At 61.5% G+C, this 57671-nt stretch carries 48 protein-coding genes (2 of these 48 cut by a window edge); 27 read left to right on the top strand and 21 right to left on the bottom strand.

Annotated elements, in window-relative coordinates:
- The 4 genes in view from dapE to dapC are tightly spaced (at most 32 nt apart) and all read right to left on the bottom strand, a layout consistent with a single transcriptional unit that may run on beyond the window.
- Positions 1 to 835, bottom strand: partial view of a succinyl-diaminopimelate desuccinylase gene (gene dapE / locus BO74_RS02415; RefSeq protein WP_496439734.1) — the 5' portion only. It extends 299 nt beyond the left edge of the window; 835 of the gene's 1134 nt are visible here — the first part of the coding sequence; its start codon is at positions 833 to 835; its stop codon lies off the left edge, out of view.
- On the bottom strand, positions 825 to 2024 hold the full coding sequence (locus BO74_RS02410; RefSeq protein WP_496439733.1) for a PilT/PilU family type 4a pilus ATPase: 1200 nt from the start codon (positions 2022 to 2024) through the stop codon (positions 825 to 827). The genes dapE and BO74_RS02410 overlap by 11 nt, the downstream gene beginning before the upstream one ends.
- 32 nt (positions 2025 to 2056) lie before the next feature.
- Positions 2057 to 2878 (bottom strand): 2,3,4,5-tetrahydropyridine-2,6-dicarboxylate N-succinyltransferase, encoded by an 822-nt coding sequence (dapD, locus tag BO74_RS02405; protein ID WP_496439731.1) that lies wholly within the window; start codon positions 2876 to 2878, stop codon positions 2057 to 2059.
- A gap of 10 nt (positions 2879 to 2888) precedes the next feature.
- Positions 2889 to 4097, bottom strand: a complete 1209-nt coding sequence (gene dapC, locus BO74_RS02400; protein ID WP_496439729.1) for a succinyldiaminopimelate transaminase — start codon at positions 4095 to 4097, stop codon at positions 2889 to 2891.
- A 77-nt stretch (positions 4098 to 4174) separates the two neighbouring features.
- On the opposite strand from dapC, the gene BO74_RS02395 reads away from it, so the two are divergent.
- The 14 genes from BO74_RS02395 to BO74_RS02330 all read left to right on the top strand — a co-directional run bounded on the left by BO74_RS02395 (position 4175) and on the right by BO74_RS02330 (position 22429).
- Positions 4175 to 5107: a DMT family transporter gene (locus BO74_RS02395; protein WP_496439728.1), complete on the top strand. Its 933-nt coding sequence runs from the start codon at positions 4175 to 4177 to the stop codon at positions 5105 to 5107.
- Between the two features lie 32 nt (positions 5108 to 5139).
- Positions 5140 to 5898, top strand: a complete 759-nt coding sequence (locus BO74_RS02390; RefSeq protein ID WP_496439727.1) for an SDR family oxidoreductase — start codon at positions 5140 to 5142, stop codon at positions 5896 to 5898.
- 21 nt (positions 5899 to 5919) lie between these two features.
- Positions 5920 to 6909 carry a gluconeogenesis factor YvcK family protein gene (locus BO74_RS02385; RefSeq protein WP_496439726.1) on the top strand — a complete coding sequence of 330 codons (990 nt, stop codon included), beginning with the start codon at positions 5920 to 5922 and terminating at the stop codon, positions 6907 to 6909.
- Positions 6910 to 6955: 46 nt separating this feature from the next.
- Entirely contained in the window at positions 6956 to 7357 is a 402-nt protein-coding gene (locus BO74_RS02380; protein ID WP_496439724.1) for a DUF423 domain-containing protein, read from the top strand.
- A gap of 39 nt (positions 7358 to 7396) precedes the next feature.
- Positions 7397 to 10780, top strand: a complete 3384-nt coding sequence (locus BO74_RS02375; protein WP_496439723.1) for a DUF748 domain-containing protein — start codon at positions 7397 to 7399, stop codon at positions 10778 to 10780.
- Between the two features lie 9 nt (positions 10781 to 10789).
- A complete protein-coding gene (locus BO74_RS02370) occupies positions 10790 to 12136 on the top strand; it encodes a DNA recombination protein RmuC (protein ID WP_496439721.1) in 1347 nt (448 codons plus the stop codon).
- Positions 12137 to 12220: 84 nt separating this feature from the next.
- Positions 12221 to 12820 (top strand): response regulator transcription factor, encoded by a 600-nt coding sequence (locus BO74_RS02365; RefSeq protein WP_496439720.1) that lies wholly within the window; start codon positions 12221 to 12223, stop codon positions 12818 to 12820.
- Between the two features lie 18 nt (positions 12821 to 12838).
- Positions 12839 to 15991: a PAS domain-containing hybrid sensor histidine kinase/response regulator gene (locus BO74_RS02360; RefSeq protein WP_496439719.1), complete on the top strand. Its 3153-nt coding sequence runs from the start codon at positions 12839 to 12841 to the stop codon at positions 15989 to 15991.
- A gap of 112 nt (positions 15992 to 16103) precedes the next feature.
- Positions 16104 to 17117, top strand: a complete 1014-nt coding sequence (locus tag BO74_RS02355; protein WP_496439717.1) for a TRAP transporter substrate-binding protein — start codon at positions 16104 to 16106, stop codon at positions 17115 to 17117.
- A gap of 82 nt (positions 17118 to 17199) precedes the next feature.
- Positions 17200 to 17763 (top strand): TRAP transporter small permease, encoded by a 564-nt coding sequence (locus BO74_RS02350; RefSeq protein ID WP_496439715.1) that lies wholly within the window; start codon positions 17200 to 17202, stop codon positions 17761 to 17763.
- Positions 17760 to 19040, top strand: a complete 1281-nt coding sequence (locus BO74_RS02345; RefSeq protein ID WP_496439713.1) for a TRAP transporter large permease — start codon at positions 17760 to 17762, stop codon at positions 19038 to 19040. The genes BO74_RS02350 and BO74_RS02345 overlap by 4 nt, the downstream gene beginning before the upstream one ends.
- A 16-nt stretch (positions 19041 to 19056) precedes the next feature.
- On the top strand, positions 19057 to 19491 hold the full coding sequence (locus BO74_RS02340) for a DUF3293 domain-containing protein (protein ID WP_496439711.1): 435 nt from the start codon (positions 19057 to 19059) through the stop codon (positions 19489 to 19491).
- Between the two features lie 153 nt (positions 19492 to 19644).
- On the top strand, positions 19645 to 19941 hold the full coding sequence (gene cowN, locus BO74_RS02335; protein ID WP_496439710.1) for a N(2)-fixation sustaining protein CowN: 297 nt from the start codon (positions 19645 to 19647) through the stop codon (positions 19939 to 19941).
- 73 nt (positions 19942 to 20014) lie between these two features.
- Positions 20015 to 22429 carry a protein kinase domain-containing protein gene (locus tag BO74_RS02330; RefSeq protein WP_496439709.1) on the top strand — a complete coding sequence of 805 codons (2415 nt, stop codon included), beginning with the start codon at positions 20015 to 20017 and terminating at the stop codon, positions 22427 to 22429.
- An 18-nt stretch (positions 22430 to 22447) separates the two neighbouring features.
- Here the strand turns inward: BO74_RS02330 and nhaR are convergent, their stop codons facing one another.
- On the bottom strand, positions 22448 to 23383 hold the full coding sequence (gene nhaR / locus BO74_RS02325) for a transcriptional activator NhaR (protein ID WP_496439708.1): 936 nt from the start codon (positions 23381 to 23383) through the stop codon (positions 22448 to 22450).
- Between the two features lie 132 nt (positions 23384 to 23515).
- Here nhaR and BO74_RS02320 point away from each other — a divergent pair, with 132 nt between their 5' ends.
- The 3 genes from BO74_RS02320 (at position 23516) to BO74_RS02310 (ending at position 25798) form a co-directional block, all read left to right on the top strand.
- Positions 23516 to 24835 carry an SLC13 family permease gene (locus BO74_RS02320; protein ID WP_496439706.1) on the top strand — a complete coding sequence of 440 codons (1320 nt, stop codon included), beginning with the start codon at positions 23516 to 23518 and terminating at the stop codon, positions 24833 to 24835.
- A 33-nt stretch (positions 24836 to 24868) separates the two neighbouring features.
- A complete protein-coding gene (locus BO74_RS02315; RefSeq protein WP_496439705.1) occupies positions 24869 to 25312 on the top strand; it encodes a universal stress protein in 444 nt (147 codons plus the stop codon).
- A gap of 132 nt (positions 25313 to 25444) precedes the next feature.
- Entirely contained in the window at positions 25445 to 25798 is a 354-nt protein-coding gene (locus BO74_RS02310; RefSeq protein WP_496439704.1) for a hypothetical protein, read from the top strand.
- A gap of 49 nt (positions 25799 to 25847) precedes the next feature.
- On the opposite strand, the gene BO74_RS02305 is transcribed toward BO74_RS02310, so the two are convergent.
- Entirely contained in the window at positions 25848 to 26648 is an 801-nt protein-coding gene (locus BO74_RS02305; RefSeq protein WP_496439702.1) for an outer membrane protein assembly factor BamD, read from the bottom strand.
- Here BO74_RS02305 and rluD point away from each other — a divergent pair.
- Positions 26647 to 27777: a 23S rRNA pseudouridine(1911/1915/1917) synthase RluD gene (gene rluD, locus BO74_RS02300; protein ID WP_496439701.1), complete on the top strand. Its 1131-nt coding sequence runs from the start codon at positions 26647 to 26649 to the stop codon at positions 27775 to 27777. The genes BO74_RS02305 and rluD overlap by 2 nt on opposite strands.
- Entirely contained in the window at positions 27761 to 28525 is a 765-nt protein-coding gene (gene pgeF / locus BO74_RS02295) for a peptidoglycan editing factor PgeF (RefSeq protein ID WP_496439700.1), read from the top strand. The genes rluD and pgeF overlap by 17 nt, the downstream gene beginning before the upstream one ends.
- Here pgeF and BO74_RS02290 read toward each other — a convergent pair.
- A complete protein-coding gene (locus BO74_RS02290) occupies positions 28512 to 29312 on the bottom strand; it encodes a helix-turn-helix transcriptional regulator (RefSeq protein ID WP_496439698.1) in 801 nt (266 codons plus the stop codon). The two genes, pgeF and BO74_RS02290, sit on opposite strands and share 14 nt — an antisense overlap.
- A gap of 154 nt (positions 29313 to 29466) precedes the next feature.
- Here BO74_RS02290 and leuC point away from each other — a divergent pair, with 154 nt between their 5' ends.
- Positions 29467 to 30873, top strand: a complete 1407-nt coding sequence (gene leuC, locus BO74_RS02285) for a 3-isopropylmalate dehydratase large subunit (protein ID WP_496439697.1) — start codon at positions 29467 to 29469, stop codon at positions 30871 to 30873.
- A gap of 14 nt (positions 30874 to 30887) precedes the next feature.
- Positions 30888 to 31529 carry a 3-isopropylmalate dehydratase small subunit gene (gene leuD / locus BO74_RS02280; RefSeq protein ID WP_496439695.1) on the top strand — a complete coding sequence of 214 codons (642 nt, stop codon included), beginning with the start codon at positions 30888 to 30890 and terminating at the stop codon, positions 31527 to 31529.
- A 58-nt stretch (positions 31530 to 31587) separates the two neighbouring features.
- Here the strand turns inward: leuD and BO74_RS02275 are convergent, their stop codons facing one another.
- The 6 genes from BO74_RS02275 to BO74_RS02250 form a co-directional block, all read right to left on the bottom strand.
- Positions 31588 to 32634 (bottom strand): VWA domain-containing protein, encoded by a 1047-nt coding sequence (locus tag BO74_RS02275; protein ID WP_496439694.1) that lies wholly within the window; start codon positions 32632 to 32634, stop codon positions 31588 to 31590.
- Entirely contained in the window at positions 32631 to 33590 is a 960-nt protein-coding gene (locus BO74_RS02270; protein WP_496439693.1) for a DUF58 domain-containing protein, read from the bottom strand. The genes BO74_RS02275 and BO74_RS02270 overlap by 4 nt, the downstream gene beginning before the upstream one ends.
- A complete protein-coding gene (locus tag BO74_RS02265; RefSeq protein WP_496439692.1) occupies positions 33574 to 34584 on the bottom strand; it encodes an AAA family ATPase in 1011 nt (336 codons plus the stop codon). The genes BO74_RS02270 and BO74_RS02265 overlap by 17 nt, the downstream gene beginning before the upstream one ends.
- Positions 34585 to 34606: 22 nt before the next feature.
- Entirely contained in the window at positions 34607 to 35458 is an 852-nt protein-coding gene (locus tag BO74_RS02260; protein WP_496439690.1) for a S1C family serine protease, read from the bottom strand.
- A gap of 249 nt (positions 35459 to 35707) precedes the next feature.
- On the bottom strand, positions 35708 to 36499 hold the full coding sequence (locus BO74_RS02255; protein WP_496439689.1) for a M90 family metallopeptidase: 792 nt from the start codon (positions 36497 to 36499) through the stop codon (positions 35708 to 35710).
- Between the two features lie 5 nt (positions 36500 to 36504).
- A complete protein-coding gene (locus tag BO74_RS02250; RefSeq protein ID WP_496439688.1) occupies positions 36505 to 37398 on the bottom strand; it encodes a DMT family transporter in 894 nt (297 codons plus the stop codon).
- A 112-nt stretch (positions 37399 to 37510) separates the two neighbouring features.
- Between BO74_RS02250 and BO74_RS02245 the strand changes: the two genes are divergently transcribed.
- Positions 37511 to 39739, top strand: a complete 2229-nt coding sequence (locus BO74_RS02245) for a RelA/SpoT family protein (RefSeq protein WP_496439687.1) — start codon at positions 37511 to 37513, stop codon at positions 39737 to 39739.
- 108 nt (positions 39740 to 39847) lie between these two features.
- Here the strand turns inward: BO74_RS02245 and ppgK are convergent, their stop codons facing one another.
- Positions 39848 to 40600, bottom strand: coding sequence for a polyphosphate--glucose phosphotransferase (gene ppgK / locus BO74_RS02240; RefSeq protein WP_496439686.1), 753 nt, complete (start codon positions 40598 to 40600; stop codon positions 39848 to 39850).
- Between the two features lie 85 nt (positions 40601 to 40685).
- Here ppgK and BO74_RS02235 point away from each other — a divergent pair, with 85 nt between their 5' ends.
- Positions 40686 to 41255 (top strand): flavin reductase family protein, encoded by a 570-nt coding sequence (locus BO74_RS02235; protein ID WP_496439685.1) that lies wholly within the window; start codon positions 40686 to 40688, stop codon positions 41253 to 41255.
- A 10-nt stretch (positions 41256 to 41265) separates the two neighbouring features.
- On the opposite strand, the gene BO74_RS02230 is transcribed toward BO74_RS02235, so the two are convergent.
- Positions 41266 to 42156, bottom strand: coding sequence for a fructosamine kinase family protein (locus BO74_RS02230; protein WP_496439684.1), 891 nt, complete (start codon positions 42154 to 42156; stop codon positions 41266 to 41268).
- A gap of 91 nt (positions 42157 to 42247) precedes the next feature.
- Between BO74_RS02230 and BO74_RS02225 the strand changes: the two genes are divergently transcribed.
- Positions 42248 to 44872 carry an ABC transporter substrate-binding protein gene (locus tag BO74_RS02225; protein ID WP_496439683.1) on the top strand — a complete coding sequence of 875 codons (2625 nt, stop codon included), beginning with the start codon at positions 42248 to 42250 and terminating at the stop codon, positions 44870 to 44872.
- Here the strand turns inward: BO74_RS02225 and ppk1 are convergent.
- Positions 44862 to 46979, bottom strand: a complete 2118-nt coding sequence (gene ppk1 / locus BO74_RS02220; protein WP_496439682.1) for a polyphosphate kinase 1 — start codon at positions 46977 to 46979, stop codon at positions 44862 to 44864. The two genes, BO74_RS02225 and ppk1, sit on opposite strands and share 11 nt — an antisense overlap.
- Positions 46980 to 47004: 25 nt before the next feature.
- Here ppk1 and BO74_RS02215 point away from each other — a divergent pair, with 25 nt between their 5' ends.
- The 3 genes from BO74_RS02215 (at position 47005) to BO74_RS02205 (ending at position 50722) form a co-directional block, all read left to right on the top strand.
- On the top strand, positions 47005 to 47835 hold the full coding sequence (locus BO74_RS02215) for an HAD family hydrolase (RefSeq protein WP_496439681.1): 831 nt from the start codon (positions 47005 to 47007) through the stop codon (positions 47833 to 47835).
- Positions 47836 to 48087: 252 nt separating this feature from the next.
- The gene (locus tag BO74_RS02210; RefSeq protein ID WP_496439680.1) at positions 48088 to 48276 is read left to right on the top strand and encodes a hypothetical protein; all 189 of its coding nucleotides are present in this window, start codon (positions 48088 to 48090) and stop codon (positions 48274 to 48276) included.
- A gap of 118 nt (positions 48277 to 48394) precedes the next feature.
- Complete coding sequence (locus BO74_RS02205; RefSeq protein ID WP_496439679.1) at positions 48395 to 50722, top strand: putative bifunctional diguanylate cyclase/phosphodiesterase; 2328 nt, start codon at positions 48395 to 48397, stop codon at positions 50720 to 50722.
- 133 nt (positions 50723 to 50855) lie between these two features.
- Here BO74_RS02205 and BO74_RS02200 read toward each other — a convergent pair whose 3' ends face one another.
- The 5 genes from BO74_RS02200 to BO74_RS02180 form a co-directional block, all read right to left on the bottom strand.
- Positions 50856 to 51362 (bottom strand): hypothetical protein, encoded by a 507-nt coding sequence (locus BO74_RS02200; RefSeq protein ID WP_496439678.1) that lies wholly within the window; start codon positions 51360 to 51362, stop codon positions 50856 to 50858.
- Positions 51363 to 51590: 228 nt separating this feature from the next.
- Complete coding sequence (gene tnpA / locus BO74_RS02195) at positions 51591 to 52022, bottom strand: IS200/IS605 family transposase (protein WP_496439677.1); 432 nt, start codon at positions 52020 to 52022, stop codon at positions 51591 to 51593.
- 605 nt (positions 52023 to 52627) lie between these two features.
- Positions 52628 to 55774, bottom strand: coding sequence for an efflux RND transporter permease subunit (locus BO74_RS02190; protein ID WP_496439676.1), 3147 nt, complete (start codon positions 55772 to 55774; stop codon positions 52628 to 52630).
- Between the two features lie 113 nt (positions 55775 to 55887).
- Positions 55888 to 57444, bottom strand: coding sequence for an efflux RND transporter periplasmic adaptor subunit (locus BO74_RS02185; RefSeq protein ID WP_496439675.1), 1557 nt, complete (start codon positions 57442 to 57444; stop codon positions 55888 to 55890).
- A 20-nt stretch (positions 57445 to 57464) separates the two neighbouring features.
- Positions 57465 to 57671, bottom strand: partial view of a TolC family protein gene (locus tag BO74_RS02180; protein ID WP_496439674.1) — the final stretch only. Its footprint extends 1065 nt past the window's final position; 207 of the gene's 1272 nt are visible here — the last part of the coding sequence; its start codon lies beyond the right edge, outside the window — the gene reads right to left on this strand; its stop codon occupies positions 57465 to 57467.

Here is a 57671-nt window from a genome sequence, read left to right as displayed (position 1 = left end):
GATTTAGGATGTCGCACAGGCGCTTCTGCAGGCTTTCCGGCGAGCTGGCGGTGGAGAAGCGGAAATTGAAGAGTATGTCGATGTGTCCGGGAATGACATTGGTGGCGCCGGTTCCACCATGGATGTTCGAAATCTGCCAGGTCGTCGGCGGGAAAAAGTCGTTGCCTTCGTCCCAGACCGTTGTTGCGAGTTCGGCGATGGCCGGCGCGGACAGATGGACCGGATTCTTCGCCAGGTGCGGATAGGCGATATGTCCCTGAATGCCCTTGACGGTGAGCGCGCCGGAGAGCGAGCCGCGGCGCCCATTCTTTACCGTGTCGCCCACGCGGGAGACCGAGGTGGGTTCGCCGACCAGACAGTAATCGATCGTCTCGCCACGGGCCCGCAGCGCTTCGACGACGGCTGTCGTGCCGTCGATGGCGTCGCCTTCCTCGTCGGAGGTAAGAAGCAGGGCGATCGATCCGCGATGCGTGGGATGTGCGGCGACGAAGGCTTCGAGCGCGGTGACGAAGGCGGCGATCGAGCCTTTCATGTCGGCTGCGCCACGTCCGTAGAGGAAGCCGTCGCGTTGCGTCGGCGTAAACGGCGGACTCTGCCAGCGGTCGGTTGGCCCGGGCGGAACAACGTCGGTATGACCGGCGAAACAGAATACGGGGCCGGAGTCGCCGCGGCGCGCCCAGAGATTGGTCACGCCGCCACGATTGATGTACTCGCAGCGAAATCCGAGGACTTGCAGGCGTGTCTCGACGATGGGCATGCAACCCGCGTCATCGGAGGTGATCGACGGGCGGGCAATCAGTTGTTCGGCGAGGGCGAGAACGGGGTCAGTGGGCATCTGTCGTTTCGGTTTCGGGCGTTTCGTCCAGGCTCAGGGAAAACTCCTTGAACGAGGTGCCATTGCCGTTGATGTCGGAAAAATCGAGCGGCAATTCCGAAGCTTGCTCCGTTTTATCTCCGGGAGCGCCGATTTGCGAATTATTGATCAGCCAGGAGAGATTCGTCGGCGAATCGGCGTTGGCCAGGGCTTCATCCAGCGTGATGGTGCCGTCGCGATACAAGCGGTAGAGGTCTTGCTCGAAGGTCTGCGAGCCGGGCGCCAGGCTTTGCTCCATGGCGTCCTTGATTGCCTGCACCTCGCCGCGTTCGATCAGCTCCTGAATGTGGCGGGTGTTCAGCAGTACTTCGGCCGTCGGCAGTCGCCGACCGTCGGGGCGCTTGACGAGGCGTTGAGAGACGATCGCCTTGAGGCTCGCCGAGAGGTCGAGATAGAGCGCCGTGCGGCTCTCCAGGGGGAAAAAGTTGATGATGCGGTTGAGTGCGTGGTAGCTGTTGTTGGCGTGAAGTGTCGCCATGCACAGGTGGCCGGTTTGCGCGTAGGCGATGGCTGCCTGCATCGTTTCCTTGTCGCGGATTTCGCCGATCAGAATGCAGTCCGGCGCCTGACGCATGGCGTTCTTCAGTGCATGTTCCCAACCGAGGGTGTCCATGCCCAGTTCGCGCTGGTTGACGATCGATTTCTTGTGCTTGAAGAGGAACTCGATCGGATCCTCGATGGTGAGAATGTGCCCGGTCCGGTTGGCGTTCCGATGGTCGAGCATCGAGGCGATGGTCGTCGACTTGCCCGACCCGGTGGCGCCAACGATCAGGATCAGCCCGCGCTTTTCCATCACCAGCTCGGCGAGGATTTCCGGCAGCTCCAGCGTGTTAAGCGGCGGGATGTTGCCGAGAATGAATCGGATGACAATGGAGATCGAGCCGCGCTGGCGGAACAGGTTGATCCGGAAATTGCCGACATTCGGGACGCCGAAGGAGAGGTTCATCTCCATCGTCGCCTCGAACGTTCGTTGCTGGTCCGGCGTCATCAGTTCGTGCGCGATCTTTTCGATCATCGCCGGGTCCATTACCTGCTGATTGACCGGGATGGTGTTGCCCTGGATCTTGATATGAATTGGAATTCCGGCGGCGATGAACAGATCGGATGCCTGTTTCTCAGACATCAGTTGAAATAGTTTGTCCAGGATCATGCTGTCTCCACCGGAAAAAAGCAGCTTTTCGATCAGTCGCCGCGCAGCAGGTCGTTGATGCTGGTCTTGGCGCGGGTCTTGGCGTCGACCTTCTTGACGATCACTGCACAGTAGAGGCTGTAGCTGCCGTCTTTCGAGGGTAGGTTGCCGGAAACGACAACCGATCCGGGCGGGATGCGGCCGTAGGTGACTTCGCCCGTTTCGCGGTCGAAGATCTTGGTCGATTGGCCGATATAGACGCCCATCGAAATCACCGAGCCTTCGCCGACGATGACGCCTTCGACGACCTCGGAGCGCGCGCCGATGAAGCAGTTGTCCTCGATGATCGTCGGGTTGGCCTGCAGCGGTTCCAGCACGCCACCGATGCCGACGCCGCCCGAGAGGTGAACGTTCTTGCCGATCTGCGCGCAGGAGCCGACCGTCGCCCAGGTGTCGACCATCGTGCCTTCATCGACGTAGGCGCCGATGTTGACGTAGGAGGGCATCAGGACCACGTTCTTGCCGATGAAGCTGCCGCGCCGGGCGGTTGCCGGCGGAACGACGCGGAAGCCGCCGCGGCGGAACTGTTCCGTGTCGTACTGGGCGAACTTGGTCGGCACCTTGTCGAAATAGCGCATCGGGCCATTGTCCAGCAGCACGTTGTCTTCCAGGCGGAAGGAAAGCAGGACGGCCTTCTTGATCCACTGGTGGGTGACCCATTCACCGTCGATCTTCTCGGCGACGCGCAGCGTTCCTGTATCGAGTTCCGCCAGCACCCTGGCGACGGCTTCGCCGACATTGGCCGGGGCGCTTCCCGGCTGCAAGCTGGTACGGTTTTCCCAGGCGTCTTCGATGATCTGTTGGAATTGCTGCATTTTTCTGTTCCTAAAGGGTTGAAACGAACTGTTGAATCCGGCCGGCCGCCTCGACGCATTTTTCAAGCGGGGCGACCAGAGCGATGCGGACGAAGTTGGCGCCAGGATTGACCCCATGGGCTTCGCGCGCCAGGAAACTGCCCGGCAGGACGAAGACATTATAGTCAGCCGCCAGGCGCCGGGCGAAATCGGTCTCCGGGATCCGTGTCCTGGCCCACAGGTAGAAACTGGCGTCGGGCATGGCGGTTTGCAGCACGCCGGACAGCATGGGGGTCACAGTTTCGAATTTCTGCCGATATTGCTCGCGGTTGGCAACGACGTGCGCTTCGTCCTTCCACGCGGCGATACTGGCGGCCTGGATCGCCGGATTCATCGCCCCGCCGTGATACGTCCGGTAGAGCAGGTAGGATTTGAGCACGGCGGCGTCGCCGGCGACGAATCCCGAGCGCATGCCCGGAACGTTGGAGCGTTTGGACAGGCTGGAGAACATCACCATGCGCTCGAAGCCGCGGCCGAGCAGTTTGGCGGCCTGGAGTCCTCCTAGCGGCGGATTGGCCTCGTCGAAATAGATCTCCGAGTAACACTCGTCCGAAGCGATGATGAAGCCGTACTTGTCCGAGAGGGCGAATATTTTTTTCCAGTCGTCGAGGTTAAGTACCTTGCCTGTCGGGTTTGCTGGTGAGCAGACGTTCAGCAGCTGGACCCGGCGCCATTCTTCGTCGCTCAAGCTGTCGTAATCGAAGGCGAAGCCGCTCTCAGGGAGCGTGTTCAGAAAACGCGTGTCGGCCCCGGCCAGGTACGCAGCGCCTTCGTAGATCTGGTAGAACGGGTTGGGATTGACGACCAGCGGCACGTAGCCCCGCGATGGATCGATGACCGTCTGGGCGAAGGAAAACAGCGCCTCGCGCGAACCGTTGACCGGAATGATCTCGGTGTCCGGATTGACGCCCTCCAGCCCGTAACGGGTAGCCATCCAGTCGGCAATGGCTCGCCGCAAGGCCGGTTGGCCGAGCGTTGTAGGATAATTCGCCAGTCCGCCGAGCGCCGCGGTCAGCGCATCCTTGATGAATTGCGGCGTTTTATGCTGCGGCTCGCCGATCGACAGCTTGATTTCCGGCAAGCCCGGATTCGGCGTAACGCCGGCGAGCAGCCGGCTGAATTTTTCGAACGGATAGGTCTGCAGCTTGCTGAGGTGGGGATTTACGGGCGTCGGATTCACGGGCGCGTTTCGATCGTCGATGGTAAAGCGGCGATTATAGAGGACTTCCCGAGCGCTGTTACGGAGGAAAAAAGGGCGTGCAAGAAAGCGAAGGGACCATCCATAGGGGCGACTGCAGTGGTGGCGACGCTTCCGTTTCCCAGGCGACTGCCGTCGTTTCGCTGTTGGCGGGCGCGCTGGTCTGGGGAGTCATCTGGTATCCGTACCGCTTTTTGCGCGACAACGGCGTCGACGGGGTAATGGCGTCGACGCTGACCTACGCCGTGGCGTTCCTGCTCGGCGCTTTCCTGTTTCGCCGCGCATTGCGCTCATGGACCTGCGTCCGCAGCAGCGCCTTGCGGCTCCTGATTCTGGCGGTTTCTGCGGGAGGTGCCAATCTCGGCTACTTGCTGGCGACGCTGCATGGCGAAGTGGTGCGGGTGCTGCTGCTCTTCTATCTTGCGCCGCTGTGGACCGTCTTGCTCTCGCGAGTGATTCTCGGCGAACGGCTGACTCGCATCGGTGCGCTCGTCATCGGCCTGACGCTCACCGGGGCCGCGACCATCCTCTGGCATCCGGCCGTCGGTTGGCCGTTGCCGCGCGATATTGCCGACTGGCTGGGGCTTGGCGCCGGGTTTTCGTTCGCTCTGTTCAATGTGTACTCACGGCGCGCGCGCGACGTTCCGGTCGAGGTCAAGTCGATGGTGGCCTTTTCCGGCGTCGTTCTGGTCGGCGCGGGTATCCTGATGGTTTCTCGGTCACCGGCGCCAGTGGCTTCGGTTCCGGTTTGGGGACTGTTGATGCTGCTGGGACTGGTTCTTGTGATCATCAACGTGGTCGCGCAATACGGATTGTCAAATCTGCCGGCCAATCGTGCCATCGTCATCATGCTTATGGAAGTCGCGATTGCCGCATTGGCAGCCTGGTTGCTGGCCGGCGAATCCTTCGGCTGGCGGGAGGCGTTTGGCGGGATGATGATCATAGCCGCCAGCGTGTTTTCTGCGAAAATGGCATCCGACGAATGTGAATAAACCGTCTTTCGACGGATTGAGAGAATCAGTTCATGCAAGCAAACGAGAAAGTTGTCCTGATAACCGGCGCGTCGCGCGGAATCGGCAAGGCTGTTGCCGAGGGATTCATCGATGCGGGATACCGGGTCGTGCTGGTCGCACGTAGTGTCGAGGCGTTGCAACCGGTGGTTGAGCGTGCCGAAGCGAAGGGTGGCAAGGCTCTCGCCGTTCGTTGCGATGTAACCCAACCGGAATGCGTCGATGCCCTTTTCGGGCGCATTCGTGATGAATTCGGTCGGCTTGACGTCCTGTTCAACAATGCTGGTGTCGCGTTGCCGGCCATATCGGTCGATGAACTGACGTTCGAACAATGGAAGAATGTCCTTGATACGAACATGACCGGCGTATTCCTCTGCATGCGCGGTGCTGTCGCGTTGATGAAGCAGCAGGAACCGCGCGGCGGGCGCATCATCAACAACGGTTCGATTTCTGCCTATGCGCCGCGGCCGTTCAGTGTTCCCTATACTTCCACCAAGCATGGCGTGCTCGGGATGAGCCGCTCGCTGGCGCTGGAAGGCAGGAATTTCGACATCGCCTGCAGCCAGATCGATATCGGCAATGCGGCGACCGAGATGGCCATTCCGATGGCCAACGGGTGCCTGCAGGCGAACGGCTCGGTAGCGCCCGAGCCGTTGCTTGACCTGCGTCATGTGGTCGACGCGGTGCTGTTCATGGCCAGTCTGCCCTTGCAGGCCAATATTCCGAACCTGACCATCATGCCGACCGCCATGCCCTTCGTCGGCCGGGGTTGAGCGGCATCGCTACATCAAATCATGCGCAAACAACTTTCCGAAGCGAAGTGCAACATCACCACGATCGGTGGTGGCACGGGAACCTTCAACGTGTTGTCCGGCCTGGGGCGGAACCGGCAGTTGAATCTGGCGGCCATCGTCTCGGTGGCGGATTCCGGCGGTTCTACCGGCGAGTTGCGGGACGAGTTCGGCATCCTGCCGCCAGGTGACGTGCGCCGGGCGATCGTGGCGCTGGCGGACGATACCGAAGTAGTGCGTCGGCTGTTCGAATACCGCTTCAAGGAGGGAAAGCGCATTGCCGGGCACACGGTGGGCAATCTCTTGTTAACGGCACTGACGGACATCGTGGGCGATTTCGAGCGGGGCATCGAGGAGCTCGCGGACATGTTCGACGTGCACGGCAAGGTCATTCCCGTCACGCTCGATAATGTCAGCCTGGGTGTGACGCTGGAAAACGGCGAGCAGATCGTCGGCGAAACGCATATCGACGTGCCGCGGCACGACACGACCATCCCGATCCGCGATGCCTTCCTGCTCGGTGGCGGGTGCCTCAACCCGCGCGCGCGCGAGGCGATCGAGAATTCCGACTACGTGATCATCGGGCCGGGTGATCTGTACACCAGTATCATTCCCAACCTGCTGTGCCAGGGCATGGTCGAGGCGTTGCGCAATACCAGCGCCAGGATCATCTACGTCTGCAACATCATGACCAAGCATGGCGAAACCGATGGGTTCGGCGTCGAGGATTTTGTGCGGGTGCTTGAGCACTATCTGGGTGAGGGGGCGATCGATTATCTGCTGGTGAACAACGGCGAACTGCGCAGCAGTCTGGTGCGGAAGTACGAGGAAGAGGGCAAGATCCCGGTGCGCCTGCACGACAGGCAATCGCTGGTACAGAAAGGCATCAAGATCATCGAGCGCGATTTCACCAGCGAGACCGATTACATTCGCCACGATCCGCACAAGCTATCGCGCACCATCGAGGATTTCGCCAGCGGCTGGATTCGTTAGCCAGCTTTTCCGGCAAGCAGAAAACAGAAAAGGGGAGAGAGCGGCGATGTCGGTGACAGAAATGGCGGATTCGGGCAGGGCGATGCGGGTGATCGCTGCGCTGTTCGGTTTCGCGGCCGTTGCGTTGGGCGCGTTCGGCGCGCATGCCTTGCGCGGGACATTGTCCTCGCTGGGAACCCTTGAAGCCTGGATGACGGGGTCGGTTTACCACCTGGTGCACGCCGCGGTTCTGACGTGTATTGCCTTGGCGTATCCAAGAGCGCGGATCAGCTTCTGGCTGTTCGTGGCCGGCATCGGGTTGTTCTGCGGATCGTTGTACGTCTACGCTGTAACTGGATTGAAGCCGCTAGCGATGCTTGCCCCAATGGGAGGCGCCTGTCTGCTGGCGGGTTGGATGGCGTTGGCTTTGGGATCCGTCGGGCGCGGGAGCACATCTTCCCCGCCGTGACGAATTCATCGGGTTCCCTCTTGATTACTGAGGAATGACATGATCGAAAAAAACAAACTTCAGTCGGCCCTGAAATCACCAAAAACGAAGCGATACGGCTTGCGCCTGTTCATGGCGGTCGCCCTGTTCAGCGTGGTCGGGTTCTTCGTGCTCCCGCCGATCGTCAAGCACGTTGCGGTGAGCAAAATGAGCGAGATGCTGCACCGGCCGGTCGCGATAAAAAGCATCAGCATCAATCCCTATGCCTTGTCGCTGAACGTGGAAGGGCTGGAAGTCAAGGAACGGGAAGGAAGCGAGACCTTCGCCGGGTTCGATAGCCTCTACGTCAATCTGCAGGCTGCGTCGCTGTTCCGCTGGGGACCGGTGGTCAACGAAATAAAGCTCGTCAATCCGACATTCCGGGTGGTACGGGCTGAAGCGGATCGCTTCAACTTTTCCGACCTGGTCGACGAGTTTGCCTCGAAGCGGAACGACGAGCCGAAGGCTGAAGTATCCGGCCCGATGCCGGCGTTTTCCCTCAACAATATCCAGATTTCGGGTGGCAAGTTCGAGTTCGACGACCGTGTCGTCAATGAGAAGCACGTGGTCAACGAAATCACCCTGATGCTGCCGTTTGTATCCAGCATGGCCTATGCAACGGATATCTTCGTTGAGCCGCATTTCTCGGCGACGATCAACGGGGCGCCGCTGGCGCTGACCGGGAAGAGCAAGCCGTTCGCCGACACGCGCGAGAGCGAATTCGTGCTGGCACTGGATAACCTGCAGTTGCCGAAATACTTCGATTATTCGCCGGTCCGATTGCCGGTGAAGATGGAATCCGGAACGCTGGATACCGATTTGACACTGGCGTTCCAAGAGGAACCGGGGAACGTTCCGAAGCTGTTGCTGTCGGGCGCGGCTACCGTCAAGAACCTGCGGGTCGTGGAATCGTCTGGAACGCCGTTGGTCGCCTTCGGCCAACTCGACGTGGCGGTGGGGGCGGCGGACCTTTTCGGCGGCAAGTTCGCCATCGAGAAGATTGCGGTGGATGCACCGGAGATCGTCGCCCGAGTCAGTCGCGAAGGCGGAATCAACTGGCTCGATCTGTTGCCGAAATCGTCCCCGGCCGGCGGAAAGGAAAAGAACAAGGCGTCACCGGCGCCAACTGAAGTCGCATGGTCGGTTGGCGAGGTGAAAATCGGCAGTGGCGTACTGCACTGGGTCGATGACTCCAATCCACGCAATTTCCGCGCCGACGTCAAGGCAATCAACGCCGTGCTCAGGAAACTCGACAGCCAAGGGAGCGAAGCCGATTTCGAGGCGGCATGGTCTGTTGAAGGCGGTGACTCGCTGAAAGTCGAGGCTTTCTCGCTCAAGGACGGCACGCTGGCTCTCGGCAAGCGCCAGGTGCGCATCGGCGAAGCGCGAATCAAGGGCGGACGCGGCCTGATCAAGCGTCTGGCCGGCGGGCGGATCGAATGGATCGAGCCGCCGGCGTTGCGCGTAAAAAAAGCAGCGGCGAAGGACCCTGCCGCCCCCTGGCGGGTGGATGTCGCCAAGTATGTCGGCGAAGACATCAACGTGCGTTTCGAGGATGCCGCCGTATCCCCGAAGACCGTTCACGTCGTCGAGGGACTGGAGTTCGAGTTGGCGAATCTTTCCACCGAACCGGCGCAGGCAGCGCAGGTCAAGGCGGGCTTCCAACTCAACCGCAAAGGCAAGGTGGCGGTGGACGGCGCCGTGGTGCCCATGCCGCTCGATGCCAAGCTGAATCTCGACCTCAAGTCCGTCGAGTTGTTGCCGCTGCAGCCGTACTTTTCCGAGAAATTGAACATCGATATCACGCGGGGGCTGGTGACTGCCAAAGGCAACGTCCAACTGCGCCTTGCCGAAACCGGTAAGGCAAAGGGCGATGCCGGGATGAAGGGCGGATTTGCCGGGCAAGTCACCATCGGTGATTTCCAGGCGGTCGACAAGCTGAACTCGGCCGATTTTCTGCGCTGGAAGTCGCTGCACCTCGGCAAGATCGATGTGCGCCTCGGTCCGGAATCGGTATCGGTGGGGGATATCGCGCTGGCCGATTTCTTCGCCCGGGTGATCGTCAGTCCCGAGGGCAAGCTCAATCTGCTGCAGATCGTGCGCCAGGAGGAAAAAAAGGCTGAAGGGGGGGCTCCGGAGCCAGTCGTCGAGTCGTCGGAGGGAAAAGCAACGGCGCCTGTCGCGGCCGAAAGCGGACCGGTGTTGCCGGTGAAGATCGGAAAAATTACCCTGCAAGGCGGCAACGTCCGCTTTACCGATAACTTCATCAAGCCCAATTATTCGGCCAATTTGCGCGAGATCGGCGGCAGCGTCACCGGACTTTCATCGGAGGTCGGCAGCCAGGCCAAGCTGGAATTGCGTGGCAATTACGACAATGTCGCGCCGCTCTCCATCGCCGCACAGATCAACCCGCTGTCGGAAAAACCGTATCTCGACCTGCAGGCGGACGTGAAGGGCATCGAACTGACCGCGCTATCGGCCTATTCCGGCAAGTACGCCGGTTACGCGATCGACAAGGGCAAGCTGTCACTGTTCGTGAAATACAAGATCGAAAACGACCAGCTCGAAGCCGAGAACCGGGTTTTCCTTGATCAGCTGACCTTCGGCGACGCTGTGGAAAGTGCCGAGGCTACCTCGCTGCCGGTCAAGCTGGCGGTGTCGCTGCTGAAAAACCGGGCCGGGGAGATCGACATCAACCTGCCGATTTCCGGCTCGCTCAACGATCCGGAATTCAGCGTCGGCGGATTGATCGTCAAAGTCATCGTCAATCTGCTCGGCAAGGCGCTGACCTCGCCGTTTGCTCTGATCGGCTCGATGTTCGGTGGTGGCGAGGAGCTGTCGACGGTGGAATTCGATACGGGCCGTGCGACGCTGTCGCCTGAGGGCGTCAAGCGGCTTGAGATTCTGGCGAAGGCGCTGGTCGACCGCCCTGAACTGAAGCTCGAAATCGAAGGGAAATACGATCCTGAACAGGATCCCGAAGGACTCAAGCAGGCGCGCATCGATCGCAAGGTTCGGGCGGCGAAGCGCGAGGAGCTGACACGGAAGAACGTCGAGAGCGGGGCAGCCGAGACGGTCGAAGTGTCGTCGCAGGAATATCCGGCGCTGCTCGAACGCGTCTATCGCGAGGAAAAATTCCCGAAACCGCGCAACGCCATCGGGATGCTCAAGAGCCTGCCGGTGGAGGAGATGGAAAAGCTGATGCTGGCCAATTCGACGGTCAATGACGACGACCTGCGTGCGTTGGCGGATCGCCGCTCGAAGGCCGTGCGCGACTGGCTGGTGGGGCACGAGGTGCCGGTGGAGCGAGTCTTCCTGCTGCCGAGCAAGGCGGCGACCAAGGAAGAAACAACCAACGGCGAGAAAAAGATTGCCGCCAGCCGTGTCGACTTTTCGCTGAAATAGAAAGGAAATATGGAGAACCTCGGGGTGTATGTGTCGCTGGGCGTTGGTCTGGTCATTCTGGCAGTACAGCTTTTCGTTTTGCAGCGTCTCGGGCGATGGGGCGTTTCGCTCGAACCGCAGTTCCGATCACTGGAAAGCGCCCTGGAACGCACGGAACGCGAGTTGCGCGACGAGATGGCGCGCGGGCGCCAGGAAGCCGCCAGCAGCGCACGAGGAGATCGCGAGGAACAGGCGCAGTCGATCGATCGACTGGCGAAGACGCTGGCCGCGCAGGTCGGGCATCTGTCGTCGCTACAAGCGCAGCAACTGGAAGCCTTCGCCCAACAGTTGGGCCGCCTGACCCAGAGTAACGAGCAGCGTTTCGAGCAGTTGCGGCAGGCCGTAGAGGCGCGGCTGGGAGCGATTCAGAACGACAACGCCAGCAAGCTGGAGGAAATGCGCAAGACGGTGGACGAGAAGCTGCACGCCACCCTCGAACAGCGCCTCGGCGATTCCTTCCGGCTGGTGAGCGAACGGCTGGAACTGGTGCACAAGGGGCTGGGCGAAATGCAGACGCTTGCGGCTGGAGTAGGGGACCTGAAGAAGGTGCTGACCAACGTCAAGACACGCGGCACTTGGGGCGAAGTGCAGCTCGAAGCGCTGCTCGACCAGGTGCTGACGGCCGATCAGTACGACAAGAACGTGGCGACCCGGCCCGGCAGCAGCGAACGCGTCGAGTTCGCCATCCGCCTGCCCGGGCAGAACGATGCCGGCGCGGACAGGCGCCCGGTGTGGCTGCCGATCGATGCGAAGTTCCCGGTCGAGGACTACCAGCGCCTGATCGAGGCACAAGAGCGCGCTGACCCGGCTGCTGTGGAGACTGCAGCCAAGGCGCTGGAAACCCGGCTGCGCGACGAAGCGAAGAAGATCCGCGACAAGTACGTCGAGCCGCCCCACACCACCGACTTCGCCATCCTTTATCTGCCGACCGAGGGGCTGTACGCGGAGGCGCTGCGACGCCCCGGCCTGGCCGAGACCCTGCAGCGCGAATGCCGCGTCAGCCTGGCGGGTCCGACGACGCTGGCGGCGCTGCTCAACAGCCTGCAGATGGGCTTCCGCACGCTGGCCATCGAGAAACGCTCCTCGGAAGTCTGGGCAGTCCTCGGGGCGGTGAAGACCGAGTTCGGCAAGTTTGGCGAAGCGCTCGAATCGACGCGCAAGAAGCTCGAGCAGGCGACCAAGAGCATCGAATCAGCCGGCGTGCGTACGCGGCAGATCGAACGCAAACTCAAGGGGGTCGAAGCCCTGCCGGTCGTTGAAGCGCAAGCCCGGCTTGGCGCGCTGGAAGAACTCGATACTGCAGATTCGGAGGCCTGATTGCGCGCATCACGCCGTTCTCTGGAGGGGCGAGATGAAGCGTGCTAGTGTCGACGCCCCTTGGTAAGCATGGAACGCGAGTCGATGTCGTCAATCCGCCCCGTCATCCACGTCGTCGACGATGACGACATCGTTCTCTGGATGTTCCGCGAACTGCTCAGGGACGTCGATGCGGAGATACGAACGTTCACCTCTGCGCAGGCCTTTCTGGACAGCTATCACCCCGTACCGTGCGAATGCCTGCTCTGCGATCTCCGGATGCCGGAGATGGACGGGCTGGCCGTCCAGAAACGCTTGCTCGAGAAGGGCAGTTTTTTGCCTGTCATCCTCGTTTCCGCTTACGCGGACGTTCCTTGCGCCGTCGAGGCGATCAAGAAAGGGGCATTCGATTTTCTCGAAAAGCCGGTCGATGGCGCGCTCCTCGTTGCCAAAGTTAGCAGTGCGCTGGCGCGTTGCCGCCAACTGCACACGGAACATCTGGAGCGGGTGACGCGCGAAGCGCGGCTGGCGCTGCTCACGCCGAAGGAGCGCGAAATCGCCGAACGTGTCGTCGCCGGAAAATCGAGCCCGCGGATCGCGCAGGAACTCGATATCAGCGTGCGCACCGTGGAGAATCACCGGGCGCGGCTGATGGAAAAGCTGCACGTCGAGTCGGTTGCCGAACTGGTCCGGATGTTCGTCTGACAGTCCGGGGTCTGCGCGATGAAGCTTTCCTACAAGGATTTTCGCCCGCGCATCCTGCTGGCGGTGCTGGCCATCGGCGTGTTGATCGCCGCCGGGAGCGCGGTGCTCGATGTGATCTGGAATACCTATCACCAGACGCTCGCCAGCCACGTGATCAGCAATCTGGAGACGATGTCGCGCGGGGCGGTGCTGTTGCAGCAGGACTCCGTCGCGCGCGTGCGCAAGATCGCCGACGAGGCGACGCACAAGGCGCTGGTCGCGCGCCTGATCGGCGACCCCGACGATCCGTCGATCCACAATGCCTTCGAGGCCTGGATCACGCCGCTGTACCAGAGCCGCGGCTTCGACGACTATTCGCTCATCTCGCCGGATGGCAAGCGCGTGATGACGGCGGGGACGCGGCCTTACATCGGCCAGCTTCCGTTGCCGTCGACGCGCGAGACGCTGCGGCGGGCCGAACTGCTGCTTGCCGGCGCGGTGACGCCGCCGATTTCGGCGAATCGCCCGTTTTCAACGCTGCTGGTCGAGAATCCGTCGGCCTACGCCTACCAGCTTTCCTGCGCGCCGGTCGACCAGAACGGCCTGCGCATGGCTTTTCTCTGCCTGCACGAGAACCCGTCGGTGCGTCTCTACCGCCTGCTGCGCGACGGCCGCCCCGGGGTGACCGGCGAAGCCTACGTGGTCGATCAGGAAGGCAACATCCTCTCGCCGATCCGTTTCGAGAAGAGCCTGGCCAGGCCGGAAGGCGCGGAACCGGGCTGGAGCCTCTTCCAGTTGCGCGCACGCGTGATCCCCAAACGCGAGGACGGGCTTCCCGATCCGGCTCTGATCAGTACGGAACCGCTGACACGCGTTGTCGAACGCCTTCTGCAATTCGACTCGTTCGATACCGGCCTGCTTTCCGACTATGAGGATTATCGCGGGCGGCGGGTCGTCGGCGCCGCACGCTGGCTTCCGGATGCCGCGCTGGGACTGGTAGTCGAGGAAGACATGGACGAGGCCTTCCGTTCCTACCATTTCGCCCGCCGCGCGCTGGTGGCGTTGATTGCGCTCGGGAGCATCCTGATTCTGGCGTTGACCGTGATCGACTGGCGTTCGCGGCGCTCGCTGGCGCGCAGCGAGCAGCGTCTGGCGGCCTTCCGGGACCACATCCCGGCGGGAATGAACATGAAGAGCGTCGACGGGCGTTATCTGATGGCCAACCCGGTCTTTGAAGCCAGTTGTCACTTTCCGCCGGGGTATGTGCTCGGCAAGACGGACGCGGAACTCTTTCCGGAGCCGGAAGCGGCCAAACTGCAGGCCGAGCACGCGGAGGTCCTGCACAACGGCCGGCCGCTGGCGCGTAACTATGCCCTGCACGAAGCGGACGGCAGCGAGAAGACCTATAGCGCCGTGCGTTTCCCGGTACTGGACGAAAAGGACGGTTCCGTGGTCGCTGTCGGTACCGTCGCCTTGGACATTTCCGAACTGATCCGGACCCAGCGCGATCTCGAAGAGTTGACGCAGACGCTGGAGAACAAGGTCGCCAAGCGTACCGAGGAACTCGCAGCCGCGCGCGATCTGGCCGAATCGGCCAGCCGGGCGAAGGCCGAGTTTCTGGCCAACATGAGCCACGAGATTCGCACGCCGCTGAACGCGATCATCGGCATGGGCTATCTGGCGGCACATGTCAACGCCGATCCGCGCGTCGGCCACTACATCAGCCGCATCCAGTCGTCGAGCCGGCACTTGCTCGGGATCGTCAACGATATTCTCGACCTCTCGAAATTTGAAGCCGGCAAGCTGCAACTCCGTCCCGCCGAGTTCTCGTTGCGCGAGACCATGGACGAAGTCGCCGACCTGGTGTCCGGGCAGGCGCAGGCCAAGGGCCTGGCATTGACGGTTGAGGTGGCGCCGGAGGTGCCGGACATCCTGATCGGCGACGTCAAGCGGATCAGCCAGATCCTGATCAACTTTGCCAACAATGCCGTGAAATTTACCGAACGCGGGCGGGTTGTTCTGCGGGTTGGCGAATGTGCGCGCGATGCGGCACAGATACGGTTGCGCTTCGACGTTGAAGACAGCGGGATCGGCATCGCCGATGAAAATATCCCCCGGTTGTTCAGCCCCTTCCAGCAGCTGGACGGTTCCATCTCGCGGCCGTTCGAGGGCTCTGGCCTGGGCCTGGCGATCAGCCGGATGCTGGCCGAACTGATGGGTGGTCGCGTGGGCGTGCATTCCCGACTCGGCACGGGGAGCGTGTTCTCGCTCGAAGTGCCCTTGCGTATCGGTGTTTCCGCCAGCTTGTCGATGCAGCCAGCGCGGCCAGTCGACGCGGCCGGCGAGGCAAAGGCGCCGGAAGCGATGGGCTGGTTGGCCGGTCGTTCGATTCTTCTGGTCGAGGACAATGCGATCAATCAGGAGGTCATGCACGATCTCCTGGAAATGTTCGGCGCCCGGGTGAGCGTTGCCGGCGATGGCCGACAGGGCATTCGTTGTCTGCAGACCGGATCGTTCGACCTGGTGCTGATGGATATCCACATGCCGGCCTTGGATGGCTTTGCGGCAACGGCGGAAATCAGGCAGGAGCCGCGTTTCGACAAACTACCGATCGTTGCCTTGACCGCCAACGCACTTGAAGGTGATCCGGAGCGTTGCCTGGCGGCGGGGATGAACGACTACCTCGCCAAGCCGATCCAGCCCGATCTGCTGTTCGCCTGTCTTAAGCGTCACCTCGATGTCCCGGAGGCGCGTAAGGAGGCGGATATCCTTCTTCCGGAAGTGGCAAGCGGTGACAGCCTGGCTCCCGGCGACGAACAGGCGTTTTCCGCCCTCTCCGCAATCCCGGGTATTGACGTCGCGCAAGCCGTTTCACGGATGATGGGCCGGCGCGATCTCTATGTTCGTCTCGCGCGTCGCCTGGTCGATGAGCGGAGCGATCTGGTTGGCCGACTGGATGCGGCGCGTCAGGATGGCGATCACGCTAGCGTGAGGGAACTCGTTCATGGCGCCAAGTCGCTGCTCGGCATGTTGGGCGCGGACGACCTGCAGCGGCGCTGCGTCGATCTGCAACGGCAATTTGCGGGAGGTGGCGTCGAGGAAGGCGAGATCGACAGCTTTGCCGTCGACCTCGCGGCGCTGCTGGCCCGGCTTGCCGAGGCCTTGCGGCCAGAGCGAGGCTCAACCGGATAATCAGCCCGCGCTGAGTAGTTTTACTCCCCTTTGGCTTTGCTCACTGAAAAGCGTTGTGCAATTCTTCGCGCCGCTTTGTCAGTTGTGACCCATCAATCCAAGAGGAGGAGTAATGAAAAAAGTCCTGACCACGATCGCCCTGTCCACCGCCATGCTTTTCGTCGCCGGCAGCGCTTCAGCGGCTGACATCAAGGAGCGTTCGGCCAAATTCCCGATCGTCAACGCGATCGACCATCCGCAAGGCCTTGGCGCGCAGAAGTTCGTCGACGTCGTCGACAAGAAGAGCGGCGGCAAGATCAAGATCAAGGTCTTCCCGAACGGTACGCTCGGCGGCGAGCAGCAGGTCGCCGCGGCGATGCAGGGCGGTACCATCGAGATCTCGATGATGTCGCCGGCCCAACTGGTCGGCACGATCAAGGAATTCGTCGTACTCGACTTTCCGTTCTCGTTCGCCAACACCGCCCAGGCCGACGCCGTGCTCGACGGCCCGTTCGGCAAGAAGCTGATGGGCTACATGCCGGCCAAGGGCTGGGTCGGCCTCGGCTTCATGGAGCAGGGCTACCGCAGCATCAGCAACAGCAAGCGGCCGGTCACCAAGCTGGAAGACATCAAGGGCCTGAAGATCCGTACGATTCTCAACCCGCTGTACGTCGACATGTTCAACACGCTCGGCGCCAACGCCGTGCCGATGCCGTTCCCTGAACTTTACACAGCGATGGAAATGAAGACGGTCGACGGGCAGGAAAACCCGGAAACGACGGTCGATGCCAGCAAGTTCTATGAAGTCCAGAAGTACTTCAGCGGCACGCGCCACATCTACAACCCGCAGATGATGATGGTCAGCAAGACCTTCTGGGATTCGCTGTCGGCCGACGAGAAGAAGATTTTCGAAGAGGCGGCTGTTGAAGCCCGCGACGTGCAGCGCAAGGCCGCCCGCGCGATGACCGAGAAGTCGCGCAAGGTGATGACCGACCACGGCATGCAGCTCAACGAAATCGCCCCGGCTGAACTCGCCCGGATGAAGGAAGCCGTCAAACCGGTGGTCGACAAGTACGCCGCGCAACTGGATCCGGAACTGATCAAGGCCTTCAACGCCGAGCTCGAGCGGGTCAAGAACCTGAAGTAACTCCGAGATCACCGCAAGCGGGCCGGCCATCTGGCCGGCCCGCTTCTCAGCTTGCAACGCGGCTGACAACGTGAGGGGAACAATGAAAACGCTCGAAAAATACGTGCTGAACCTGTTCAACGGCTTGATCGTGCTGTTCCTGGCGATCATGCTGGTGCTGGTGTTCGGCAACGTCGTGCTGCGCTACGGCTTCAATTCCGGGATCACCATTTCCGAGGAAGTGTCGCGCATCCTGTTCGTCTGGCTGACCTTCCTGGGCGCTGTGGTCGCCATGAAGGAACACGCCCACCTGGGGATCGATTCGTTCATCAAGCGCCTGCCGCCGGCGGGCAAGAAAATCTGCGTCGTCGTCACCAGCCTGCTCTTGCTCGGCGTCTGCTGGCTGATCTTCAAGGGCAGCCTGAAGCAGACGATCATCGGCCTGCAGACCGAATTCCCGGCCACCGGCTTGCCGGTCGCGATCCAGTATGCCGTGGGCCTGGTCGCCAGCGTCGGTATCGCCATTTATCTGGTCCGCAACATTTACGTCGTCCTCACCGGCCAAGCCACAGAAGAGGACCTGGTAACGGTACACGGGTCGCTCGATGAGGTTGAGGCAGAGGGCGGGGGTGAAAACAATAATGGCGGCAAGGGAGTAGCCAAATGACCGTAGCAATTTTTCTCGGCTGCCTGCTGGGCTTTCTGATCCTTGGTGTGCCGATCGCGTTCGCTCTGTTGCTGGCCGGTACGGCCATGATGTGGCAAATGGGCATGTTCGATGCGCAATTGATTGCGCAGAACCTGATCAACGGCGCGGACAATTTCGTTCTGCTTGCGGCGCCATTCTTCATGCTCGCCGGTGAGTTCATGAATGCCGGCGGACTCTCCCGCCGCATCGTCAATATGGCGCTGTGCCTGGTCGGCCATATCCAGGGCGGTCTCGGCTACGTGGCGGTGATCGCCGCCATCATCATGGCCAGCCTGTCCGGTTCGGCGCTTGCCGATACGACAGCACTCGCTGCGTTGCTGCTGCCGATGATGCGCGATGCGAAGTACGACGTGCCGCGCTGTGCCGGCCTGATTGCCTGCGGCGGCATCATCGCGCCGGTGATTCCGCCGAGCATTCCGTTCGTCATCTTCGGCGTCGCCGCGCAGGTGTCGATCACCAAGCTGTTCCTGGCCGGTATCGTTCCCGGCGTGTTGATGGGGGCTTCGATCCTGATCGCCTGGCGGCTCGTTTCACGGCACGACAAGCTGGAAACACGCCCCAAGCCGTCCGCGGCCGAAATGCGCAAGACGTTCGTCGATGGCGTCTGGGCGCTGGTTCTTCCGGGCATCATTATCGTTGGCCTGAAAATGGGGGTGTTCACGCCGACCGAGGCCGCGGTCGTGGCCGCCGCCTACGCCTTGTTCGTCGGGATGTTCATTTACCGTGAACTGAAGTTCAAGGATCTCTACCGCCTGTTCCTCAGCGCCGGAAAAATGACTGCCGTGGTGATGTTCCTCGTCGGCGGGGCGATGGTCAGTGCGTGGCTGATCACGGTTGCCGATCTGCCCGGGCAACTCGTCGGGATGCTCGGCGGCCTGCTCGAATCGCCCAAGCTCTTCATGCTTGCCGTTGTGCTGATTACGCTGGTGATCGGAACGTCGATGGACATGACACCGAACATCCTGATCCTGGCGCCGGTGTTGATGCCGGTGGTCAAGCAGGCCGGGATCAACCCGGTGTATTTCGGGGTGGTCTTCGTGATGGCCAACGCGATCGGGTTGATCACGCCGCCGGTCGGGACGTCGCTGACGGCCGTGTGCGGTGTCGGCAAGCTGCCGGTCGGTCGCGTCGTTGCGGGCATGTGGCCGTTCCTGCTCGCGGAGGTGCTCGTTCTTATCGCGCTGGTTGCATTTCCTCAACTGGTTACGGTACCGTTGGCTTTCCTGTCACGCTAACGAATGGTTGGGGGTGATGAACACTCCGGAGCTCGAGGCGTCTTTCCTGGCAACAACTTATTGCATTGATGTGCGCGGTGAGTGCTTCGATCTGCGGATCGGAGTGCCTCACCCCGACTTTGCGGCCTGGCTTGATGACGAGGATGCCAGCAGCTGGGCTGTCATCACCGCCTGCAACCCCGGCGGAAAACCGACCCCCTTGCAGAATGGGGCGCGCAACGAGGCGCTGCGGAAAAGTATCGAGACGCTCGGGTGGCGCTACGTGCCCGCCCGGAATCGGGCTGACGGCGGGCGCTGGCCGGACGAACCCGGTTTTTGCGTCTTCGATGCGCCGGAAGGTCAGGTTTGTGCACTGGCCGCCGGTTTTGGGCAGGCCGCCATCGTCGTTGGGTCGAGGGGCGACGCTAGCGGAGCGTTGCTCTGGATCGACATCGGCAAATTGCGCGATTGACGACACGCCCGATTTCCTTGTTCGTCGCATTTGCCTCAATGACGGTGGCGGGGTAAGTACTGGGCCCAAATAATCAGTCGCTTACGTTGTGCTGGTGGCAGGTATCGGTTTTGCTTGCGTGATAGGTTGTCACCGTTTCAGCGAGATCGCATCATGCCCCACGATTGCAACTGCACGAAGCCCGACCGCTACGTGAGCTTCAAGGATATCGATTGCGACGGCAACGCCCGTCGCGTGATGGCGTTCATCGACAGCCACCTGGCAGTGCCGGAGCGTGTCACGACCTTCTGGGATTATTTCCGTAAAAAGCGTGCCGGAGGGTCGGGGCCGCGTCCTGACGACCTCTTCCTGATTCATTGCCACATCAACCAAGTGCGCGAACTTTTCGAAACCTGGAACGATCATGAGGCGCTGCAACTGCTCGAACTGCTTGAAGACGAGTGCTGTTGACGAGTCACGGACTTGGACGTCTGCCTGATAGAATGCCGCGAAATCAGTACCGGATGACACCGGCGGGGGCGGGATGGGCAGGAAAATTGGACGTTTCGATGTGTTGCGTGAACTGGGACGAGGCTCTCAGAGTGTGGTTTATCTTGCCCGCGATCCGCATCTGCAGCGCGAGGTGGCAATCAAGACGTTGCACTTTTCGAAATCCGACCCGCAGAAGAATCAGCAGCTGTTGTCGGAGGCCCGGCTGGTCAGCCAGTTGCGCCATCCGAACATCGTCCCGATTTTCGAAGCCGGCGAGGAGGGCGGCGATCTCTACCTGGTGTTCGAATACGTGCCCGGGACGAATCTCGCGGAGCTGATTCGCAAGAGCGGGCGACAAACGCCGGCCCGGGCGATCGGGCAGATCGTTCCGGTGCTTGATGCGCTGACGCATGCGCACGCAGCGGGAATCATCCATCGCGACATCAAGCCGAGCAACATCCTCGTCGACGAGAACGGCACCCCGCGGGTGATGGATTTCGGCATTGCGGCGCGGGTGGAAACGCTTGCGAAGGATGGCGATTCGTTCATGGGGACCCCGGCTTACATGGCGCCCGAGTACATCCGCGAGCGCGAAAGCAGCGAGCGGTCGGATGTTTTTTCGCTGGGCCTGGTTCTGTTTGAATTGCTTACCGGGAAGAAAGGCGCGCAGGGCAAGGGCGCTGCGGAGATGATCCAATACCTCGCCGACAACGATGTCCGCGTGCCCGAAGGGGCTGGCTTCGAACTCGACGAGCGGCTGCTGAGTGTTCTTTACAAATCCATCGCACGCGATCCGCAGCAACGTATCGCGACGGCGGCGCAACTGCGCGAGGCCCTGGATGCCTACCTGACGCCGGAAGAGCCGTTAGTGGAGGCTGATGCGCGGCAGAGCACGGTGGAGTTTCTTCTCCGGCGGATGCGCCACCGGAGCGATTTTCCGGCTTTGTCCGACTCGGTGAGCATGATCAACAAGATCACCACCTCCGACCGGGAGAGCATCGCCACACTGTCGAATTCGATCCTCAAGGACTTTTCGCTGACCAACAAGATCCTCCGGCTGGTCAACTCGGCGTTCTACCGGCAGGCCGGCGGCGGCAACATCAGTACCATCTCGCGTGCGGTGCTGGTCCTCGGCTTCGACGCCGTCCGCAACATCGCAGTGACTGTCCTGCTCTTCGAACACCTGAAGAACAAGGGCAATACCACGCAACTCAAGGAAGAGTTCCTGCGTGCCAACCTGGCCGGGATTCTGGGCAAGGATATTGGCGAGAAAGCAGCGCCGCGCGAAGTCGAGCAGCTATTCATCTGCTCGATGTTCTACAACCTCGGCCGCCTGTTGAGCCAGTACTATTTCCCCGACGAGGCCGACGAGATCCGGCGAGTGACCGAGCAGAAGTCCTGCAGCGAGGAGGCGGCAGCGATCCAGGTACTCGGCATTACTTTCGAGGATCTGGGAATCGGGATCGCGCAAAGCTGGGGATTCCCGAGCCTCATCGTGAACAGCATGCGCAAGCTGCCCGCCGGGAGCGTCCGCAAGGCCCATACCTCCGAAGACCGGATGCGCATCCTCTCGGCGTTCTCCAACGAGTTGTGCACGTTGGTCGCCGAAGTCGAACCGGCCAATCGCGAAAAGGAACTGCGGAAAGTCACCGCCCGTTTTGGCGAGAACGTCGGTCTGAGCGAGAAAGCATTGCGCGAAACGATGGAAAAATCGTTCCAGGATGTCGCGCATTTCGCGGGAATTATCGGGATCAGCCTGAAACAGTCTGCCTTCGGTCGCCAGATCCAGTCCTGGAGCGCCCAGCCTGGCACGCTGAACGAGAAAGAGCGCCCCGTCAGTGCTGATTCGGACGATGGTGCCGGTTCCGATACCGTCCTCGCCGACGCCGTGCCGCATGGGGCGCCAGGCAGTTCGCCGGGGGATGGCCCTGAGGACACGATCTCCCGCGTTGGCAGCCCCGAGGCGATCCTGATGGCTGGGATCCAGGACATCAGCAACACGCTGGTCGAGGACTTCAAGCTCAACGACATCTTGCGCATCATCCTGGAGACGATGTACCGGGCCAAGGGCTTCAAGCGGGTCATCCTGTGCGTGCGCGACGCGCGCAGCAACACCATGCTCGGCCGCTTCGGCTTCGGGCCGGATGCGCAGGAGATGGCCAAACGCTTCAATTTCTCGCTGGCCTACCAGCCGGATATTTTCCATGCCGCTCTGTCGAAAGGTGTGGATATCCTGATCACCGACACCAACGACCCGAAAATCTCTGGACGAATCCCCGACTGGTACCGCACGGGCATCAATGCGGGAACATTCGTCATCTTCCCGCTGTGCATCAAGAACAACCCGGTGGCGATGATCTACGCCGACGGCGACAGCGCTGGCGAGATCGTGATTCCCGAGAAAGAACTAGCCCTGCTGCGCACCTTGCGCAACCAGGCTGTGCTGGCGATCAAGCAGTCGGCCTGATTCCTCGGTTCGCCGGCGCTATTTCCGGTTGGTAAAGACGACCTCGCGCGCCGACTTGCTGATTTCGACGACGGCGGGGTGGGTCAGATGGCGCTCGGTGGTGATCGCAAAGTGCTGTTCGATCACCGAGTCGATGCGGCCGATCTGCACCACCTTGTATTGTCCGCAAATGTGGTCGGCAATCGCGGTGGGAGCAAAGAACAGTCCGGCGCCCGCTTGCCCGAACGCCTTGATCAGGGCGCTGTCGTCGAACTCGCCGACGACCCGCGGGCGGAGATTGAATCCGCCTAGCCACTGAATCAGCTTCGGCCGAATGGCGACATCCTCGCCGGGCATCAGCAGACGGGCACCGTGAAGGTTTCCGGGGAACGTCCCGGAGAGTTCCCGGGCGTATTTCTCCGCGGCGAAGACGGTGATGCTGCTTTCTCCGAGCAGATGGCTGAATCCGCGTACGTTCAGATTGGCCGGCATCGGCCGGTCGGCGATGATCATGTCGAGCCGATGGATGGCCAGGTCGGCGAGCAAGGACGCCAGATGACCGTCGTGGCAGACGAGACGGACGGTATCACCCAAGCAAAGCGCCGGTTCTACCAGGCGGTAGACCATCGACTTCGAGACCGAGTCGGCGATCCCCAGGCGGAAAGGCATGGGACTGCGGGTGGCGTCGTCGTGCAGGACTTCCAGCAACTGGTCGCCGATGGAGAAGATCTCCTCGGCCATGCCGAGAATCCGGCGGCCGGCGTCGGTGAGTTCGAGGGCGCGCCCCGAGCGCCGGAAAAGGTCGACGCCGAGTTTGCTCTCGAATTCACTGAGTTGCCCGCTGATCGATTGCGGCGTCAGATGGAGTTGCTCCGAGGCGCGGGCGATGCTTCCGGTCTTTGCGACCATCCAGAAATAACGCAGGTGTCGGTAGTTCAGGTCGGACATGGCGGCGGCTGAAAATTGAGGATACATCCATAAAATCGATGTTTCGATGATTATATTCGACTTGTCGGAATGGTCTCTGGCGCCTACGATCCTGCCGGTTTGCGTGCGGCGACCCTGTTCTTTCAATCAGCATTCAGCAAATCTCAAGGGAGGAGTGTGATGGACGCAATGTCCTGGATTGCCGTTGCGATCTTCGCGGCGACGATCATCGCGGTGATCATCAACGTATTCGACGGCACGGTGGCGGCGCTGATCGGCGTGGTGGCGATGATCTGGGTCGGAGTCATGACCGAAATGGAAGCCTTCGCCATGGTCGACTGGAACGTCATGGCGATCCTGGTCAGTGTCTGGGTCATTGCCTCGTATTTCGGGAAAACCGGTATTCCCAGCTGGCTCGCGGTGCAGGCGTTGAAGCTGTCCGGCGGGCGTGCCGGGCTGCTGGTGATGATCCTGGCGACGCTGGCGGGCATCATTTCGCTGTTCGTGGACAACGTGGTGGTGATCCTGATGATGGCGCCGGTGGCGCTACCGCTGGCGCGCGCGTTGAAGATCTCGGTGACGCCGCTGATCCTGATGATCGGCCTGGCTTCGAACTTCATGGGGTCGGCCATGCTCCTCGGCGATCTGCCGCCACAGATGCTGCACAGCGTGGCGGGTGCGGAGTTCATGGACTTTTTTTACCACTCGGGGCGCATGTCGTCGTTTCCGATCCTGATGATCACCTTTGCCGTCACCCTCGGCGCGATGTACGTCTACGGCTTCCGTTCGCACAAGAAGCGGATGGAGATCGACATCAACAATCTCGGTGTTGAAGCCCACATCCCGAATCCCTTGTTCGCCACGGTCGTCGTCGTATGGTTCCTGATGACGGTGCTGGGCATGGCGTTTCGCCAGGTACTCGGGGTCCAGCTCGGGTTCATCGCCATGACCGGCGCCATCAGTCTGGTGCTGCTGCTGGAACTGCTCGGCGAACGTACCAATGCGCCCGATTTCGAGGAGGTTCTCGGCGAACTCGACTGGCGCGCCGTGTTCTTCTACATCGCGCTGTTTGCCCTGGTCGGCGGCCTGGAGAAGGTGCATATCCTGGAGAAGCTGGCGGACCAGTTCCGCCCGTTGTTCGCGCAAAGCTACGTTCTCGGCGCCTCGCTGCTCTACTGGGTCACCGTGCCGATCGTCGGCATTGTCGAGCACGATGCCTACATCCTGACCTTCCTGTATACGATCAAGGATCTCGATAACACCGTCTCGCCACATTGGCCGCTATGGTGGATGCTGCTCTGGTCGGGGACGCTGGGCAGTAATCTCACGGTGGCCGGGGCGCCGGCCCTGTTCGCTGCGCTGAATATTTGTCAGAACGAAGAGCAGCGCAAGATTTCATTGCGCGAGTTCTTGTCGTGGACCATCCCGTTTGTCGTCGTGTCGACGATTGTTTGCTACCTTCTAGGTATGGTCATCTGGGTGATTCCGTTTGCGGGCTGAGTGCTTGCCGATACTTTTTTGATTGGAACGATCATGTACAAAAACATCCTGATCCCGACAGACGGTTCCAAACTCTCGGCCGGTGCGATCAAGGCCGGAGTCAGCCTGGCCAAGGCCATCGGCGCGGGTGTAACCGGCCTTTTCGTGGCGCCGACAGCTACGCCGCTGATCTACGAAGGCATCATCCCCGTCGGCTATATGCCTCCGGACGAGCACGCGGAAATGATCCGGAAGGCAACGACCCGCCATCTGGCGGCGATCGAGAAGGCGGCGCAGGAGGCAGGTGTTCAGTGCGAGTGCGTCAGTGTGACCGGGGATTTTCCGGCTGATGCGATCCTGCAGGTGGCGGAGAGGAAGAAATGCGACCTGATCTTCATGGCGTCGCATGGGCGGAAAGGCGTTTCAGCCTTGCTGTTGGGCAGCGAGACACAGAAGGTGCTGGCCCATTCGAAGATGGCCGTCCTGGTGCATCGGTAGTTGTCACGGCATGCCTGAAAGTGTTGCAAATCTGCGGCACCTGTAAGAGAGCGTAACTCCGGGGCGTCAGCGTCGTCCCGGTGAGGTCTGAAACGTTTATGGACGTGTCCCTTCCTTTTCAAGGAGCGAATCATGAACAAGCCAGGTCTCGTCGCAGCTGTCGTTGCCGCTACAGTCTCACTGTCAGCCTGTGTCGTTGCCCCCGTCCCGGCCCGTGGCCCGTATTATGGCGAGTCTGTCGTCGTGGCGCCGCCGCCTCCACGCGTGGAATATGTCGGCGCGCCACCGGTCTACGGGTATGTCTGGATCGGTGGTTACTGGAACTGGTCGAGCGGACGCCATGTCTGGGTTCCCGGCCGCTGGGCGCCGCCGCGTCATGGCCATGTCTGGGTGCCGCATCGTTGGCAGCAGGACGGGAGAAATTGGCGCCAGGATGGCGGTTACTGGCGCCAGGAGCGAGGTTCCGGGCGTGGCTGGCGGCGTTGAAGTCTGATGAAGGTTCAGGCCGGCGTTTTGCGGGCCTGAGTGCTGGCGGTTACCAGAGCTTCCACCACGGTCCCTTGTCCGGCTGCTCCAGACCACGGGTGTAATAGACGCTGTTCGGGAAGTTCTTGCGCATGACGCGTTCGGCATCGTCGCGCAGGTCGTTCATGCCCAGCAGGTCGTAGGCCTTGACCATGATGAACAGCGCTTCTTCGGTGGCCGGTACGTCCGGATAGGATTTCACCGCGTATTGGGCCCGGTTGATCGCTGCAAGGTAGGCGCCGCGCTTCATGTAGTAGCGGGCCACGTGGACTTCGAGTTGGGCCAGGGCATTGACCAGGTAGGTCATGCGCAGTGTCGCGTCGGGCGTATATTTGCTATCGGGGAAGCGGGTGATCAGTTCGCGGAACGCCTCGAAGGACTCGCGCGCCCCCTTGGGATCGCGCTCGGTCATGTCCTGCAGGCTGAGATGGCCCATGAGGCCCATGTCCTCGTTGAAATTGATCAGGCCGCGCAGGTAATAGACGTAATCGACGTTCGGATGATTCGGATGCAGTTTGATGAAACGGTCGCACGCAGCGAGTGCCGACGCCGGCTCGCCCGACTTCCAGTAGGCGTAGGCGATGTCGATCTGTGACTGCTGGGCGAAGCGTCCGTAGGGGTAGCGTGATTCGAGCTTCTCGTAGTACTTGATGGCGCTTTCGTAAGCACCTTCGTTCAGCGATTCCTTGGCGGAGCTGTAGAGCCTGTTGGCCGACCAGCCGACGGTTTCGTCCTTGACCTCCGGCAGCAATCCGCAGCCCGAAAGGAGCATGGCGAGAAAAAGCGCTGCGATTGCCGCTAAACTACGCATGATGAACATCCCACCTGAAAAAATAGATAGCAGCCGTTCCGGGGAGCCGGAACGGGAAAATCAACGTGAAAAGCGCGGCGATTATAGCGCAAACGATTGCCATGCCTTACGGGTTCCGGACGAAGACAGCGGGCGGCGACTCGATCTGGTGTTGGTCCGTTTCTGGCCCCGGCACTCGCGCAGCCGCTTGCAGAACTGGATCCGCGATGGCCGCACAAAGGTCAATGGTGCTGTTGTCACCGATCCGAAGCACAAGTTGTGGGGCGGAGAAATCATCGAGCTGGATGAGGCGCCAGATGCCCGGGAGCTCTCTTCGCGTCCGGAAGCCATCCCGTTGGAGATTGTCCACGAGGACGAGGCAATCCTCGTCATCGACAAGCCCGCCGGTCTGGTGGTGCATCCGGGCAGCGGCAACTGGAGCGGTACGCTGCAGAATGCCTTGCTGCATCACGATCCATCGCTGGAACAGGTGCCGCGCGCCGGCATCGTGCATCGACTGGACAAGGACACCAGCGGTTTGATGGTCGTCGCGCGCACGCTCGAGTCGCAGACCGATCTCGTTCGCCAGTTGCAGGCGCGCTCCGTCAAGCGCTACTACTATGCGCTGGTGCGCGGCAACGTGGAACGTGGCGGTACCGTCGATGCACCGATCGGTCGCCATTCGACACAGCGTACGAAGATGGCCATCGTGCGCAGCGGCAAACCGGCACGTACGCATTACCGCATCGTCGAGCGTTTCATCGACTGCACGCTCGTCGAATGCGCGCTGGAAACCGGCCGGACACACCAGATTCGCGTGCATATGGCGTCGATTGGCCATCCGCTGGTCGGCGACCCGGTCTATGGCGGCGGGGCAAGCCGCATTCCCATCGGTCCGGCGTTCCCGCGCCAGGCGCTGCATGCAAGGCGTCTCGGTCTGGTTCATCCAGTGACGGGAAAATCGATGCTCTGGAAGTCCGAATTGCCCGAGGATATGGACGATTTGGTCGCGACGGCACGCATGCTGGCGTTCGAGGCGCAAGCGGCCGAAGAAGTCGATGAGGATTGGGACGACGACTTGGAGGACGGACCGGAAATAATCTACGCCCGCGGCGATGGCTCCGAGGACGAGGATGACGATCTCGAATAGGTTTGAATCGATCATTCCCGACTGGCCGGCGCCTGCGCGTGTCGGCTGTCTCGTGACGACACGAAGCGGCGGCGTCAGCGACGGTGTCTTTTCCAGCCTCAATTTGGGCGATCACGTCGGTGACGATCCGGCGGCGGTTGCCGCCAATCGCGGCGTCGTCTGCCGGCGTGTCGTCGGGCAGCCAGTGTGGCTGAATCAGGTGCATGGCACGCGGGTCGTCGATGCGGCAGAATACGTTGGCGCCGCCCTCCCACCGGAGGCCGATGCGTCGTTCGCCCGCCGTTCGGGCGTGGCATGCGTGGTGATGACCGCCGACTGCCTGCCGGTACTGTTCTGTGATATGGCTGGAACGGTCGTGGCCGCCGCGCATGCCGGCTGGCGCGGATTGCAGGCCGGCGTGCTCGAAGCGACCGTCGCGGCGATGGGAGTTCCCGGCAGCGAGTTGATGGCCTGGCTCGGTCCGGCGATCGGACCACGCGCCTTCGAGGTCGGCGGCGAGGTGCGCGATGCCTTTATGGTCGATGCTCCCGAGGCTGCTTATGCATTCAAGCTGATGAGCAATGGCAAGTGGCTGGCAGACATCTACCTGCTCGCCCGTCAATGCTTGGCCCGGCTAAAGGTGACGCGTGTTTGCGGCGGGGATTTTTGCACCGTCAGCGAAAAAGAGCGTTTCTTCTCGTACCGTCGCGACGGGCAAACCGGGCGGATGGCCTCGCTGATTTGGCTGAATTCAACTACAGCGGCTTGAGCATCACGAACTTCAGGTGTTCGTGTTCGTCCGGTCGCAGTGTCGCCTGATGATAGGTGATCTCCCCGCGTTGCGGATGTAGAAAGCCGCGCTCGCCGCCCTGGCGTTCTAGCACGTCGTGCTGCTTCCAGAAACGGGCGAAGTCGGGGCTGCCGGCTGACAACTCGTCGACGAGCCGGAGCAGGGCAGGATCTTCCAGGCTGTTGCGGCAATCGGCGCGGAACTCGGCGGCGATCCGCCGCGCACGTGCTTCCCAATCGACAAGGAATGTCCGGGTCTGCGGCATGAGGAAAACGAAACGCAACAGGTTGGGCGGTTCGTCGTCGTTGCGAGGAACGTCGAGCCAGCCGGCGAATAGCTCGGCGGCTTCGTTGTTCCACGCGATCAGATCCCAATAGCGCCCCATCAGGTAGGCCGGCACGCTGATATCGGCCAGCAGTTTGATCAGCAGCGGCGGCACGTCGTCGCTCTCGGACTGCCCGGAGCGCGGATCGCGGCGGTCGGCGATTTCAAAGAGGTAGGCGCGCTCGCTGCGCGTGAGGCGCAGGTTAGCGGCCAAGCGGTCGAGCGCCTCGGCGGAAATGTTGACGTCGCGTCCCTGTTCGATCCATGTGTACCAGGTGGCGCTGATATCGATGAGTTGCGCCATTTCCTCTCGGCGGAGGCCCGTCGTACGCCGGCGCATTCCGGACGGAAAGCCGAAGTCCGCTGGCTGACTGCGGTTGCGAATGGCTTGTAGAAAGGCCGCGAGTTCCTTGCGGCGCGCACGCGCGGCTTCGATTTTCATGGCGGTGCCTTCGGAGAGTATTAGTTAGAGTACTAGTATAAATACTCGTCTTGTCAGGGTATAGATGGCTCGCTAAGATCGCGTTCATTCCCGGCGAGAGGCGCCGGGTTCCCGTCGGTGCGCCAGCTCGGCGCGTTTGCAAGGAGAGAATTCAATGGCCGGCAAGACCCTTTACGACAAGCTGTGGGACAGCCACGTCGTCCGCCAGGAAGCGGACGGCACCTGCCTGCTTTACATCGACCGTCACCTCGTCCATGAGGTGACCAGCCCGCAGGCCTTCGAAGGGCTGCGTCTGGCCGGTCGCAAGCCGTGGCGCAAGGAAACGGTGGTCGCGGTGCCGGACCACAACACGCCGACGAACAACTGGGACAAGGGCATCGAAGACCCGGTCTCCAAACTGCAGGTCGATACGCTGGACGCCAACATCAAGGAATTCGGCGCGCAGATCTACTTCCCGTTCAAGCACGCCAACCAGGGCATCATCCACGTGATCGCTCCGGAAAACGGCGCGACGCTGCCGGGCATGACCGTCGTCTGCGGTGACAGCCACACGGCGACCCATGGAGCCTTTGGTGCTCTGGCGCACGGCATCGGCACCTCCGAGGTCGAGCACGTGCTTGCCACGCAGACGCTGGTGCAGAAAAAGTCGAAGTCGATGCTGATCAAGGTCAATGGCCAACTCGGCGCGGGCGTCACCGCCAAGGACATGGCGCTGGCGATCATCGGCCGTATCGGCACGGCCGGCGGTACGGGCTACTGTGTCGAATTCGGCGGTACGGCCGTCGAGGGCCTGTCGATGGAAGGACGCATGACGTTGTGCAACCTGGCGATCGAAGGCGGCGCGCGTGCCGGTATCGTCGCCGTCGATGACAAGACGATCAGTTATCTGGAAGGCCGTCCGGCCGCGCCGAACGGCGACGAGTGGACCAAGGCTGTTGCCTACTGGAAGACGCTGACGTCCGATCCTGACGCAGTGTTCGATACTGTCATCGAACTCGATGCTGCTTCGATCCAGCCGCAGGTAACTTGGGGCACCTCCCCGGAGCAGGTGACGTCGGTTGGCGGCAAGGTGCCGAACCCGGCTTCCGAAAGTGATCCGGTCCGCCGTGCCAGCGTCGAGCGCGCGCTGAAATACATGGGCATCGAAGCCGACATGCCGATCACCGACATCAAGATCGACAAGGTCTTCATCGGCTCGTGCACCAACTCGCGCATCGAGGACCTGCGTGCCGCTGCCGCCGTGGCCAAGGGCAAGAAGGTCGCCGCCAACGTCAAGCTGGCACTGGTCGTCCCGGGATCCGGCATCGTCAAGCGCCAGGCCGAGTCCGAGGGGCTCGACAAGATCTTCACCGAGGCCGGTTTCGAATGGCGCGAGCCGGGCTGCTCGATGTGTCTGGCGATGAATGCCGACCGCCTGTCGCCGGGCGAGCGCTGCGCCTCGACCTCCAACCGCAACTTCGAAGGCCGTCAGGGGCCCGGCGGGCGTACCCACCTGGTCAGCCCCGCGATGGCCGCCGCCGCCGCAATCGCCGGCCATTTTGTCGACGTCCGCCAAGCCTGAGAGGAGAGAACCCCATGAAACCCTTCACCCGCCTCAACGGGCTCGTCTGCCCGCTCGATCGTGCCAACGTCGACACCGATGCGATCATCCCGAAGCAGTTCCTCAAATCGATCAAGCGTAGTGGTTTCGGCCCCTACCTGTTCGATGAGTGGCGCTATACCAACTATGGCGAACCCGGCATGGACTGCACGAACCGTCCGAAGAATCCGGACTTCGTGCTCAACCAGCCGCGCTACCAGGGCTCGGAGGTTCTTCTGGCGCGCGACAATTTCGGTTGCGGTTCGAGCCGCGAGCATGCGCCGTGGGCCATCGAGGACTACGGCTTCCGCGTCATCATCGCTCCGTCGTTCGCCGACATCTTCTTTGCCAACACCTTCAAGAACGGCGTGCTGCCGATCGTGGCGTCGGCCGAGGTCGTCGACCGGCTGTTCAAGGAATGCGCGGAAACGGAAGGCTACAAGCTCGACGTCGATCTGGCCGCACAGACCGTGACGACGCCGTCCGGCTTCAGCTTCAGCTTCGAAATCACGCCGCACCGCAAGCACTGCCTGCTCAACGGTCTCGATGAAATCGGCCTGACGCTGCAGCACGCGGACGAAATCCGTGCGTTCGAAGCGAAGCACAAGGCTGCGCAACCCTGGCTGTTTGCTGCGTAATTCAGCGGTACAAACTGGACCCCGGCCTTCGCCGGGGTGACGAACTCGACCCGGCGGGTTACAGCACCCGCCCGTGCCACCACAGCGACAGACCGGCGGCGAGAGTCGCGAGTAGCGCCGCCGCAGCGGCGAACAGGGCGGTGATCTCGGTCTGTTTCTTTTCGAAGGCGATCTTCGCCGTCAGCGATTCGTAGATTTTTTTCAGGTCGACCGCCGTTCCCGCGTAGAAATACTCGCCGTGGGTTATTTCCGCGACGTTCTTGAGGCTTTCTTCGTCGAGGCGCACGCGCATGGACCAGCCCTCGAAGCCGATCGTCTCGCCTTCCTTGGTGCCGAAGCCGACGGTATAGACGCGGATGCCGCGTTCGGCGACCAACTTCGCCGCTTGCATGGCGTCCGGCCCTGTCGTGCGCTGGCCGTCAGTGAGCAGGATGATGGCGGCCGAGTGGTTCGATCCCGGGGCGACGGGAACGAAATCCTCTTTCGGTTTCTTCGCCAGGCCGATCGGCGCGTTGCTGTCGCTGTGCACAACGCGGCCGTAGATCAACTGGCTGATGTCGATGCCGGCGTCCGGGAACAGGGTGGCCAGGGCGACGATCAGCCCGCTGCCGGTGGCGGTGCCGCGCTGCAGCTGGAAGCGGTCGATGGCAGCGAAGAGATCCTCGCGGGACAGGGTCGGCGCCTGCACGACCGAGGCGGTGGCGGCAAAGGCCACGACGCCGACCTTGGTGCGTGGCGGCAGTTCGGTGAGAAACGCCTTGGCCGCTGCCTGCGCGGCTTCCAGGCGGTTTGGCTGCACGTCGGTGGCGCGCATGCTGCCGGAAACGTCCATGGCCAGGATCACCGTTTCCTGCTGCGTCGGCAGGGTCACGGTTGCCACCGGTCGCGCCGTGGCCAGCAGCATCAGCGTCAGGGCTAGCAGAAATAGCGCCGGCGGGATGTGGCGGCGCAGGCGATTGCCGATGCCCAACGCTTCACGCACCAACCCGAGATTGGCGTAACGCAGCGCCGCCTGTTTCTTGCGGCGCAGGATGAAGAGATACAGGGCAATCAGGGCCGGGACGGTCAACAAGGCCCAGAGCATCAGCGGCCATTGGAAGGTCATGGTCTGCCAGCCTCCGCTGTCTGGCGAGCTTCGAGATGTGTCGGCATGCCGCCCCCGCTGGTCGCGCGACTGCGCAACTCGCGCAGCTCGGCGAAGCGCTGCAGGGCATCGAGCAGGTCGCTGTCGGTGGAGAGTTCGAGTGCGTCAACACCGGCGTTGGCGAAATTGTCACGAAGCGTCTCTTCGCGCTGTGCAACGAGTTCCGCAAAGCGCTCGCGGAACCCCCTGTCGTGCGTATCGACGAACAGTTGTTCGCCGCTTTCGGCGTCCTGCAGGAGCAGCATGCCGATATCCGGCAGGTCGTGTTCGAGTGGATCGGACAAGCGTACGGCAATGACTTCGTGGCGTAGGGCGAGATGTCCAAGTGCTTTTTCCCACCCGGGCGCGCTGATGAAGTCCGAAACCACGAACACCAGCGAACGCCGCGGCACCACGCGTGCGGCGTGGTCGAGCAGGGTGGCGAGCTGCGTCGGTGACGGTTTTGTCACCGGCCGGGCGAGCAGAACGTGCAGCAGGTGCAGCACGTGGCGCCGACCACTGCGCGCCGGGACGACGGTGTCGACCGAACTGCCGTAGCACAGCGCACCGACGCGGTTGCCGTGACGCGTGAGCAAGCGGGCCAGTACGCCGACGAATTCGGCGGATACCGCCTGTTTCTTCACCCGTGCACCGAAATCGAGCGATGCCGAGAGGTCGAGCAGGAACCAGGCGGTCAGGTCGCGATCCTCGTTGAAGACGCGCATGTAGGGCGTTTGCATGCGCGCAGTGACGTTCCAGTCGATGTGCCGCACGTCGTCGTGATACTGGTATTCGCGCAGATCGGCCAGATCGATGCCCGGGCCGCGGAAAAAGCAGCGGTAGTCGCCGTGCAGCAGCCCGTCGAGCCGGCGGATCACCGTCCATTCAAGGCGCAGCAACAGCCGCTCGGCATCTGCGGGATCAACTGGCCTGGACATGGCTTTCCAGCGCCTTGACCGGGGTGGGAATGTGCTGCGTCAGCCTGGCGATGATGGCGTCGGCGGTCATCCCCTCGGCGAGCGCCTGGTAGGAGAGCACCAGCCGGTGGCGCAGGACGTCGGGGACGAGTTCGCTCATGTCCTCCGGCAACACGTAGTCGCGGCCGCGCAGGAAGGCCAGCGCCCGCGCCCCTTCGACGAGGTTGATCGTCGCGCGCGGGCTGGCGCCGAAAGTGATCCACGGCTCGAACTCGGGCAGGCCGTACTTCGCCGGCTGGCGCGTGGCGCAGACGAGCCGCACCGCGTACTGCATCAGCGCCGGTTCAACGAAGCCTTTGCGGCATTCGGCTTGCAAGGCGGCCAGTTGCTCGGTGGTGGCGATGGCGCCGATCACCGGTGCCTCGCCGGTGACACGCTCGACGATGACGAACTCTTCCTCCGGTGTCGGGTAATCGACCAGCACCTTCATCATGAAGCGGTCGACCTGCGCTTCCGGCAGCGGGTAGGTGCCCTCGGTCTCGATCGGGTTCTGCGTGGCCATGACCAGGAACGGCGCGGGCAGGACGTGCGTCTCGCCGGCGATCGTCACCTGGCGTTCCTGCATGACCTCCAGCAGCGCGCTTTGCACCTTGGCCGGTGCGCGGTTGATCTCGTCGGCGAGCAGCAGGTGGGTGAAGATCGGCCCGAGCGTGGTGGTGAATTCGCCGGTCTTCTGGTTGTAGATACGGTTGCCGATCAGATCGGCGGGTACCAGATCGGGAGTGAACTGGATGCGCTTGAAGCCGCCGGAGAGCGTCGCGGCCAGGGTTTTTACCGTCAGCGTCTTGGCCAGGCCCGGCACGCCCTCGACCAGCAGGTGGCCCTGGGCGAGCATGGCGACCATCACCCGTTCGAGGAAGTTGTCCTGGCCGACGATCAGCTTCTTCACCTCGTACAGGATTTTCTCCATCAGCGAGGCGACGTGGGCATGGGTCATGTCGTGGTGGGTGGTCATGGTGATCCTTTCGTGGCGCGAATCAGAACGGCGGTACACCGACCGCCGCGGCGGCATTTTCTATTGGCACGGCGAACGCCAGTCCGATGAAAAAACGCTGCTGCAAGGGGTTGAGAATGGCCGTGACGATGCCGAGCACCTCGCCCTCCATGTTCACCAGCGGCCCGCCGGAATTGCCGGGGTTGGTCGCGGCGTCAAACTGGATCAGGTTGGACAGCACGCGCTTGCCGTCCGAGGAGACGAATTCCCGTTTGAGGCCGGAGACCACGCCGGTCGATGCCGAGGGGCCGAACCCGAACGGGAAGCCGACGGCCAGCACCTCGTCGCCCGGACGCAAATCCCCAGTGGTGATCAGTGTCGCCGGCTGCAGGTCGTCGGGGAGCTTTCTGGCCTGGATTACGGCAAGGTCGTTGTCCGGATCGATACCGGTGATCACCGCCTCCGATTCGGTTCCGTCGGCGAACACGACGCGAACGTGACTGGTTCCGACGACCACATGCAGGTTGGTCAGGATGCTGCCCTGTTCGGTAATTACTACGCCGGTGCCGACCGATTGCCGTTCGCTGGATTCTTTTTTGTCTTCCTGTTTCTTGTTGTCCGGGACCAATGGTGCAGGGAGATTGCCGACGCCTTCCGGATGGTCGAAGCCGTCGACGCGAACGATCGACGGACGGATGGTTTCGTAGGCTTTGGCGGCCTGCGAAGGCAACGGCTTTTTCTCCACGCTGGCCCGGACGGCGCGGTCGATGTCGTCTTGCGTGACGACTCGTTGCGGCTCGACGAAATGGCGGTCGAGCGCAACGCCGGTTATGAGCCCCAAAACGGTGGCGAGCGCGACGAACAGTGTGCGGTGTGCTTGAAATGTGTCCCTCATCCAGCGTGAGGGGCGGTTGGCAGGGGCTGGTGCGGGCGAGATGGACTCGGGAGTCTCCCAATCGGCAACTCGAGGTTGCTTGTGCCCGCTACTGTACAACGTGGTTCGCCGCATACGTTCCTCGCACCGGGAAACGCACCACATGAAGGATATCGGGGGCGGAGAAAACGGCCCTCGATGTTTTACCGTGCTTTGATCAACAAACGGCCTGGCAAGTTCATGCGCAGGACGAGATTGCGATAGTCCCGCCTAACGGACCAGCGGATCCTGTCGGTAATAGAGTGCAAACAGCCGATACAGTGCGGGGTAGGCGTGCTTTAGCAGGTCCGGCGTTTCGAAGAAGCTTTCGCTCGCCACGGCGAAGAACTCGGCGGGGTTTTCGGCAGCGTAGGGGTCGAGAGGGAGTGAATCGGCGATCTCGTCGGCAAGCGGTGCCGGCGCGGCGTCGAGGACGTCGACCTTGGCGCAGAAATCCTCGTAAGCGGCCACGAGCGTTCTTTCCCATTCCGGACGGGGCAACTCGGCGGGCAACGGTGGAATGCCGTCGGCCTCTCCGTTGCGCATGTCCAGCTTGTGGGCGAACTCGTGAATCACCACGTTGTAACCCTCACCGGCCATCTGCACGTCGTGCCAGGAAATGATCAGCGGGCCGCCTTCCCAAGCCTCGCCGGAGGCGACGTCGTCGTACTCGTGGATGATGCCGAATTCGTCCTCGACGGTCCGCGGGATGACGAACTCGTCTGGATAGACGACGATGCCGACCCAGTCCCGGTAATGATCGAGGCCGAGATTGAGGATCGGCAGGCAGCCTTGCACAGCGATCGATACGCACATGGCGTCGGTCAGTTGCAGGCCGCCAACGGCGGTGAATTCCTTTTCAGAGAGGAAGGTTTCGGCGAGTGCCCGCAGGCGGGTGTGTTCCTCGTGTGACAACCGCGAGAGAAAAGGCAGGCGGTCGAGCGTTTCCCGCCACAGTTCGTCAGGGATGGAGCCGGACTTCTCGCGTCCTCGCCACCAGTCGATCAGTCGGTCAAAGACCATGCTGTTCAGCCCGGACGCCTGGCCGTGGTCAGGTAGATGCCGAGGAAAATCAGGCCGATGCCGACCAAGTGAAACGGCTGCGGCTGCTCGCCGAGGAAAAGTGCCGAGAGCAGCGTACCGAAGACCGGCATCAGGTGGATGAACAGGCTGGCCTTGCTGGCGCCGACTTCGCCGACGGCCCGGTTGTAGAAGATGTAGCCGACGAAGCTGGGCAGGGTGCCGGTGTAGATGATCGCCGCCATGGATGTGCCGGACAGATGGATCGTCCGCCCTTGAGCGATTTCCCAGGCGTAGGCTGGCGCCAGGGCAATCAGGCCGACGGCGGTGAAGGCGGCGAGCATCAGCATGGGGTGAACGCCGGCCGGCCGCCATTGCAGACCCGTGGTGTAGAGGGCCCAGACGGCGACGGCGCCGAGCATCCACAGATCGCCGATGTTGAAGGTGAGGGCGGCCAGGGTGGCGAGCTCGCCCCGCGCGACGATGGTCGTTACACCGATCAGCGAAATGGCGACACCGAGCCACTCGACGCCGCGCAGCCGCTTATGCAGGAAGAGCCAGGAAAGCGCGATGGTGGCGACCGGGATGAACGAGTTGAGCAGCGACGCGTTGGTCGCGCCGGTGAATTGCAGGGCGATGTAGGCCAGCGTGTTGTAGCCGCCGACACCGAGCAGGCCGAGGATCACCACCGCGCGCCAGTTCTGCCGGAGGATCGGCCATTGCGCGCGCAGGTGCGGCAAAGCCAAGGGGAGGGTAAGCAGGAAGGCGATGGTCCAGCGCCAGAACGCCAGCGAGAACGGCGGCACCTCGCCACGCACGGCACGCCCGACGACCATGTTGCCCGACCAGAACAGCGTGGTGAGGATCAGGAGCAGATAGGGATGATGAAAGCGCGAAAACATGGCGGGTGACTTCAGAAAAAGCGGCAATTATGCGCGACTGGCGGAGCTTTGGCTCGCCGCTGCGGCTTTTTCTCCACCGATGAGTCGGTCTCCCGGGGTTTATAATCGCGCCATGGTTTCCGTCGTTCATTCCGTCGCCGCGCAGAGTGGCATCGAGCATACCCTGCAGACCTTGTGTGCAGGCCTTTCCGCGGACGAATCGGCGCGCATCGCGCGTGCGGTCGAGTTCGCCCGGTCGGTCTATGGCGATCGCACGCTGGGCAGCGGCGAGGGTATCTGGCATCACGCGCAGGGCATGGCGCTGATCCTTGTCGGGTTGCGTCTTGATGTCGATTGTCGCCTTGCGGCGTTGCTGTTTGCCGTGCCGACCTATGATGAGCACGGCCTGGAGCGCATCGAAAAGGATTTCGGCCGCGCTGCCGCGGAACTGGTCAACGGGATCTCTCGCCTGAACAAGATGCGTCCGATCACCCGCGGATTCGTCGCGCATTCCGCGGAAAGCGCCGAGCAGAATCTGACGGAAATGAAGGCGCAGATCGAGATCCTGCGCAAGATGTTCCTCGCCGTCGTCGAGGATATCCGGGTCGTTCTGCTGCGCCTGGCATCGCGGACCCAGACCCTGCGCCATTATGTCGACCAGCCGGACGACCTGCGCATCCAGGTGGCACGCGAGACGCTGGAGCTCTATTCGCCGCTGGCCAACCGTCTCGGCGTCTGGGAGTTGAAGTGGGAGCTGGAAGACCTGTCGTTCCGCTTCCTGCATCCGGACATCTACAAGAAGATCGCCAAACAGCTCGATGAAAAGCGCGCCGAGCGCGAGCAGTTCATCGCCAACGCCGTCGAGCGCCTGAAGGGCGAACTGGCGGCGGTGGGGATCAAGAACGCCGAGGTCTACGGGCGTCCGAAGCACATCTACAGCATCTGGAACAAGATGCGCAAGAAGAGCGTCGAATTTTCCGAGGTCTACGACGTCCGCGCCTTGCGCGTCATCGTCGATGAGATCAAGGATTGCTATACGGCGCTCGGCATCGTGCACAACATGTGGTCGCCGATTCCCAAGGAATTCGACGATTACATCTCCAACCCCAAGGGCAACAACTACCGTTCGCTGCATACGGCGGTGAGTTGCCCGGACGGGCGTTCGCTGGAAGTACAGATCCGCACGCGCGAGATGCACAAGCACGCCGAACTCGGCGTGGCGGCGCACTGGCGTTACAAGGAGGGCGGCAAGGGCGCCGCCGACAGTTCCTACGAGGAAAAGATCGCCTGGCTGCGCCAGTTCATGATCTGGAAGGACGAAGTCTCTGATTCCTCCGACTGGGTCAAGAATTACAAGGAAGCGGCACTCGACGAGACGATCTACGTGATGACGCCGCAGGGCCGGGTGGTCGACCTGCCGCGCGGCGCTACGGCGGTCGATTTTGCTTACCGCGTGCATACCGATCTCGGCCATCGCTGCCGTGGTGCCAAAATCGACGGGGCGCTGGTGACGCTGAATACGCCGCTGGAAACCGGGCAGCGGGTCGAAATCATCGCCGCGAAACAGGGGGGGCCGTCGCGCGACTGGCTCAATGCGTCGCTCGGTTACCTGTTCACCCACCGCTCCCGTGCCAAGGTACGTCAGTGGTTCTCCAGCATGGCGCTGGAACAGTCGGTGGCCGACGGCCGCGCGATCGTGACCCGCGAACTCCAGCGCATGGGCGAGTCGGGTTTCAAGCTCGACGAACTGGCTTCACGCCTGGGATTCGCCAAGAGCGACGACATGTTCATTGCCATGGCCCGAGCCGAACTGAATACACGTCAGCTGCAGATGGCCGTGCGCGGGCCGGACGCACACGCGGAGGACGACAAACTCGTCGCCGAGCCGCCGGTGCGCAAACGCAAGTCGAGTGACGACAGCGAGAAGGGCATCCTGATCGTTGGGGTCGACAAGTTGCTGACGCAACTCGCAGGATGCTGCAAGCCGGCACCGCCCGATCCGATCGTTGGCTTCGTCACGCGTGGCAAGGGGGTCTCGATCCATCGCGCCGACTGCCCGAACTTCGCCAACATGGAAGCGATGCAGCCGGAGCGTGTCATCGAGACGGCCTGGGGCACCGAGACAGAGGGCGTCTTCGCCGTCGATATCGTGGTCGATGCCAACGACCGGCAGGGGCTGTTGCGCGATGTGTCCGAAGTTCTGACCCGCGAGAAGATCAACGTCACGGCCGTCAGCACGCAATCCAAGCAGGGAACGGCAAACATGCGTTTCACCGGCGAGGTGAAAAACCTCGCCCAGTTGAAGAAGACCCTCGCTGCGCTGCATGAAGTACAGGGCGTCGTCGGCGCGCGGCGCGCCTGATTCCATTTCTAAATCACCGGACACTTTGTCGACATCGCCTTGCCGTGCTGCCGCACTGTCTGCGGCTCGTCTTCGCGTCTCCGGCGATTTATAAACGGAATGACATCTTCAGCCGTCCTGACGTAGCTGGGATTCCGCAAACAGCGCCGCGCCGACGATGCCGGCCTGGTTGAGGAAGCTGGCGGCGACGACCGGTGCGCGGACGGTGAATTGCGGGGAAAACTTGTCGAGCTTCTTGCTGACGCCGCCGCCCAGTACGATGAGGTCGGGCCAGAGCAGGTTTTCCATCGTCACGAGGTAGTGGTCGAAACGCTTTCCCCACTCCTTCCATTTCAGTTTCTTGGTCACACGCACCGCTTCCGAGGCGTAACGTTCCGCCTCGAATCCGTTGTCGAGCAGGATGTGGCCCAGTTCGGTATTCGGCATCAGATGGCCGTCGGCGAACAGCGCGGTGCCGAGCCCTGTGCCAATGGTGATGATCAGGACGACGCCCGGCGTTTCGCGACCGGCGCCGAAACGGATCTCGGCCATGCCGGCGACGTCGGCATCGTTGGCGACATGGATCGGGCAGCCCGTCTGCTTGGAAAAGAACTCGGCGATCTGTAGGCCGATGAATGACTTGTCGATGTTCGCCGCCGTACGGGCAACCCCGTGCTGGATGGCCGCCGGAAATCCCATGCCGATGGGACCGGACCAGTTCATCTGCTGAACCAAATCCCGCAGTGTTTTTCCTACTGCGTCTGGCGTCGCCGGACGGGGCGTTTCGATGCGCACGCGTTCGCCAACAAGTTCGCCGGTTGTCGTTTCGACAAGGCCCGCCTTGATTCCGGTGCCGCCAACGTCGATGCCCAAAATTTGCACGTTTTCTCTCCTTCACGTCTTCAACAGGGCAAATCCTATCCTGTATGCTTTGCCAATGATAGAAAGACCTCCGGGAGAAAAAGGAATGCAGGAGAAATTCCAGCCTGTCGATCTCGCCAAGAGTTATCTGCTGCTCAACCACGGCCCCGTCGTGCTGGTGAGTAGCGCGTTCCATGGCCGACGTAACGTGATGGCGGCTTCATGGGTAATGCCGCTCGATTTCGATCCGCCGAAGGTTCTGGCGGTTGTCGATGCCCGCAGTTTCACGAGGGAACTGATCGAGGCGTCCGGCGAGTTCGCCTTGAACCTGCCGTTCAAGCGGATCGCCGACAAGGTTCTGGCAGCAGGAAGCATGTCGGGACGGGACGGCGACAAGTTCGCGCACGCCGGTTTGGCGGCGTTTCCGGCCAGTCGCATCGGCGCGCCGCTGGTGCGGGATTGCGCGGCATGGCTGGAGTGCAAAGTCATCCCCGAGGCACACAACCACAAACGTTACGACCTGTTCATCGCCGAAGTCGTTGCTGCCTGGGCCGATCCGGCCGTGTTTTCCGCCGGGCGCTGGCATTTCCCCGATGCGGCCCGTCGGACGATTCACTACCAGGCTGGCGGCGCGTTCTTTGAGACCGGTCGGGCGTTCGAATGCGCTGACGCCTAGCCGACCGAGTTCAGCTTAGTTCGGCCAGTAGCGCGCCGGTCATGGCTTTCGCTTGCCGCAGGTAACTGCCGCCGAACAGGTTGAGGTGGTTGAGTACGTGGTAGAGGTTGTAGAGCGTCCGGCGTTGCGCGTAGCCGTTCGCCAGCGGCCAGGCCTCGCGGTAGGCGTCGTAGAAGCTGGCAGGAAAGCCGCCGAACAGTTCGGTCATCGCCAGATCGGCTTCCCGGTCGCCGTAGTACACCGCAGGATCGAAAAGCACGAGGCGTCTGTCGGTGTCGCACGCGGCATTGCCTGTCCAGAGGTCACCGTGCAGCAGGCTGGGCTGCGGCTGGTATCCCGAGAAGATGGCCGGCAATCTTTCAGCCAGTTCCGTCCCGTTGTCGATCAACTCGCGGCCGTATCCGTGGCGCTCGGCGAGAGCGAACTGGGGGCGCAGACGTTCACTGGTGAAAAATTCGGACCACGTCGAGTGCAACCGGTTCGTCTGCGGCGTGCTGCCGATGTAGTTGGCGCGATGCCAGCCAAACCGGGCGCCGTTGATCCGGTGCAATGCCGCCAGCGCGCGTCCGCAGGCCTTGCCGTCCGCGCTGCGCAGCGGATGCAGTTCGACATGCTCGAGAACGATGAAGGCGTCAGCGCCGATAGCGCCGGTGCCAATCACCTGCGGCACCCGCAATTCAGGGCACCGGGACAACGCCTGCAGTCCGTCGGCTTCGGCGAGGAACATCTCGAGCGACTCGCTCCTGTTCTGCTTGACGAACCATTTGCCGCGATCTGTTTCTACTACGAAGGCGTGCGAAATCGATCCGCCTCCTGCTTCTTCAAGTCCACGGATCGCGCAACGACGCCCGGTGAATCGATCTATCGCCTCGTTCAGTACTGCGATCAGTTCCTTGTGCATTGTCTTACCTGTTGATTTGTCGGATTTCGCAGGCCATAGTAACTGCAAGGGATGTGGCCATTGCCCACCATACGGCAAGGTGAAGCCAGGAATGGATTATCTCAGCGCACTGGGGCGTGCTTCGTATCAGGGACTACGGTTCTTCCGTGTGTCCCTGCTTGCCTTGTTCTGTGCCCTGCCTGCCTGTGCGCAGGAAAATAGGGGAGGGCAGTCGCTCGATGTCGTCGATTTGCAACTGCGTTGGAAACACCAGTTCCAGTTTGCCGGGTACTACGCTGCGGTGGAGAAGGGGTTCTACCGTGAGGCCGGGATTGATGTCCGCCTGCACGAAGGCGCGCCGGGCAAGGCGCCGGTCGACGAGGTCCTGGCGGGGCGTGCCACGTACGGCACGGCCAACAGCGAGTTGTTGTTCGCCCGTCTGCAGGGTCATCCGCTTGTAGCGCTGGCGGTCATTTTCCAGCATTCCCCATCGGTGCTGCTGGCGCGCGCCGATTCCGGCGTGCGTACGCCGCACGATCTCGTCGGCAGGAAAGTCATGTTCATGGGGGGCAAGCAAGATACGGATTTTCTCGCGATGTTCCAGCGCGAAGGAATCAGCCCGGAAAAGATCGACGTCATTCCGTCGAGCTACGACGTCATGGATCTGGTTTCTGGCCGGGTCGATGCGTTCAATTCGTACCTGACCAACGAGCCGTACTTGCTCAAACAGCTTGGCGTGGAATACGTGGTGATCAATCCCAGTCATTACGGGATCGACTACTACGGGGACGTTCTGTTTACAACAGAAAATGAGATCCGCAAGCACCCCGGTCGCGTGAAGGCGCTGCGCGAGGCGACCTTGCGTGGGTGGCGTTACGCGATGGATCACCCGGACGAAATTATCGACCTCCTGCTGAAAAAATACGCTGTCTCGAAAACGCGAGAACATCTCAGGTTCGAAGCGGTCGCGTCCCGGTCGTTGATTCTTCCCGACCTCGTCGAGATCGGACATATGAATCCCGGGCGCTGGCATGGCATGGTCGATGCGCTGGTGTCGGCCGGAATGATCAATCACGGAACCTCGCTGGAAGGCTTTCTCTACGACCCCGATTCTCATGGCTGGCGAACGCGCCTGCATCAGACCTTGTGGGGGATGGGGTCGGTCATCATCCTGATCCTCGTCGGTGTGGGCTTCATGTTCAATACACTGCGACGTTTGCGCCGGGAGATATCCAAACGGCGGAGCATCGAGGCGCAGTTGCTCAACGCCAATGACCTTCTCAAGCGTACCGGCAGACTGGCCAAGGTCGGCGGTTTTGAACGAAATGTGGTGAACAATACGACGATCCTCTCGGAGGAGGCGGCACGTATCCGTGAACTGCCTGCCGGAGTCGAGATTCCTTTCGATGAGACCATGACTTACTACCCCCCGGAGGAGCGGCCGCAGAGGGCTGCAGAGAATGAGCGGGCGAAGCGCAGTGGCGAATCGTGGGAGCATGAGTCTCTGTTGACCATGCCTTCGGGGAAGAAAACATGGATCTATTGCCGTGGAGAGGCGGTTTTTCGTGACGGAAAAGTCGTCAAGCTGATCGGCGCGATGCAGGATATCACTGACCGCAAAATGGCCGAGTTGGCTTTGATCCGTCGCTCGCGGGAACTGGAAATGCACAACAGTATCCTGCGCCAGATCCATCGGGAAGTTGCCCTGAACGAGGTACTCAATTCCCTGGCCTCCCAGGCTGAGGTGCTCAACCCGGGCATGCTTTGTTCGATCCTGTTGTTCGATACGCCCTCCAGGCGCCTGCGCCACGTGGCGGCACCGAGCCTGCCCGGGCAGTTCGTCCGGGAGATCGACGGTATGCTGGCCAACGACGAAAAGTGTTCGAGTGGCCAAGCAGCAGCGAGCGGCAGGCGGGTGATCGTTGAAGACTTTCGAGCGGGTAGCGAGTGCTCCGCCGCCTACTGCCGGCATGCCGCATCCGCCGGGTTTCAGTCGTGCTGGTCACAACCGATCAAGGGGCATGAGAAACGCGTGCTCGGCGTTTTCGCCATCTACCAGCGGGTGGCGGCACGGCCTGGCGAAGACGATATCCAGCTGCTGGAGAATTGTGCCAACCTCGCTGCGTTGGTCATCGATCATTACCAGGCGGAAGAGAAGATCCGCAACCTGGCGTACTTCGATGCACTGACCCATCTGCCCAACCGGCGCATGCTCGTCGATCGTTTGCGGCTGGCGATGGCCAACAGCCGCCGCAGTGGATGCTATGGCGCGCTGATGTTCCTCGATCTGGATAATTTCAAGCCGCTCAACGACGCGCACGGCCATTTTGTCGGCGACCTGCTTCTTGTCCAGGTGGCGGAACGAATAACCAGTTGCGTTCGCGAGACGGATACGGTTGCGCGCTTTGGCGGCGACGAATTCGTGGTCATGCTTGGCGAACTCGACGAGAACCGCGCCGCGTCGGAGATTCAGGCGCGGGGCGTGGCGGAGAAGATTCGCTGTATCCTCTCCGAGCCGTTCACGCTACGGATCAAGCGAGACGGAGAACCCGAAAAGGTGGTTACGCATCGCTGCACCGCCAGCATCGGCGTAGTGCTGTTCTACAACCACGAAGCCTCGATGGATGACATCATCAAGTGGGCCGACGAGGCGATGTACCACGCCAAGGAGTCGGGGCGCAACGGCATCCGCCTGCAGTCGTCGCAGCACCCCGACCGGGGGCAGCTCAAGGCTTGAGCAGGGCGATCAGTTCTTCCTGGGCACAACGCGGTTTGGCGCGCAGCGCACGTCGCGGGTGATAGCCCCCGTTGGCGTCCATGTCCCATGAATTCTGGTTGTCGGTGAGATAGACCTGCAGCCCCTCGACGATGACGCGGCGCTTGAGCTTCTTGTCGAGGATCGGGAACGCGACCTCGATGCGCCGGAAGAAGTTGCGTTCCATCCAGTCAGCGCTGGAAAGCAGGACCTGTTCGGCCCCGCCGGCATAGAAATAGAACACCCGGTGGTGTTCGAGAAAGCGCCCGACGATCGAGCGCACGCGGATCTTGTCGGAAAGGCCCTTGATGCCGGGGCGCAGGGCGCAGACGCCGCGCACGATCAGGTCGATCCTGACGCCGGCCTGGGATGCCTCGTAGAGCGCATCGATGATCGCCGGTTCAAGCAGCGAGTTCATCTTGGCGATGATGCGCGCACGCTTGCCGGCGCGAGCCGCCTCGGCTTCCGCGCGGATGGCCTCAAGGGTATTGGCGTGCAGCGTGAACGGCGCCTGCCACAGGTGCTTGAGCGACTTGGCCAGGCCCAGGCCTGTCAGCTGCTTGAAAACCTCATTGACGTCCTCGCCGATTTCTTCGTTGCAGGTCAGCAAGCCAAAATCAGTGTAGAGGCGAGCGGTGCGTGGGTGATAGTTGCCGGTGCCCAGGTGCACGTAGCGGCGCAGGGCACTGCCCGAACGATTCTCGTCGCGGCGCACGATCATCAGCATCTTGCTGTGCGTCTTGTAGCCGACCACACCATAAACGACGTGCGCGCCAACCTGCTCGAGTTTGGTGGCCCAGCCGATGTTCGCTTCCTCGTCGAAGCGCGCCATCAGTTCGACCACGACGGTGACTTCCTTGCCGTTCAGCGCCGCCCGCAACAGCGATTGCATCAGGACGGAATCCGTGCCGGTACGATAGACCGTCATCTTGATGGCCACCACATTCGGGTCTGTCGCCGCCTGGTCGATCAGCTCGATGACCGGTGTGAAGCTCTGGTACGGGTGATGCAGCAGGATGTCGCCGGCGCGGATGGACTCGAAAATCGAGCGGTTCTTCTTCAGCGATTTAGGCGAACCGACCTGGAACGGTTTGAATTTCAGATCGGGGCGCTGCACCAGATCGAGAATCTGTATCAGGCGCACCAGATTGGCCGGGCCTGCGACGCAGTAGAGGTCGTTCGTTCCCAGACCGAACTGTTCGAGCAGGAACTGCGTCATGTTCGACGAGCAATTGTCGGTCACCTCCAGACGCACCGCATCGCCGAAATGCCGCTGCGGGAGTTCCCCCTGAATACTCGCGCGCAGGTTCTTGACTTCTTCCTCGTCGACGAACAGGTCGCTGTTGCGCGTGACCCGGAACTGGTAACAGCCGAGCACGTTCATGCCGGAGAAAAGCTCGCCGACGAATTCGTGCAGGACCGAAGACAGGAATACGAAACAGTATTCGCTGGCGCCCAATTCACGGGGCAGACGGATCACCCGTGGAAGAACCCTTGGCGCCTGCACGATCGCCGTGCCGGAACTGCGTCCGAAGGCGTCTTTTCCTTCGAGTTCGACGGCGAAGTTGAGACTTTTGTTGAGCAAGCGGGGGAAGGGGTGTGACGGATCGAGTCCGATCGGCGTCAGGACCGGCATGACTTCCCGGAGGAAATAGCCCTTGATCCACTGCAGTTGTTCCTCGCTCCATTCGCTGCGGCGCAGGAAGACGATGCCCTCCGCGGCCAGTTTCGGCAGGATCTCCTGATTGAACAGGCGGTACTGTTCTTCGACCAAGGCGTGGGCGCATTCGCTGATTTGCTGCAACGCCGCCGCGGCCGACAGCCCGTCCGGTGTTCTTGCCACGGAATTCAGCTTGACCTGCTCCTTCAACCCGGCGACGCGAATCTCGAAGAATTCGTCCAGGTTGCTGCTGAAAATGCAGAGAAAGCGAAGACGCTCGAGCAACGGTGTCGCAGGATTTTTCGCTTGGGCGAGAACCCGGTGATTGAACGCCAGGATTCCTAGTTCCCGGTTCAGGAAATTCCTGACCGGATACGGGGTGGTGTCTGGCGGCTGGTTGGATCTTGCAACCGTTTTTCGTGTGCTCATGGGGGTATCGGATCAGGAATGGCGAATGCTCCCGATTATCCGCCATTACGCGCGTTTTTGTTTGTCGCCGGAGCAGGGCTCCACGTGCGAAATGCGAAGCGGCGAGGCGGCAGACGAGTTGCGTGGTAATCCGTTTGTCACACGATTCGCTTACGCTATCTCGATGGTCATGTACTCCGGTTCCGAACGACTGGTCATCTTCGATGCCGACGGCACGCTTATCGACGCGTTTCACGCCATCGAGCAGACGTTTCTTTCGCACGGTATGGCCATCGGTGATCTCGAGCGTTTTCAGAAGCGGCGCAAACTCCTGAAATATCTTGGCGGTCTGCGCGAATTCCCGAACAACCTGCGTCGGCAGTTCGGCAAGCAACGGCGCAAGCAGCTTCTGGCGACACTGACGGATTTCTACCGGAACGAGGCGATGCTGTATCCGGGCATCAAATCGTTGTTGCACAGGCTGCTTGCCTGCCCCGAAGTCCGCGTCGCGCTGGTGACCCGCAACATCACCGTCGAGCCGGAAATGACGCTGAAACACTTGTTCGCACGCCACGACATCGATCTCGGCCGGTTCGATTACTTCGCCTGTCTGCCGCTGGGGGAAGAGAAAACCGGCGAGATGAAACGGGCGCGCGAACTTTACGCCATCAATCCTGCGCGGGCCTATGCCTGTGGCGATGAATACGGCGACTACCTGGCGGCGATCGGCGCCGGCGTGTACCCGTTCATCGTCGCTTACGGCTTCGAGGACAGGGAGCGGCTGATGCAGAGTTTCGGTGTGCCGCGCGAGGTGATTTCGAGCTCGCCGTCGGAGTTTTCCGACCGCCTGCTCCATGCCTTGGGGTTGCTTGCCTGATACATCGGGCGGGTGCAAAGGTGAAAGCGCGTGCAACATTTCCTTAACGTGGTGCGCGTAAGGTCACGGTAACCGGCAATCGCAACGAGAGGAGTCAGAATCATGGCCCGGATCATTCAGGAAATGGCGGCACGGCTGATGGAAGGCGTCTTCGGGACACCGTACGGCGAATACTTCTTTGGCGAGTGGGTTATTCCCTGGCTGCCCGATGACCTCTGACGAAATGACCGAAATCATGCGAGGAATCCGGCGATGATGGAACTTCCCCGATGGATGAAGCAGGCCGTCAAGGAGCGGGTCATCAGCGAGGCGGAAGCGCGTGAAATCCATGCCATCTGTCTTGGCGCCGATACCGAGATGGTGAGCATGCCAAAACACCTGAACACCGCCTGCGAACGGATTCTGCTGTGGGAACTGGAGGCCGGGACAACGGTGCACTAGCCGAGGGTTCCGTTGACACGGTTGTGCAATGAAAATGTAACTTTCGGCGGGCAATCTGGGCGGTGATTTGTGCCCCGTTCAGCGCCTCTCGTGCCATGTTTTTCTCCAGTACCGTCCGATGACCACAGATTACGCCGCCAATCGCGGAACGCTTTTCAGATATACCGACTGGTGGCCGCCGGTGCTGATCGTTGCGCTGCTGGTCGCGTTCTGGGTAGTCGTCATCCGCCGTACCGGCGACGACGATGTGCGGGCCGTGCGTGCCGCAGAGCTGATCCAGGCGAACGTCGCCCAGACGGTGGTCAATCATACGGAGCAGCTGGTCGAGTGGATCCGGTTGTTCAACAGGATCCTGGCAACCTGCCCGCAGCCGGAGACGGCGCGAGCCGTGGTTAACGCGGCGCTGGGCAGCAATGGGGCTTTCCTGCGCCTGATGCAGTTCGATGCGGACGGGCGTTTGCTGATGTCGATCGGAAAATTGCCCGAGCCGTGGTTACGTCAGGCTGCGATGGGGTTCGCGGTAAGCGTCAAAGGCGATTTTTCCGAGCGGATCGCCGTCGGTGAAGCGCCTGTCGACGAAAAGTCGCAGGGCTGGGTCCTGCCAGTGTTCTATCGGGCGCCCTCGGCCCGGAATTCGCCGCGAGAGTTTATTGCCGTCTTGATCGACAAGGGGGTGTTCCAGCAATTTTTCGGCAACATCGTTCTCGGCCACGGCGGGGAGATTGCGCTGTTTTCCGCGGAGGGAAGGGGGGTGCTTCAGTTGCGCGAGGGGCGTCTCGAACCCGTTTCGCCTCGACTCCCGACGCGGATACTGTCGGTAAAGGAAGCGGACTTCAGGGAAGACAACGGCCTGCTCGTCACTTTCCGGACAGTGCCGATGACCGAACTTTCGGTAGTGGTGAGCCGTCCTCGCAATCAGGTTCTCATGGAAAATCACGCGCGGCAGAGCTCCTACACGGGCTCCGCCCTGCTGCTGACACTGACGATGCTGGTCCTGACGGCGCTGTGGGGCGCTGCGGCTGGTCGGCGGCGCAAGCTGATCCGGAACCTGAAGGAGGCCCTGGCGAACAACGAGCATTTGATCAAGCAGATCGGCAAGGAAAAGGAAGCAGCCTACATCATGGCGACCCACGACAAACTTACCGGTCTTCCCAACCGCATGTTCTTCGCCGACCTTGCCCGGCGCCATGTCGGCCGCGCGAAGCGCCTGCACGGCGGGTTCGCGCTGCTGTTTATCGATCTCGACCGATTCAAGCCGATCAACGACACCTTCGGCCACAAGGCTGGCGACCAACTACTGACAGAGGTAGCCAGTCGCTTGCTCAGTTGCGTTCGGCAGACCGACGTCGTGTCGCGGTTCGGTGGCGACGAATTCGTCGCCCTGATCGGCGACCTGCGCAACAATCATGATGTGTCGGTGATCGCCGAGAAATTCACCGATGTGCTGAGCCAGCCGTACGCGGGAATTGTTCCCGACACCGAATTGCGGGTGACGTCAAGCATCGGTATCGCCTTCTATCCCGACGATGCCGACGAAATCGACGCGCTGATTCGCCAGGCCGACGTGGCGATGTATCACGCCAAGGAACGGGGGCGGGCGAACTACGCGTTTGCCGATCCGTTACTCAATCGGCGGTACGAATTGAGCAACCAGATCGAGGCGGCGTTGCCGGTTGCCATTGAACGTGGCGATATCCGGGTGCATTACCAGCCGAAGGTGTCGTTGGCCGACTTCCGGATTACTGGCCTGGAGGCCTTGGCGCGCTGGGAGCATGCGCAGATGGGCCGGGTTTCGCCGGCAGATTTCATCGCCGTCGCCGAAAAATGCGGCGCCATCATCGAACTCGGCGAGTACGTCCTGCGGGAAGTGTGCCGGCAGCAGCGCGAATGGCTCGATGCGGGGTTGCCGGTGGTCCCTGTCGCGGTCAACGTTTCGCCGCAGCAGATCAGTACGCAAGGATTCTTCCGGCGCGTCGAAAAGATTCTCGTCGAGAGGGACATCGCGCCAGCGCTGATCGAGATGGAAGTTACCGAGACCGGCGTGGTCGAAACGGAAGGCTGCTTCGTGGAAACATTGAACGGACTGGCCGCGCTCGGCATCAGCATCGCCATCGACGATTTCGGTGTCGGCTACTCGGGATTCAGTCATCTGCGCAACCTGCCGGCCCGGCTGCTGAAGATCGATCGTTCATTCGTGAAAAAAATCCGCAACGATCTCACTGACGCGGCCATTGTCAGCACTACCATTTCCCTCGCACACAATCTGCACCTGGAAACGATTGCCGAAGGCGTTGAGACGCCCGAGCAACTTACCCATCTCAAGGCGGCACGATGCGATCAGGCGCAGGGGTTCCTGTTTTCGGCGGCCTGTCCGCCGGCTGAGGCCGGCAAACTCCTCGTGCGCGGAACGCTCCATCCTGACATCCCCGCCGAAGGCAGAAAATGATGATCCAGGCCTGACTCCTCCTGAAGATCTCCACAGTCTGCGGTGCGCCAGTCGCACTGATGCCGGCGGATACGCGGCCGCGCGAAAACCAGGCGGATATCCGCTATCCGATGGCGCCGTAGGGCGACTTCAGCTATTTGTTATCAGAATTGTCGCCGCCGGAAGTGGCTGGCGGAGTAGGTCCGGAATCCGCGACATGCTCTCCGCTGGAAGCAGGCGGGTTGCTTGCATTTCCGGCATTTTCCGATTGCCCCTGCGCTCCCTGGCCCTGACGTTTTGGCCTGCGATGCTGACGCTTTAGCAAGCGTCCTTCCTGACGCCCGTCCTGGCGTCCCTCCTGCGGCATTGGCTGACGCTGCTGATTATTCGTATTGTTGTTTTTGTTCCCTTGTTTCGGGTTGCGGTCTGGCCGCCGCCCTTGCTGTCCTTGCTGCCCCATACCACCACCAGGGCGTTTTTCCCCCTGCCGGTCCTGCGAACGATCATAGTCGCGGTTTCCAGGGGCCGTACGAATCTCGAGCTCGTTCAACTCGTCCCATTCCGCGTCAGTCCGATCACGATCCGGAATGGAGAGCAATTCACGAATCCGACGACGCATTTCGATTGGTTGCATGTCATCCATGTTGTAATTATGAACCACAGTCCCCCCTCCTTCAACCGCCCTGTTTTTGTCGAGCTCGATTCATTGGAGCGACAGAGCCAAAATCGAAAAAATTGCAGGCCGATAATTTGCCATTTTTTTGGCTGGATTGATACGGTAACAATCTTCCGGCAGAGCCGGAGGCATTCAAATGTGAGCCGCTCAAAGCGACAGTTCGGGGTCGCTAACGCGGCCCCGCATTCTTGGCGCCACCGATTCGGTGGCGGCTCATCTCCATAGGCCGAGTTGGTCCAACCGCTCGTCCTCTTGTTCTTGCTTCTTGATGTACTCCCGTACCACCGCCTCATCGCGACCGACTGTCGATACGAAGTACCCTCGTGCCCAGAAATGCTGCCCGACAAAATTGCGTTTGCGCTCCCCATACACCCGTGCCAAATGAATCGCGCTCTTGCCCTTGATGAAGCCAATCACTTGCGACACCGCGTACTTCGGCGGGATCGCAATCATCATGTGCAGATGGTCAGGCATCAGATGCCCTTCCACTATCTCGCTCTCCTGCTGGGCAGCAAGCTTGCGAAACACGTCTCCGAGAGGCTTGCGCAACTCTCCGTACAACGTCCTGCGCCGACGCTTCGGGATGAAGATCACGTGATATTTGCAGTCCCACGCCGTGTGGCTCAAACTTTCAAACTTGTCCATCCGGTTTCTTCCTTTCATGTGCTTGGCGGCTCACGATGGGAAGTTTCTTCGATGGACAACCCCGAATACGTCAAACTTTTACTGCCTCCCCGGCAAAGCCGGGGGAACTCCTTTGGTTGTTAGCACGCCTGTCCCGCTTCGCGTATGCCAGAATGAGGGCGCCTGGCACGCGGCGTGATTCGTTGTATGCGATTGGGTGCCCATCTTCGTCTCCATCCGTTGCCTGGAAAATAACTTGCCGGCAGAACTGGGAATGCCTGTCGCCACAACTGTGAGAAATGCATCAAAACTCACCGTGACTCGAACGGGAGGGGCTTCGTGGCTTCCACAGGTATTACCGACTCCACGCTTGAAGTTTGCTCCCCGCATGCCAACAAGTTGCTTACGGAAACATTACATTGGTGCAAGGGGGAGGATTCTCGATTGGTCGCGTACGCCAGTGACGGCCTGCACACAGCGCCGGGTACTGGTCTTGCTCAAGGTTGCTTTTGTTCTCTCCCGTGGCCGGACCGTTCTTTTGACGATATCAATCCGACTTCACGGCAACGTGTCGCAAAAAAATTGACCGGCATGTTGCCTGCCGGTCGGTTCGCCTGTTTGTTTGTTCAAGATTCCAATTTCCGACGCAGCGTCGTTTGTTTCACTAGCGCGTAGAGTGCAGGAATCACCACCAGCGTGAGGATCGTCGAGGACACCATGCCGCCTACCATCGGTGCGGCGATACGGCGCATTACTTCCGATCCGGTTCCGGCCACCCACATGATCGGCAGCAGGCCGGCCATGGTCGATACAACGGTCATCATCTTCGGACGCACTCGCTCGACGGCGCCTTCCATCACGGCTCCGTAGAGGTCGCCAATCGTCGGTTCGCGGCCTTCGACTCGTCGTTTTTCCTTGATTTCTTCCCAGGCATGATCGAGGTAGATCAGCATCACGACCCCGGTTTCGGCGGCTACACCCGCCAACGCGATGAAGCCGATGGCCACGGCGACACTCATGTTGTACCCGAGCGCCCACATCAGCCAGATGCCGCCGACTAGCGCGAACGGTACGGAGAGCATGACGATCAGCGTTTCCGTTATGCGCCGGAAGTTGAGATAAAGCAGCAGGAAGATGATCAGCAGCGTCACCGGCACGACGACCTTCATTTTCTCGATGGCGCGCTCCATATTCTCGAATTGTCCGCTCCACGTCGCGTAGTAGCCGGGCGGGAATTCCACATTGTCGGCGACGGCCTTGCGGGCTTCGGCGACGTAGCTGCCGATGTCGCGCTCGCGGATGTCGACATAAATGTAGGCCGAGAGCAAGGCGTTTTCGGTACGTATGGCCGGCGCGCCCTTGGCGACCTCAACTTTGGCGAGTTGGCCGAGCGGCACCATGGCGGTGCCGCCCATCGACGTCATGGTCGGCACCAGCACTTCGCGGGCGATCTGCTGCGGGTCGGCGCGCAGTTCGCGCGGATAGCGCACCGTCACGCCGTAGCGTTCGCGGCCCTCGACGGTCGTGGTGACCATCTCGCCACCAAGCGCGCCGGCAATGACGTCCTGCACTTCGCCGACCGACAGGCCGTAGCGCGCCAGTTGCGCGCGATCAGGCTCGATATTGAGGTAGAAGCCGCCGGTGATGCGCTCGGCGAAGGCGCTCGACGTCCCCGGGACATTCTTGACCACGGTTTCGATCTGGCGGGCCAGCTTCTCCATTTGGTCGAGATCGTTGCCAAAGACCTTGATGCCGATCGGCGTGCGGATGCCGGTGGAGAGCATGTCGATGCGCGCCTTGATCGGCATCGTCCAGGAGTTGGAAATGCCGGGGAACTGCAGCGCCTTGTCCATCTCGGCGATCAGCTTGTCGATGTCCATGCCGGCACGCCATTCGGTTTCCGGCTTGAGGTTGATCACCGTCTCGAACATCTCGGTCGGCGCCGGGTCGGTGGCGGTGTTGGCGCGCCCCGCCTTGCCGTAGACCGATGCGACTTCCGGGAAGCTCTTGATGATCTTGTTCTGTGTCTGCAACACCTCGGCGGCCTTGGTGATCGACATGCCGGGCAGCGAGGCGGGCATGTAGAACAGCGTGCCTTCGTTGAGCGTCGGCATGAACTCGGAGCCGAGCTTCGACGCAGGGTAGTAGGAGGCAAAGAAGGCCAGCAGTGCGATGGCGATGGTCGTCTTCTTCCAGCGCATCACGCCGGCGATGACCGGGCGGTAGATCCAGATCAGGAAGCGATTCACCGGGTTTTTTCCCTCCGCGATGATCTTGCCGCGCACGAACAGGACCATCAGCACCGGCACCAGCGTCACGGAGAGAATCGCCGCGGCGGCCATCGACAGCGTCTTGGTCCACGCGAGCGGCGAGAACAGGCGGCCTTCCTGGCCTTCCAGCGCGAAGACCGGCAGGAACGACACCGTAACGATGAGCAGGGAGAAGAACAGTGACGGGCCGACCTCCATGCAGGCGGTGATCAGGGCATTCAGCCGAGCCGTCGGTGTGTGATCCGGTGGTAGTTCCTCGAGATGCTTGTGCGCGTTCTCGATCATCACCACGGAGGCGTCGACCATCGCGCCGATGGCGATGGCGATGCCGCCCAGGCTCATCAGATTGGAACTCATGCCCAGCCAGCGCATGGCGATGAAAGACATCAGGATGGCGACCGGCAGCATCACGACGGCGACCAGTGCGCTGCGCAGGTGCAGCAGGAAGACGAAGCAGACGGCGGCGACGATCAGCAATTCCTCGACCAGCGTGTTCTTCAGCGTGTCGATGGCGCGCTGGATCAGCTCGGAACGGTCGTAAACCGGCTCGATGGTGACACCTTCCGGCAGGCCGGGGGCGATTTCTGCCACCTTTTCCTTCAGGTTGTGGATCACTTCCAGCGCGTTTTCACCGTAGCGGGCCATGGCGATGCCGGAGACGACTTCACCTTCGCCGTTCAGTTCGGTGATGCCGCGCCGCTCGTCCGGGACGATCTCGACGCGGGCGATGTCGCGGATGAGTACTGGCGTACCCTTGTCGGCCTTCACCACCAGTTGCTCGATGTCGCTGATGCCGCGGAGGTAGCCTTTGCCGCGCACCATGTATTCGGTTTCGGCCATTTCCACGGCGCGGCCGCCGACGTCGCGGTTCGAATCGCGGATCACCTGGCCGACCTTCATCAGCGGGATGCCGTAGGAACGCAGCTTTACTGGATCGACGGTGACCTGGTAGGTCTGCACGAAGCCGCCGATCGAGGCGACTTCCGAAACGCCGTGCGCCTTGGTCAGCTGATAGCGGACGAACCAGTCCTGGATCGAGCGCAATTCGGCGAGCGTCTTGTCCTTGGCCAGCAGCGCGTATTGATAGACCCAGCCGACCCCCGAGGCATCCGGCCCGATCTGTGGCGTCACGCCTTTCGGCAGGCGACTGGCGGCGAAGTTGAGGTATTCGAGGACTCGCGAACGCGCCCAGTAGATGTCGGTACCGTCCTCGAAAATGACGTAGACGAAGGAGGCGCCGAAGAACGAGAAGCCGCGTACGACCTTCGACTTCGGCACCGACAACATGGATGTAGTCAGCGGATAGGTGATCTGGTCTTCAACGACCTGGGGTGCCTGGCCGGGGGCCTCCGTGTAAACGATGACCTGCACGTCGGAGAGGTCGGGCAGGGCGTCGATCGGCGTGCGCAGTACGGCCAGGATGCCGGCGGCGATGATGAACAGCGTCACCAGCAGGACGAGGAAGCGGTTGCGGGCGGACCAGTCGATGAGCTTGTTGAGCATGTAATTTTGGCTTCCGTGTGTATTCGGTCATTCCGGCGCAGGCCGGAATCCAGGAACCCACGTTCCCGGAGCACCTCCTGGATCCCGGCCTGCACCGGGATGACGCTTTTTTCTCAGTGATTATGCAAGGCCGCCGGCTTGAGCGCCGTAATCACCCATTCGCCCTGGCCGCGTTCGACGAACTCAAAATCGATGGCTGCACCCGGTTTGAGGCCGCTTAGAAGTGCCTCGTTGGCAAACTTGAACTCCATGGTCATGCCGGGCCACTTGAGACTTTCCACCGGCCCGTGTTCGATGCTGGCGGTACCTGCTTTGGCATCGATGTCGTCGATTCGCCCGTTTGCCTTGTGGCCGACCGTCGCGCTTGTCGGCGCCTTGGTGCCTGCTCCCTCAGCGCCCAGACCGCCGAGCGCTGCCTTGAGGTTGCTCTCCGCGTCGATCAGGAAGTTGGCCGCAACGACCACCTGCTCGCCGTCCTTGATGCCTTCGAGGATCTCCACATGCGCTTCGCTGCGCGCACCCAGTTTCACCTCCCGCGGCGCAAAGCGGCCTTCGCCTTGCTGCACCAGGACGACCTGCCGCGTGCCGCTGTCGATTACCGCCGAGAGCGGCACGGTCACCACCGAACCTTTCGCCGCGACTGGCAATTCGACCTGCGCGAACATGGCCGGCTTCAAGAGCAGGCCGGGGTTAGCCAGTTCGACGCGCACAGGCACAGTGCGCGTATCGGCGTTGAGCGTCGGGTAGACGTACCCGATCCGTCCCTCGAACAGCTTGTCCGGGTAGGCGTTGATGCGCACCTTCGCGCTCGCGCCGGTCTTGACGAGTCCGATATCCTGCTCGAAGACGTCGGCGATGACCCACACCGCCGACAGATCAGCGATCTGGTACAAGGCTTCGCCGGGCATGAAGCGCATACCCTGCAGCGCCTTTTTCTCGGTGACGATGCCGGATACCGGCGAGCGGAATGTCAGCGTGCGCTTCGTTTCGCCCGACTGCGCCAGCGCCTTGACCTGGGCTTCGGAGATGTCCCAGTTCTTCAGCCGCGCAAGGCTCGATTCGGCCAGCTGCTTCATCCCGGCCTGCGCCATGGCATCCGCCCCTTTCAGGGATTCGACACCCTGTGCGGCGATGGCGTACTCGCGCTGTGCCGACACCAGTTCAGGACTGTAGACTTCGAAAAGTGGTTGCCCCCTGCCGACTGGTTGGCCAGTGATGTTGACATGCAGGCGTTCGACGTAGCCCTCGAATTTCGGCGATACGGCGTAGAGGCGCCGCTCGTCCGGTTCCACACGGCCCGCTGCGCGGACCACGCGGTCCAGAACACGTAACTGCGCGCCTTCGGTACGTACGCCGAGTCTCTGGACCTTGTCGGTGCTGACCTTGATCGTGCCGGCGGTGTCGCTTTCCTCCGTGTCTTCGCCTTCGTAGACCGGGATGTAGTCCATTCCCATCGGGTCTTTCTTCGGGACCGGCGAGGTGTCGGGCAGCCCCATCGGATTACGGTAGTAGAGAAGCTTGCGTTCCTTCTTCCCGCTATCGGCTGCAGGGGCCGTGGCAGCAATCACGTCGCCATGAGACTGGTCCTTGCTTCCCAGCCAGTAACCGCCACCCGCCGCGCCGAGGGCGACAACGAGGATTCCAATGGCCGTCGAGGGGCCTTTGCTCATCCCACGGGGATTCCCGTTGGTCATAGTTCTTCTCCCAGGAGTCTTTCGATTTCAGCGAGGCGGACATGCGCCTCGGCCTGCGCCTTGATCTGGCTCAGGCGGGCCTTACGAATCTGCTGCTGTGCTTCGAGCAGCATGGCGAAATTGGCAGCACCATTCTCATAGCCGGCCAGCGCGGACTGGAACGTCAGCTCTGCCTGCGGTCGCAGGCTGCCTTCCACCAGTTG

Source organism: Propionivibrio pelophilus DSM 12018, assembly GCF_059569095.1.
Note: the sequence above shows the minus strand (reverse complement) of the source record. Positions and strands in the feature narration are given on the sequence as shown.

Bases quoted from the DNA above. Each gene is read 5' to 3' on its own strand.
- rluD (WP_496439701.1), top strand. From the start codon at position 26,647: ATGATGAACATCCCACCTGAAAAAATAGATAGCAGCCGTTCCGGGGAG.
- nhaR (WP_496439708.1), bottom strand. From the start codon at position 23,383: ATGTATCCTCAATTTTCAGCCGCCGCCATGTCCGACCTGAACTACCGA.
- BO74_RS02360 (WP_496439719.1), top strand. From the start codon at position 12,839: ATGAAGCTTTCCTACAAGGATTTTCGCCCGCGCATCCTGCTGGCGGTG.
- BO74_RS02205 (WP_496439679.1), top strand. From the start codon at position 48,395: ATGACCACAGATTACGCCGCCAATCGCGGAACGCTTTTCAGATATACC.
- BO74_RS02245 (WP_496439687.1), top strand. From the start codon at position 37,511: ATGGTTTCCGTCGTTCATTCCGTCGCCGCGCAGAGTGGCATCGAGCAT.
- BO74_RS02250 (WP_496439688.1), bottom strand. From the start codon at position 37,398: ATGTTTTCGCGCTTTCATCATCCCTATCTGCTCCTGATCCTCACCACG.
- leuD (WP_496439695.1), top strand. From the start codon at position 30,888: ATGAAACCCTTCACCCGCCTCAACGGGCTCGTCTGCCCGCTCGATCGT.
- BO74_RS02375 (WP_496439723.1), top strand. From the start codon at position 7,397: ATGATCGAAAAAAACAAACTTCAGTCGGCCCTGAAATCACCAAAAACG.
- ppk1 (WP_496439682.1), bottom strand. From the start codon at position 46,979: ATGAGCACACGAAAAACGGTTGCAAGATCCAACCAGCCGCCAGACACC.
- BO74_RS02365 (WP_496439720.1), top strand. From the start codon at position 12,221: ATGTCGTCAATCCGCCCCGTCATCCACGTCGTCGACGATGACGACATC.
- BO74_RS02210 (WP_496439680.1), top strand. From the start codon at position 48,088: ATGATGGAACTTCCCCGATGGATGAAGCAGGCCGTCAAGGAGCGGGTC.
- BO74_RS02330 (WP_496439709.1), top strand. From the start codon at position 20,015: ATGGGCAGGAAAATTGGACGTTTCGATGTGTTGCGTGAACTGGGACGA.
- cowN (WP_496439710.1), top strand. From the start codon at position 19,645: ATGCCCCACGATTGCAACTGCACGAAGCCCGACCGCTACGTGAGCTTC.
- BO74_RS02410 (WP_496439733.1), bottom strand. From the start codon at position 2,024: ATGATCCTGGACAAACTATTTCAACTGATGTCTGAGAAACAGGCATCC.
- BO74_RS02270 (WP_496439693.1), bottom strand. From the start codon at position 33,590: ATGTCCAGGCCAGTTGATCCCGCAGATGCCGAGCGGCTGTTGCTGCGC.
- BO74_RS02350 (WP_496439715.1), top strand. From the start codon at position 17,200: ATGAAAACGCTCGAAAAATACGTGCTGAACCTGTTCAACGGCTTGATC.
- BO74_RS02265 (WP_496439692.1), bottom strand. From the start codon at position 34,584: ATGACCACCCACCACGACATGACCCATGCCCACGTCGCCTCGCTGATG.
- BO74_RS02260 (WP_496439690.1), bottom strand. From the start codon at position 35,458: ATGAGGGACACATTTCAAGCACACCGCACACTGTTCGTCGCGCTCGCC.
- BO74_RS02305 (WP_496439702.1), bottom strand. From the start codon at position 26,648: ATGCGTAGTTTAGCGGCAATCGCAGCGCTTTTTCTCGCCATGCTCCTT.
- BO74_RS02215 (WP_496439681.1), top strand. From the start codon at position 47,005: ATGCTCCCGATTATCCGCCATTACGCGCGTTTTTGTTTGTCGCCGGAG.
- BO74_RS02185 (WP_496439675.1), bottom strand. From the start codon at position 57,444: ATGAGCAAAGGCCCCTCGACGGCCATTGGAATCCTCGTTGTCGCCCTC.
- BO74_RS02225 (WP_496439683.1), top strand. From the start codon at position 42,248: ATGGATTATCTCAGCGCACTGGGGCGTGCTTCGTATCAGGGACTACGG.
- BO74_RS02290 (WP_496439698.1), bottom strand. From the start codon at position 29,312: ATGAAAATCGAAGCCGCGCGTGCGCGCCGCAAGGAACTCGCGGCCTTT.
- dapD (WP_496439731.1), bottom strand. From the start codon at position 2,878: ATGCAGCAATTCCAACAGATCATCGAAGACGCCTGGGAAAACCGTACC.
- BO74_RS02255 (WP_496439689.1), bottom strand. From the start codon at position 36,499: ATGGTCTTTGACCGACTGATCGACTGGTGGCGAGGACGCGAGAAGTCC.
- BO74_RS02380 (WP_496439724.1), top strand. From the start codon at position 6,956: ATGTCGGTGACAGAAATGGCGGATTCGGGCAGGGCGATGCGGGTGATC.
- BO74_RS02320 (WP_496439706.1), top strand. From the start codon at position 23,516: ATGGACGCAATGTCCTGGATTGCCGTTGCGATCTTCGCGGCGACGATC.
- BO74_RS02370 (WP_496439721.1), top strand. From the start codon at position 10,790: ATGGAGAACCTCGGGGTGTATGTGTCGCTGGGCGTTGGTCTGGTCATT.
- pgeF (WP_496439700.1), top strand. From the start codon at position 27,761: ATGACGATCTCGAATAGGTTTGAATCGATCATTCCCGACTGGCCGGCG.
- BO74_RS02275 (WP_496439694.1), bottom strand. From the start codon at position 32,634: ATGACCTTCCAATGGCCGCTGATGCTCTGGGCCTTGTTGACCGTCCCG.
- BO74_RS02390 (WP_496439727.1), top strand. From the start codon at position 5,140: ATGCAAGCAAACGAGAAAGTTGTCCTGATAACCGGCGCGTCGCGCGGA.
- BO74_RS02340 (WP_496439711.1), top strand. From the start codon at position 19,057: ATGAACACTCCGGAGCTCGAGGCGTCTTTCCTGGCAACAACTTATTGC.
- BO74_RS02385 (WP_496439726.1), top strand. From the start codon at position 5,920: ATGCGCAAACAACTTTCCGAAGCGAAGTGCAACATCACCACGATCGGT.
- BO74_RS02310 (WP_496439704.1), top strand. From the start codon at position 25,445: ATGAACAAGCCAGGTCTCGTCGCAGCTGTCGTTGCCGCTACAGTCTCA.
- tnpA (WP_496439677.1), bottom strand. From the start codon at position 52,022: ATGGACAAGTTTGAAAGTTTGAGCCACACGGCGTGGGACTGCAAATAT.
- leuC (WP_496439697.1), top strand. From the start codon at position 29,467: ATGGCCGGCAAGACCCTTTACGACAAGCTGTGGGACAGCCACGTCGTC.
- BO74_RS02355 (WP_496439717.1), top strand. From the start codon at position 16,104: ATGAAAAAAGTCCTGACCACGATCGCCCTGTCCACCGCCATGCTTTTC.
- BO74_RS02315 (WP_496439705.1), top strand. From the start codon at position 24,869: ATGTACAAAAACATCCTGATCCCGACAGACGGTTCCAAACTCTCGGCC.
- BO74_RS02235 (WP_496439685.1), top strand. From the start codon at position 40,686: ATGCAGGAGAAATTCCAGCCTGTCGATCTCGCCAAGAGTTATCTGCTG.
- BO74_RS02345 (WP_496439713.1), top strand. From the start codon at position 17,760: ATGACCGTAGCAATTTTTCTCGGCTGCCTGCTGGGCTTTCTGATCCTT.
- BO74_RS02230 (WP_496439684.1), bottom strand. From the start codon at position 42,156: ATGCACAAGGAACTGATCGCAGTACTGAACGAGGCGATAGATCGATTC.
- BO74_RS02190 (WP_496439676.1), bottom strand. From the start codon at position 55,774: ATGCTCAACAAGCTCATCGACTGGTCCGCCCGCAACCGCTTCCTCGTC.